Raw genomic sequence first — 57,671 nt, forward strand, 5'->3', positions numbered from 1 at the left:
GACATCGCCCAGTCGCGCGCCGGGGCGCACCTGGCGGATGCCTTTCCACATCGCTTCCTGCGTCACGCGGACCAGCCGTCTCGCGCCCGGCGACACCTCGCCGACCATATAGGTCTTGCTCGAATCCGCGATGAAGCCGTTCTTTTCCAGCGTGATGTCCAGATTGACGATATTGCCGTCCGTGATCACGTCCTCCGCGCTCGGCACGCCGTGGCAGACAACCTGGTTGATCGAACTGTTGAGCACATAGGCAAAGCCATACTGCCCCTTGCTCGCGGGCCGCGCGGACAGGTCGTGGGTGATGTAACGCTCGACCAGATCGTTGATCGCCAGCGTCGACATGCCGGACAGGCTCACCCCGTCGAGCATCTCGAACACCTGCGCCAGCAAGCGCCCGGAGACGCGCATCAGCGCCAGTTCCTCTGCCGTCTTCACCATGTCAGGCGACCAGCGGTTGCGGCAGGGGGAAATCGGCGGCGGCCATCTGCGCCTTTACGATCTCGTGGAAGGTCAGCGTCGGATTGGCCTCGGCCAGCATGCCCATCTTCATCCAGAATTCCGCCTGCGCGTTGATCGAGCGGCACATGACCGTGCTGGCGCGGCGGATTTCTTTGTGAAGCTGGTCGTCGATTTTTACGATACCCATATATGAAGCGTATATGGTCCGTATATTGATCGCGCAAGCCGGTTCAGGCGGCCGGGCGGGTCAGGACAAAAATTGCGCAGCCCGCCATGAGGGTGGCGACCAGCAACGCCAACGGCCAGTGCGGCCGTGCCCCCAGCAGGAACAGGCCATAACCCAGCGTCATGCCCGCGCACGCCATCGCCTTTCCCCGCCGCCCGATCGCGCCGTCCTGCCGCCACGCGCGTAGGGTCGGGCCGAAGCGGGGATGGTCGAGCAACCACGCCTCCAGCCGGGGCGAGGACCGCGCGAAACAGCCTGCCGCCAGGATCAGGAAGATCGTCGTCGGCATCAGCGGCAGGATCGCCCCGATCACGCCGAGCGCGACGAACAGGCATCCCAGGATGAGCCAGCCGAGCCGTATCATATGTGATGCGTAGCGGGGTGTGGGGGTGGGGGGAAGAGCCTCACCACCGGTGACTTCGCTTGGGGCCTTTCCCTCCCCCAGCCCAGTTTCAGGTAAACGATGCCCCGCATCGTTTAGGTCATGCCGGGGGCATGACCGACCTGAAACTCGCCTGCGGGAGGGGCGTTAGAAGAGCATTTGCTCGCCACGCGTACCTTACGAACTCCCCTCCCGCAGGCGGGAGGGGTTGGGGGAGGGCAGGCCACACGGGCTGAAACCTCGGAAATTACGACCCAGCCGCCCCCAGCTGCGACAGCATGAACGCCTGCCACTCCGCATTCTGCCGTATCCGCTCGAACCGCCCCGACTTGCCGCCATGCCCGGCCTCCATGTTCACCCGGAACAGCAGCGGATTGGTATCGGTCTTCTTCGCGCGCAGCCGGGCGACCCATTTGGCGGGCTCGTAATATTGCACCTGGCTGTCCCACAGGCCGGTGCCGACATAGAGCGCCGGATAGGCTTTGCCTGCGACATTGTCGTAGGGCGAGTAGCTGAGCATATAGTCGTAATAGGGCTTGTTCGCCGGATTGCCCCATTCGTCATATTCGAAGGTCGTCAGCGGGATCGAGGCGTCGAGCATCGTCGTGACCACGTCGACGAACGGCACCTGCGCGATGATCAGCTTGTAATCCTGCGGCGCCATGTTCGCGACGCCGCCCATCAGCAGCCCGCCCGCGCTGCCGCCCATTGCCGCCACCCGGCCGGGCGCGGCATATTTCTGCGCGACCAGATAGCGGGTCACGTCGATGAAGTCGGTGAAGCTGTTCTTCTTGTTCAGTAGATGGCCGTCATCATACCAGCCGCGCCCCATTTCCTGCCCGCCGCGGATATGCGCGATGGCATAGACCACGCCCCGGTCGAGCAATCCGATCCGCCCCGCATCGACCGAGGGATCGGTCGAGATGCCGTAACTGCCATAGGCATATTGGAAGAGCGGCGCGGTACCGTCGCGCTTCACGCCCTTGCGGTAGACGATCGACACCGGGATGCGCGTCCCGTCGCGGGCGGGTGCCCAGACCCGTTCGGTGACATAGAGCGCCGGGTCGTAGCCGGGGACCGGCGTGACCTTCAGCGTCCGGCGCTCGCCGGTGCGGGCATTGATCTCATAGGTCGTGGTCGGCGTGACCAGCGAGCCATAGGTATAGCGGACCCAGGGCGTGTCCGGCTCTTCGTTGATCGACAGGCCCATGCGATAGGCGGGCTCGTCCGCCCTGACGGGCACGGACTTGCCCGCATCGGTCAGCAGGCGGATCATGCGGTTGCCGCCCTCGCGCTGGTCGATCGCGACGAAGCCGTTGAACGGCTTGAACGCCTCGATGAACACGGCGTCGCTGCCGGGCACCAGGTCGCGCCAGGCGGCGGTCCCCCTGGCCATGTGGGCATCGGCCAGCGTCACCAGCTTGTAGTTCTTCGCGCCGCGATTGGTGCGGATGATCCAGCGATGACCCAGATGGTCGGCGCTATAACGGAACTCGCGCTCACGCGGCGCGATGACGGTGAAGGCGGTCGGCCGGGCGGCGGGGGCACAGCGTTGCTCGTCGCTGACCGTGCTCTGGACGCCGATACAGATATAGCGGTCGTCGGTCGTCCGGCCGACGCCGATGCTGAAGGTGTCGTCCTTCTCCTCGTACAGCATCCGGTCGGCGCTGACCGGCGTGCCGAGCACATGGGCCATCGCACGATAGCCGCGCAGCGTCGTGGGGTCCTTGGCGATGTAGAGGATGGTGCGATTGTCCGCCGCCCAGACGATGTTCGGCTCGATATTGGTGATCGTGTCTTCGTAAATGCGCCCGGTCGCGATATCCTTGACCTTCAGCACATATTGCCGCCGCCCGACCGTGTCCTCGGCCCAGGCGACCAGCCTGTTGTCGGGGCTGACCGCCCAGTCGGACAGCGAGAAGAAATTGTGGCCCTTCGCCATGGCGGGCTGGTCGAACAAGATGGTGGCGGGCGCGGTGGCGCTGCCCTGGCGGCGTTCGATCAGCGGATAGTCGGCGCCGGTCGCGAAGCGCGACGAATACCAATATCCGTTCTTGCGGTACGGAACGCTGCTGTCATCCTGTTTGATATGGGCGACCGTATCGGCGTAGAGTTTCGCCTCGAGCGGTTTCAGCGCGGCCAGTTGCGCATCGGCATAGGCATTCTCGGCGTTCAGATAGGCGAGCATCTCCGGGTTCTTCCGGGTGTCGTCGCGCAGCCAGTAATATTCATCCTCCCGCGCGCCATGGGGCGAAGGGACTTGATAGGGCTTCTTGGCCGCGACCGGCGGCGTCATCTGTTGCGCGATCGCCGGGCTTGCCAGCACTATCAAACCCGTTGCCGCCAGCCACCGCATCGCCGTCCCCCCTTGTTCCGAAGTCGGCAGGATGGCGACCCGGCTCGGCTCACGCAAGCGTCATCGGGCGGCCCGGCGCAGAAGCCCGTAACCTAGCAGCCCCGCCACCAGCGATCCCGCCAGCACCCCCAGCTTGGCCTCCGCCTGGAGCAGCGGATCGCCGGGAAAGGCGAGCAGCGTGATGAAGATGCTCATCGTAAAGCCGATGCCGCAAAGGAGCGCGGTCCCCAGCATCTGGGTCGTCGTGGCATGGGCGGGTGCGTCGGCGATCCCGATCCGTACCGCCAGCATCGTCATGCCGAACACGCCGACGACCTTGCCGAGCAACAGCCCCAGCCCGACGCCCAGCGTGACCGGCGCGGCAAAGGCGCTCACCGGCAATCCCAGCACCGGCACTCCGGCATTGGCCAGCCCGAAGATCGGCACGATCAGGAAACCCACGGGCTTGTGCAGCGCATGTTCCAGCCGATGGAGCGGGCTGTCGTGCGTATCGACCTCGCCATCCGGGCGGGCCGGGGTACGGGTCATCGGGATGGTGAAGGCCAGCAGGACGCCCGCGATGGTGGCGTGGATGCCCGACCGGATCATGAAGACCCACAGGACCAGCCCGACGAGCAGATAGGGCGACAGCCGCTTCACGCCCGCCCGGTTGAACGCCACCAGTAACGCCAGCATCGCGGCGGCCCCGCCCAGATCGACCAGCGACAGCGACGAGGAATAAAAGGCCGCGATCACCGCGACCGCGCCCAGATCGTCGATGATCGCCAGCGCCGCCAGAAAGACGCGCAGCGACGCGGGAACCCGGTCGCCGACCAGCCGAATGACGGCCAGCGCAAAGGCGATGTCGGTCGCCGCCGGGATCGCCCAGCCGGACGCGGTGTCGCCGCGATTGAAGGCGAGATAGATCAGCGCGGGCACCACCATGCCCCCCAGCGCGGCCAACCCCGGCAGGATACGGCGCGGCCAGGTGGACAGCTGCCCGTCCAGCACCTCGCGCTTGATCTCCAGCCCGACCAGCAGGAAGAACACCGCCATCAGGCCGTCATTGATCCAATGCTCGACCGACAGCGGTCCCCAATGCCGGTGGAGCAGTCCGGCATATCCGGCGGATAGCGGCGAATTGGCGAGGACCAGCGCAACGGCGGCGGCGGCCATCAGCACCAGTCCGGCCGAGGTCTGGGAGTCGAGGAAACGACGGATCGCGCTGATGCGCGTCGGGTGGGACATGGCCATGGCTCCGGCAGGACTGATCCTCGCTGGCGGCCCGACCAACGATCATCCTGCCCGTGACTTGTCCACGAACACCCTGGGGAGCGATGTCGCATGACGCAGGGAGTGGGGCAAGATTAATCCTCCCCGGTACGGGGAGGGGGACCAGCGAAGCTGGTGGAGGGGGCGTGCCGCTAGGGGCATCCCATGGGGAAGCCCCCCTCCGTCAGCGCTGCGCGCTGCCACCTCCCCGTTCCGGGGAGGATTGTTCGTCCTCCCCGCGCCGTGTGCAGGCGAAGCCAATCGCCGCCGCCAACAGCCCCGCCGCAGCGACCCCGGCGGCGATCTTCCAATGACCCTGATCCTCCTCGGCATCGACGAACAGCTCGATCAGGTGCCGCGTCACCGCCTCGGGATTCTCGCGCTGCGGGAAATGGCCGACGCCGGGCAGTTCGACCATCGTGAACGGCCCGCTGAACTTGCCCGGCACGTCGCGCGCCGTGGAGGGCGGGTTCACCCCGTCGACCTCTCCGTGCAGATAGAGCGTCGGCAGCGCCAGCGTCTTCGTCGCCTTTACCCGGTCGGCCAGCCATGTCCCGCGCGGGTCGGGCTGCGCCTCGTCCCAGCGGGCGCGATAGCTGTGGATCGTCACGGCCGGCCAGTCGGGATTGTCGAAGGACTTGGCGACGCGGTTGAACGTCGCCTCGTCGAACCAGCCGGGCGGCGACCAATTGAGCCAGTGGATATGGGCAAAGCCGCGCCGGTCGTCGCGCACCGCCTGTGCGCCGCGCCGGGTCGCCATGAACCAGTGATACCATTGCCGCTGCGCCTGGTCGAAGGACGGGGTCGGCATGCCCCCCAGGCGCGGCGGGGTGCTGAGCATCGCCAGCCTGCGCACCCGCTCGGGCCAGCCCACGGCCAGCGCCTCGGCGATGTTGCTGCCCCAGTCATGGCCGGCGACCATGAACCGGTCGATACCCAGCGCATCCATCAGCGCGATCGCATCCAGTGCCAGGATCGCGCTGTCACCGGTGCGGGGCGTGTGGTCATGGCGGAACCGCGTCGCCCCGAACCCGCGCAGGGTGGGCACGACGACACGCAGGCCCGCCTGCGCCAGACGCGGCGCGACCCGGTCCCAGGTGGTCGCATCGTCGGGCCAGCCATGAAGCAGCAGGACGACGGGCGCCCCTTCCGATCCGTACAGGTCGCAGGCGATGGAAAGATGGTCGGTGGTGATCGTCGGCATCGGCGGAAAGGACCCTTTGCTTGGACCGTTTCCAAACTCGGGTGATTTGGCACCGTTCCGTTCATGCCTTGGCGACCGAGGCGATCCGGGCGGCGGGCGGGGCAGGTGGCGTATGAGAATGGCAGAAGGGTTCATTCCTCCCCTGCAAGGGGAGGAACTCGAAATTATTGGCCAACATGGGCAAAACTTCGTCACGGGCCTTGATCGCAGGGGGCGCTATCGCGTTTTAGGACATTGGGGGTGCGCGATTGACGAACGGAATGACATGCGGTGGCGACGGCGTAACCTGGCTTCGATGAGTGCGGATGTGAATGACGGGCTGGCTCCCGGCGTCGAGGCGGTGACCAGCGGCGCCCCCCGTTCGGAAGAGCCGGTGCAGACCCGTGGCTACCGTGTCATCGCGCTCGTCGTCGCCTCCGCGCTGTTCATGCAGCAACTCGACGGCACCGTCCTGACCGTCGCGCTTCCCACCATGGCCCGCGATCTGGCGACCCCCGCCACCAGCCTCAGCCTGGCGCTGACCAGCTATCTGCTCGCGCTGGCGCTGTTCATTCCCGCCAGCGGGACGCTGGCCGACAAGTTCGGGTCGCGCACCATCTTCTGCTCGGCGATCGGGGTGTTCCTGCTCGGATCGATCCTGTGCGCGCAGTCGGGGTCGCTGCCCACATTGGTCGCCGCGCGTTTCCTGCAAGGCATTGGCGGCGCGATGATGGTGCCGGTCGGGCGGCTGGTCCTGCTGCGCACCGTCGCCAAGGCGGACATGGTGCAGGCGCTGTCCTGGCTGGTCATGCCCGCGCTGATCGGGCCGATCCTGGGGCCGCCGCTGGGCGGGTTCATCGTGACGTGGCTCGATTGGCGCTGGATCTTCTATCTCAACATTCCGATCGGCATCGTCGGCATGATCGGCGCGTGGATGCTGGTGCCCGAGGTGCGCGGCTATGCGCGGTTGCGGTTCGACGTGTCGGGCTTCTTCCTGTCGGGCATCTCGCTCGGTTGTCTGTTGTTCGGGTTCGAACTGGCCAGCCGCCCCGGCACCGGCCTGGTCGCGATTGGCCTGTTGGTGATCGGCGCGGTCCTCGGATGGCTTTATATCCGCCATGCGCGGCATACGACCGACCCGATCCTCGACCCCACGCTGATGCGGGTGCCGACCTTTCGCCTGTCGGTGATCGGCGGTTCGCTGACCCGGATCACGCAAGGGGCGCAGCCCTTCTTGCTGCCGCTGATGTTCCAGCTCGGCTTCGGCCTCAGTGCCGCCAAGACGGGCACGATCACCATGGCGGGTGCGGTCGGTGCGCTGGCGATGAAGGCGCTTGCGCCGCGCGTCCTGCGTCGCTGGGGCTTTCGCCGCAGCCTGATCGTGTCGGGTCTGGCGAGTAGTGCGGGCTATGCGACCTGTGCCTTCTTCCGCCCCGACTGGTCGATCCCGCTCATCACCTTCATCCTGGCGCTGTCGGGCTTCTTCACCTCGTTCCAGTTCACGGGCTTCAACGCCATCGCCTATGCCGATGTGGACAAGGACCGGATGAGTGCCGCGACCAGCTTCTACGCGACCTTCCAGCAGCTGACCCTGTCGCTGGGCATCTGCACCGCCGCGACCGTGCTGGAGCTGGGTTCGCTGGTCGAGGGGAAGGGCGGGCCGACGCTGAACAGCTTCTCGGCGGCGTTCATCGTGGTGGCGATCATCTCGGCCTCGGCGGTCATCTGGAACCGGCGCTTCGCCCCCGATGCGGGCGCGGCGATGAGCGGGCATCATGGACATGGGGATAGCGATGAATGACGGATTTTTAATGTCATTCCCGTTCAGCAACGATCCAGCATGGAAATCGTTACCGGCGTTCATCCCATATAGGAGAAGGCCGGTGGCAGCGCAGACGGTAATCGTGACGGGAGCCGAGTCCGGGATCGGCGCGGCCTGTGCCGAGGCGTTCGGCGCGACCGGGGCCAGGGTCGCGATCCTGTTCCACAGCGATCAGGGCGCTGCCGATATTTCCGCCGAGGCGGTGCGCAAGGCAGGCGGCGAGGCGATGACGGTGCAGGTCGGCGTCGATGACGAAGCCTCGGTCGACCGGGCCTTTGCCACCGTCGAGAAGCAATGGGGCGCGGCCGACGTGCTGGTCAATTCCGCCGGGGTCAACATGGCGGGCGTTGCTGTCCGCGACATGACGCTGGCGCATTGGCAGCGGATGATCGACACCGACCTGACCGGTGCCTTCCTGACCTCGCGTCGCTTCCTGACCGGGCGGGGCGAGGCGAAGGGGGATGCGACGATCCTGCAGATCTCGTCGATCCACGCCTATGCGGTGCGCGCGGGCGGTGCGGATTATTGCGCGGCCAAGGGCGGGCTGACCACGCTGGTCGAGACGCTGGCCATCGAGGAGGCCGCGCGCGGTGTCCGGGTGAATGCGATCGAGCCGGGCATGATCCTGACCCCGATGAACGCCAAGGCGCAGGCCGATCCGGCCTATCGCGCCAGCCTGGAGAAGAACATCCCGATGGGCCGCGCGGGCAAGGCGTCGGAGGTCGCGGACCTCGCCGTCTTCCTCGCCTCCGACAAGGCACGCTACATCACCGGCGCGCGGATCGTCATCGACGGCGGTCTGTCGCTGATGCAGGCGCTCGGCGCATGACGGGGGCCGATCTGAACAGCTCGGTCGCCGATCCGCATCGCAAGGACCAGGTGGCCGATGCGCCGCTCGACCTCGACTTCAACGTCAAGCGGATCGAGGAGGTGACGCTCGACGGCCCGCCGGAGCTGATGGCCCGCGACCTGATGAGCCCCTATGTCTGGCGCGAGGCCGATGGCCGCTGGGGCATGATGGTCCGCGCCGTCGTGCCGCAGGGCGAGACGCTGACCGATACCGGCGTGATCTGGGCCGGATGGAGCGAGGACGGGCGGCATTTCACGATGCTCGATGCGCCGTCCATCGCGCCGGGGCCGGGCGAACATGATGCGGGCGGGGTCGAGGATCCGACGGTCGTGCGCACCGAGGATGGCTATATCGTCTATTATTCGGGCGTGCTGGCCGATCACGCGCATGGCGAGCTGTCCTATGCCGCCGGGCCGTCGATCGACCGGTTGGAGAAGAGCGGCGTCGCGCTCGCGTCCTCCAAGTCGGAGGGCAATACCAAGGAGGCGACGGTCGACCGGACGGCGGACGGGCGCTGGCGGCTGTTCTACGAATATGCCGCGGACGAGGCATCGCGCATCGGCTTGGCGATCGGCGAGGATGTGGCGGGGCCATGGACCGAGCAGCCGACGCCCTTCATGCCGCGCGAGAAGAGCTGGGACGACTGGCATCTGTCGACCGGCCCGCTGCTGACCGACGACAAGAACTGCCCGGTGATGTTCTACAACGGCGCGACCCGCGATGCGCGCTGGCGGATCGGCTGGGTCGCGTTCGACGAGCATTATACCCGCGTCGTCGCGCGCGGGATCGAACCGCTGATCCTGCCGCCCCCCGCCGATGATCGCGGCGCGACCGATATCGCCTTCGCCGCCTCGGTCGTGGTCGCCGAGGATGGCATCTGGCTCTATTATTCGCTGGAGGACCGGCGATTGTCGCGAGCGCTGATCCGGCGCAGCTGAGCCGTCCCGTAAATGTCCTTGCGCAAGAAAGTCCGTTGATGCTCGGAGAAACCGAAGCCCCCGCCGCCCCGAGCATCCACGCCGCGATCGCCCCGGCCCCGGCGCTGCGTCCCGACCGGCCCTATGCCCGTGACGAGCTGCTGCACGAGCTGTTCGACGCAACCTGCCGGACGCGCGGCTGGACGACCGCGCTGAAGCTGATCGGCGCGGATGAGGAATTCGGCCGCTCGACCGAATGGACCTATGACATGCTGGCGCAGCGCAGCCTGTCCCTGGCGCACCGGCTGCGGGCGCAGGGCGTGGGGAAGGGCGACCGCGTCGTCCTGTGCCTGCCGCGCGGGCTCGACCAGTATATGGCGATCCTGGGCGTGTTGCGCGCCGGTGCGGCCTATGTGCCCGTAGACTGGGGCTATCCGCAGGACCGCATCGCCTTCATCATCGAGGATAGCGGCGCCGCGTTGACCATCACCACCGGCGCACGGGCGGCGGAGATACCGGGCGCGACGCTGGCGCTGGATGCCGAGCTGGGTGACCTGGCCGCCGAGCCGCCGGTGCCGATGGGGCGCCAGGTGACGGGATCGGACCCACAGGATCTGGCCTATATCATCTATACCTCGGGCACGACCGGGCGGCCCAAGGGGGTGATGATCACCCATGCCAATGCCTGTCACCTGGTCCGCTCCGAAAGCGCGATCCTGGCGCTGGAGCCCGACGACATCGTGTTCGGCGGGTTCAGCCTGGCCTTCGACATGTCGGTCGAGACGATGTGGAGCGCGTTCTTCGTCGGCGCCAAGCTGCTCGTCGCGACCGAGCCGCTGGCCGCGAGCGGGCCCGACGTCGCCGTCGCGCTGGCGGCGGAAAAGACGACCATCTGGCATGTCGTTCCCTCGTTGATCGCGCTGGTCGAGCATCCGGTGCCGACGCTTCGCCTGATCAACATGGGCGGTGAGGCGTGCCCCGCCGACCTGCCGCGCCGTCTGGCGCGGCCCGGCCTGCGGTTGCTCAACACCTATGGCCCGACCGAGACCTCGGTGACGGCGACCTGGACCGAGGTGCAGCCGGGCAAGCGCATCACCATCGGCAAGCCGTTGCCCGGCTATACCGCCTGGATCGTCGATGAGGCGTTGCAGCCGGTCGAGGCGGGGCAGGAGGGCGAACTGGTCATCGGCGGCCCCGGCGTCGGCGTCGGTTACGTCAACCGCCCCGACCTGACGGCCGAGAAGTTCACCATGACCCCGTTCGACACCGTGTCGGGCGGGCCGGAGCGTATCTATCGTTCGGGCGACCTGGTTCGGCTCGACGCGGCAGGCGACATCGATTTCGTCGGGCGCATCGACACCCAGGTGAAAATTCGCGGCTTCCGCGTCGAACTCGCCGAGATCGAGGCGGTGATCGGCGAGGCACCGGGCGTCGCGCAGGCGGTCGTCCATCTGTTCACCGACGCCGATGGTTCGGAGTTTCTCGCCGCCTTCCTCGTGGCGCGCAGCGGTGAGACGATCGACATCGCCGACATCAAGGCACGCGTCACCGAACGCCTTCCCAATTATATGCGCCCCGCCGCCTATCAGGTGATGGCGGCGCTGCCGACCTTGCCCGCCTCGGGCAAAGTCGATCGCAAGGCGCTAATAAAGCCGGAAATCACAGTCGACACCGGCCGCACGCTCGAAGCGCCCGCCACGCCGATGGAGGAAAAGCTCCACGCCATCTGGACCGAAGCCTTCGCGCCGCAGCCGGTGTCCGTCACCGACGATCTGTTCGAGGATCTGGGCGGTCACTCTCTGAAGGCCGCGCGCCTCGTCTCGGCGGCGCGCAAGGTCGCGGGGCTGGAGGGGCTGTCGCTGGAAGACCTCTACGCCGCCCCAACCATCCGCGCGCTGGCGACCCGGATCGGCGGCGCTGCGGCGGTCGCGGTTCAGACCGAGGCAAGCTTCCACCGTGTGCCCGAATGGAAGCGCTGGCTGTGCGTCGCGGCACAGACGGTCGCGCTGCTGCCCGTCTATACCATTGCCGGGCTGCAATGGTTCTTCCCCTATGTGGCCTATACCCATCTGGCCGGACGGATGCCGCGCATCGACGCGCTGATCCTGAGCGCCTTGTTCTTCACCATCGTGCCGGTCGCCTCGATGCTGTTCTCGATTGCCGCCAAGTGGCTGATCGCGGGGCGGTTCAAGGCGGGGGACTATCCGCTATGGGGTGGCACCTATTTCCGCTGGTGGCTGGTGCGGCGGATCATCGCGGTGACGGCGACGCCCTATCTCGCAGGCACACCGATGATTCGGGGCTATTACCGGATGCTGGGCGCGAAGATCGGCAAGCGTGCCTATATCGGCAACGGCGTCATCGACACCGCCGACCTCTTCGCCTGCGGCGACGATGCCATCGTCAGCGATCAGGCGGTGATGGCGACCAGCTCGGTCGAGCGGGGATTGCTGCGGTTGGGCACGGTGACGCTGGGCGACCGCGCATTCGTCGGCGGCCAGTCGGTGGTCGGCCGCAATTCGGCGCTGGAGGATGATGCGATCCTCGACGACATGGCCGCGCTTCCCGCCGAGACGGTGATCCCGGCTGGGCAACGCTGGACCGGTTCGCCCGCCGCCTTCGACCGGATGGTCGAGCCGGGCGAGGTCGTCACGACGGGCAAGCGGGCCGGGCCGTCGCTGGCGATCTTCATCGGCGCGCTGCTGCTGCCGATCATCGCCATCCTGCCGATCGCGCCGGGCCTGATCGCGCTGATCGAGCTGGATTGGGCGACGACCGGTTACGGCTATATGCTCGTCTCGCCGCTGCTCGCCGCGACCTATATCGTCATGATGTGCGTGCTGACCGTGCTGGCCAAGCGGCTGATCCTGGGCCGGGTGAAGCCCGGCGTCTATCGCCTCGATAGCTGGTTCTATGTCCGTTACTGGATGGTCCGGCAGATCAACGACCTGGCGCTGCGGCTGCTCCACCCGATCTTCGCCACACTCTATGTCATCCCTTGGTACCGGGCGCTGGGCGTGAAGGTCGGGCGGCGGGCGGAGATTTCGACGGCCAGCGCCATCGTCCCCGATCTGGTCGAGATCGGACCGGAAAGCTTCATCGCGGACTCGGTGATCTTCGGCGCGGCCAAGATCGGCCATGGCACCATCGAACTGGCGCATACCAAGATCGGCCGTCGCAGCTTCATCGGCAATTCCGCGCTGCTGCCCACCGGCGCGCAGATCGGCGACGAGGTGCTGATCGGCGTCCTGTCCAAGCCGCCCGAGGACCCCAGCCTCGCGACCGAGGCGGGCAGCACCTGGTTCGGATCGCCCGCCATCAAGCTGCCGGTGCGGCAGGTGGCGACGATGTTCGACGAGGGCGCGCGCTTCAATCCGTCGCGAGGCCTGATCGCGACACGCCTGTCGATCGAGGCGATCCGCACCACCCTGTCGCTTACCGCCTTTCTGGTGTTCTTCAGCGCGCTCTTGTCGGTGGTCGGCGATCTCGACGATCTGGAGCGCGGCGGGCTGGTCATCATCTCGGCCTTCCCGTTCCTCTATGTCGGCTTCTGCCTGGCATGCGGTGCGTTCGTGCTGGCGCTGAAGTGGCTGGTGGTCGGGCGCTACCGGGCACGAACCGCGCCCTTGTGGAGCACCTTCGTCTGGCGCACCGAGCTGGTCACCGCGACCTATGAGAATCTCGCGGTCGCCAACCTGCTGGAGCCGTTGCGCGGCACGCCCTGGATCGGGCTCTACCTCCGGCTGATGGGCGCCAAGGTCGGCAAGCGCTGCTATATCGATACCACCGACCTGACCGAGCATGACCTGGTCACGATCGGCGACGATGTCGCGCTGAACGATTATGCCGGGCTCCAGACCCATCTGTTCGAGGACCGGGTGATGAAGGTCGGTGCGATCAAGGTCGGCGACCGTGCCACCATCGGCTCGCTGGCGATCGTGCTGTACGATGCCGAAGTGGGTGCGGATGCGCAGTTGGGCGACCTGTCGGTCGTCATGAAGGGTGAGACGCTGCCCGATGGCACCAATTGGGAGGGCAGCCCGGCTCGGATCGTCACCGAGGCATGATGCCGCTGCGCCATGACGGGCCGCTCGACCGGCTGGAGTGGGACGGCCAAGCCCCCGTCATCTGGCGCACGGCCGATCCGGGGCGGGGGAAGCGCGCGCCGCTGGTTGAAGCGTTGCTCGCCCGGCTGGCAGGCGGACCGGTCCGGCTGGCGCGGAGTGCGACCGGCCAACCGCAGGTCGCGGCCCCGCAAGGCTGGTATATCGGCCTTGCCGGACGAGGGGCGGCATGCCTGATCGCGGCGGCGCGGCAGCCCATCGCGGTGGACCGCGAGATCGTCGACGATGCCCCGCCGCTCTGGGACATGCTGACCCCGGCGGAGGCGCGTGCTGTGCGTGACGCGCCCGATCCGTCGCGCCAATGGCTGCGCCGTTGGACGATCAAGGAGGCCTATGCCAAGCTGATCGGCGACCCCCGGCATATTGCTGCCGAGACGATCGAGACGCGGCTGATCGACGACCGGCAGGCGACCGCGCAGCGGCAGGGAGAGCGAGACGCGCATTGCTGGACCCGCGACGACGGCAGGGCGATCGAGACGGTGGCGCTATGGGCATGAGGGACGTCGTCGTCCGCCCCTATGCGCAGACCGACCGCGACGACGTGCTGGCCATCTTCGACGCCAACCGCGCCGACTATTTCGGGGCGGGAGACCGCGACTGGCTGATCGAGACGCTGGACGAGCCCGATGGCCCCGCCTTTGTCGTTGCGATCGATGGACGCGCGGCGGCGTTCGGCGGTTATGAGGTCTGGGAGCATTACAACAAGGCGCTGCTCTATTGGGGCATGGCGGCGCCAGCCTGGCACGGCGGTGGTCTGGGGCGGCTGTTGCTGCTGGCGCGGTTGCACCATGTCGCGGTCCATGCGCGGCCGGTGACGCGCTATGTCACGGTCGACACCTCGCCCCGGGTGGCGCCCTTCTTCCTGCGCTGCGGCTTCGAGCAGACCGCCGTCTGGCCCGAAGGGTACCGCTCCGGCATGACCATGCACGAGTTGCGGTTCGATCTGGCGAAGGTGTCGGCGGACGAACTGGCGGCCCGCCGCGACGACGCGCTGGCGGCGGTCGTTCGCACCCTGTCTTCACCCCAACGGGAAGGTGGCAGGCCTTAGGGCCGACCGAGCGCATTGCGCCGAGCGATTCGCTCGCTGCGCCGTCTGCATCGATAAGGAGCAGGAGGGCCCGCAATGCTGCGGGGACCCGCCTTATTCATTCCCCTACGTTATCCGCCATTGTTGCGGAGTCGAAACAGGAAAACTTCACAAACCATTGTAATTCATCCGTTACCGGAGTTGACAGTCCTTTGGTGCCATGAAACCCGTGTCACCGATAAGACCATGTTATTAATCGGAATTAAGGGAAATAGTGTGGGGGTGGGCGTTTCTCGCGTATCGCTGTGGGCGATCGCGTCCTTTTGCGTGGTTCAGGCGGGCTCGGCATCCGCGCAGAGCCAATATGTGCCGCCTGCACCGACCGGCGGCTATGTGATGGCCAATGGCCAGCGAACGGCGGACTATAGTGCGGCGCTGGCGTCGTGGCGGCAGGACAAGCAATTCTCGGTCGATTACACCAAGGGCTATCTGGGCCTGGAATATGCTTATGTCCTCGGCCTGTCGGGCAAGGGACAGACGATCGGGATCAACGACGCGGGCGTGATGATGAGCCATCCGTCCTTTGCGGGATCGGGCAAGATTGCAGGGCTGCGCACGCCCGTCCCCGCGACCTATGGCAATGACGGCATGGTCAATCCGCGACGGCCCTGGGAAATCCACGGTACCCATGTCGCGGGCACGGCGGCGGGCGACCGGCTGGCGAACGGGGTGATGTTCGGCAACGCGTTCGGCGCGAACATCCTGTCGGCGACGACCAATTTCGCGGCGGGCGATTTCCTGTGGTGGCGCGACCAGATCCTCGACAACGTCATGGTCGCCACCGCGCAGGAGAATATCCCGGCGCTCGCCAATACCGGGCGGGTTCGGATCATCAACAACAGCTGGGGCTCGACCTCGACCCAGCCCTATACGCTGACCCCGTCCCAGGCGCGCGGTGCGTTTCAGCAGACGCTGAACGGCCTCTATGATCCGGTCCTGAAGAATGACGTGCTGGTCGTCTTCTCGGCGGGCAATGGCGGCGGCGTCCATGCCAGTGTCGATGCGGTCACGCCGCTCAATGACCTGCGGCTGCGTTCCAACTGGTTGTCGGTCACCAACTATCTGGCGAACGGCACGGCCGCGTCCAGCACCAGCCTGTGCGGCCAGACCGCGACCTGGTGCGTGTCGGGGCCGGGCAGTTCGGTCGTGTCCGCGGCGCAGACCTATCTGGTCGACGGCACCGCGATCCGCGCGAAATACACCCGCGCCATGTACCCGACCATCTATGCCGCAACGACGCTGGCCCAGTTGCAGACGGCGGCGGTCAATGCGTGGCTGGGCGTGCTGACCGACTATCTCGTCCGGCGCGACATCGCCCAGACACTCGGCCGCCCCTTTGACGAGGAGGCCGAGCGGACCAAGGCGGCACAACAGGCGGTCGGCATCTCGCTGGCTTACGGCGCGCGGTTCATGACGCCCGATCCCGATGGCTATACCAGCCGTCTGGCGCAGATCCTGACCATTCCCGGCAATGTCACTTTGCTGGGACGCGACTTCTCCACCTCGGTACTGACCCAGGCCAATACGCTGATCACCGCCGAGCTTCAGAAATACATCAGCTTCACCGGGCCGGGCTATGCCGCGCTGACCGGCACGTCGATGGCGGCGCCCAATGTCTCGGGCTTCGCCGCGCTGCTGATGGAGTATTTCCCCGAATATAAGACCGGGCTGATCTCCGACATCCTCGTGTCCAGTTCCAGGGACCTCGACACGCCGGGCGTCGACCTGCGCTCGGGCTGGGGCGCGCCGCAGATGGCGGTGGCGCTGCGCGGGCCGACCGCACTGCGCGACACGCGCGAAGTCACGGTCGCATCGGGCACGACCGATATCTGGAGCAACCCGATCACCGACGCGCGCGACCGTTATTCGGCCGAAGTGCTGGCAGGCTTCCCCAACGATATCGGCGGCCTGGTCAAGCGCGGCGACGGCGAGCTGATCCTGACCGCCGCCAACAGCTATAGCGGCCCGACCCGTGTCGAGCAGGGGCAGCTGACCGTGGACGGCAGCCTGACCCGCTCGGCGGTGACGGCGGTGTCGGGCGGCATCGTCGCAGGCAATGGCAGCGTCGCATCGCTGACCGCCGGGTCGGGCGGCATCGTCTCGCCGGGCAGCACCGGCGCGTTCGGGACGCTGACCGTGGCAGGGACCGCCAGCCTGGGATCGGGCAGCCAGTTCGTCGCCGATATCGGCCCCGCCGGCACCTCCGACCAACTGGCGGCGCGCAGCATCGTGCTGGGCGGCGGCAACCTGACCTTGCGCCCGGTCAACTATGTGCCGCGCTATGGCGACAGCTATACGCTCCTCACCGCGTCGAACGGCATTACCGGCAGCTTCGGCAGCACCACCGCCTTCAGTGCGATCCTCTATCCCGAACTCAGCTATGGCACGGGCCGGGTGACGGCGGCGGTGGGCGCGCGGCCCTATGCCAGTGTCGTCGCGGCGACGCCGGTGCAGACCGCCTATGCGCGTCTGCTCGACGCCAACCGCTCCGCTTATGCGAGCTTGCGCGGGACCTACGACCTGCTCGACCTGCAGGATGTCGGGACGATCCGCGGCAGCCTGGAGGCGATTGCGCCGCGCAGCGAGACGACCCGCCGGGCGATCGGCACCACCGCGACCGACAATATCGCACGCTTCTATCGCGATCGCCTGACCGCGATGACGCCGGACGGCTTTGCGGGCGGCACGGTCGCGATGATCGGCAAGCCGCTGGAGTTCGCCGCCAACGCCATCGCCGCACCCGGTCGTCCCCAGACGGTCAGCGACACGCCGACCAGCATGGTCCGCGAAAACATGCTGCCCGACAATGTCTCGGCCTATCTGGCGGGCGGCTATATCGACGGCTCTGGCGCGGCGATGCCCGGCACGGTCGGCGGTCGCGATCCGTTCGACGGCTTCTACATCGCGGGCGGTGTCGAAGCGCGGGTGTCGGACACGGGCGCACTGGGCTTCGGCCTGTCCTATTCGGATATCGATGGCGACCAGCGGCTCGGCCAGTCGGCCAGGGGCGAGCTGATCCAGGGCACGCTCTACGGACGGCTCGGCGGTACGCTCGGCCCGGCGCTGGATGCGCAGTTCGGCGCGGGCGTGTACCGGTCCTCGACCCGGCGGCAGGGCAGCTTCGTCGGCACGCCCTTCGACTTGCGCTCGCGCGACAATGCGCTGGCGCTGTCGAGCGAAGTGGGGGCGAGCTATATGAAGGGCAGCGGGGCGCTGCGTTTCGGCCCGCGCGTGGCGATCCGTACCGGCAGCATCGACTTCACCCCCACCGGCGAAACGGGCAGCGGTCCGGCGCTGACCTATGGTCGCGACCGATTCCTGAGCGTGCAGGGCCGTGCGGGGCTTCAGATCGACGCGACGCAAGGCGGCGTCCGCCCCTTCGCCTCGGCCTATTATGTCCATGATTTCGAGGGGCGGCCGGGCTATTTCAACGCCGGATTCGTCGGCGGCACGCGGGCGCAGGCCCGCTTCCTGACCGCACGGCAGGACCGCGACTGGGGCGAGATCAGTGCGGGGGTGGCCTATCGTTCGGGCCGGGCCACCGTCTCGCTGGCGGCGGACTCGACGGTCGGACGCGACGATGTGCGCAACCAGTCCTATCGTGCCGGGCTGAAGCTGTCCTTCTGATGCAACGGGCGGGGTCGTCATGGTGGTGATGGCGGCCTTGCTGGCGATGGTCGATCCGGTGCCGCTGGTCGTTTATTACCGGCCGGGTGCGACTCCGGCGCAGGTCGAAGCCGATCTCCGGCGGTGCCGCATCATCACCACCGGCCCGGCGGCGGGTGGTGAGCGCCCGGACGGGGCGGCGCTGCTCGACAATGGCACGCCGGGCCGGGTGCCTGGGGATACGATCGAGGCGTGCATGGCGGCCTATGGCTGGCAAGCGCGCCGCTTGTCGGAGCGGGAGCGACGCATGCTGTCCCACCTCGATTCCGCCGCCGGTCGGAAAGCCTTGGAACGGTTGACGGAGTAGCCGTTGGGTGCGCGAGAAGGGATCGATATCCCTTAGAACGTCTGATGGGGGTGATATCGGATGTGACGAAGGACGCTTAGGCGATCCTTTTGTTCTTGAAGTCGAAGACGGCCATTTTTCGCTATTGGTGGTTCCCCACGGGTGCGGGGGAACCCAGTGCCGTGTTCGCGGCGACCAGGGCGTTGAAGGGACCATCCCTGCGGGTGCGGGGGAACCTTACCGGGTTCTCTTTCGAGTAACCCGGAGTGGGGACCCGATGTGATGTCATCCTGCTCTAGTCCGTTCGATTCGTGGGGGAATGTCAGGTCGCTCGATCGGGTGTCCCGCTCTGACACCGGCGTTCGTCCACTTTTGCCGATGCCCGGGGTGTCGTGGAACCAAATCTCGTTTCTGCGCAATCAATTAGGTCCTATTACAATCCAGAAACAATTTAGAAACTTTTTGGTGGCCTATTTGGTATTAATTGGTATCTCTATAACTCAAGTGCAGGCGTTGCCGATCGTCGGGAGGATCGGCGCCCTCACTGCTTCGCCTGCCGGGTCGGCGCGAAGTTCGGTCCACACCAATGGGGGCGGGGACCGGCAAAGGGGGGATTACCATCATGCGCTTGCGCAATTGCATTCTGGCGACCACGATTCTGGCCGGGCTGACCGGCACCGCCCAGGCTCAGTCGACGACGACCACCACGACCGGCACCACCGGACCGTCGCAGGACATCAGCGCCGTCGGCCAGGAGAACGACATCGTCGTACGCGGCATCCGCAAGAGCCTTCAGGACGCGATCGATACCAAGCGGTCGACCAACGCGATCGTCGACGTGATCAGCGCGGAGGATGTCGGCAAATTCCCCGACACCAACGTCGCGGAGTCGCTGTCGCACCTGCCGGGCGTCACGGTCGACCACCAGTTCGGCGAGGGCGAGCAGGTGTCGATCGCGGGCGTCGAGCCTGCGCTGAACCGCGTGCTGATCGACGGCCATTCGATCGCCTCGGCCGACTGGGGCGGCAATCCCGGCGACCGGTCGAGCCGCACCTTCAACTATTCGCTGCTGTCGCCCGAGATCATCAGCCAGGCGGTCGTCTACAAGACGCCAGAGGCGCGGCTTCAGGAGGGCGCGATCGGCGGTACCGTCGATATCGTCACGCGCAAGCCGCTGGACCTGAAGCCCGGCACGCTGACCGCGACCGCCGGTTACGAATATAATGACCGCTCGAACCGGGGCAATTTCCGCGGCTCGGCACTGTATAGCTGGCATAACGAAAGCGACACCTTCGCGGTGTTGGGCTCGGTCAATTACGACAAGGAGAATCTCGCGCGTGCCGGTGTCGCCGTTTACGGCTATCTGACCGGCAGCCAGTTCACCACGACCAATACCGCTGGCCAGACCGTGCTGCAGAACCCCAATGCGACGATCACCGGCGGAACGATCAACGACCTGAAGACCGCCCGTCTGCCCGCCTTCCTGGCGCATGAATATTTCCAGCAGACGCGCCAGCGGCTGGGCTTCACCGGCACGATGCAGTTCAAGCCGACCGACAATTTCACGCTGACCGCCAACGCCATCGTGATCCGCGGCAATTACGACAATTTCAGCAACTCCGAATATAGCTACAACGTGCGCGGGTCGCAGTTGACCGCCGCGACGATCAGCAACGGCCTGATCACCTCGGCGACCTTTGCCGCGCAGCCCAGCACCAGCCGGACCTGGATGGGGGAGCTGGACACCAATTTCCGCCGCACCCGGATCAAGAATGACAGCTACAGCATGTTGTTCGACTGGGATGTCGATGGGTGGAAGATCACCGGCAATGGCGGCTTCACCCGCGCGACCGGCGGCAAGGACCCCGAATATCTGCTGAACTTCCGTACCCGCCAGGGCTTCACGGTCGGTGCGAACGGTCGCAACACCATGCTGAACTGGGACAATCCCGCCAGCGACGGCACCCAGTGGATCAGCACCTCGCCCGCCGAATCCCGCTTGCGTACCGAACCCGCCGTGCTGGCCGCGACCAATGGCCAGGGATTTTTCGGCGCGCAGATCGGCGGCATCACCCGCGCCGAGAATACGGTCGACCAGGAGAAGTTCGGCCAGATCGACTTCGCCCGCGACCTCGACAGCAACGTCCTGAAGACGGTGCGCTTCGGCGTCCGCGCCAATATCCATGACAATCGCCAGACCACCTTCGGCGGCGCGACCTTCACCAACAACTTCTTCACGCTCGCCGATCTGGGTTCCTATGTCCTGAACGCCAGCGTCTATGACGGCCTGTCTACCACCGGCAATGCGACGCCCTATGCAACGCTGACCCAGGAGAATGCGATCAAGGCGCTGAACGCGCCGGGCACGCTGAACATCACCCGGCCGCTCGACACCGGCTCGTTCTTCAAGGTGCAGGAGCGGATCGGCACGGCCTACGTCCAGGTCGATTACCAGGCGGGCAAGTTCCGCGGCAATATCGGCGGCCGCTTCGTACGCACCCGCGACATTTCGACCTATTATCTGTCCTCGTCGGGCCAGACGACGCTGGTCACCGCGCCGCGCACCGACGACCGTTTCCTGCCCGCGTTCAACATCGCCTATGACGCCGGTCCCAGTGTCGTGCTGCGCGGTGCGGCGGCCAAGGTCATCGCCCGGCCGCGCTATAGCGATCTGGCGGGTTCGTTGTCGCTCGACGATACGCAGAAGACCGGCGGCGGCGGCAACCCCGACCTGAAGCCCTATGCCGCGACCAATTTCGGCCTGTCGGCGGAGTGGTATTTCGCCCCCGCCAGCTATCTGTCGGGCGAGGTCTTCTACCGCGACATCTCGAATTACATCGGCAATGTCGTCGACAACGGGCCGGACGGTACCGGCGTGCCGCTGACCAACGCCGTGACCGGGCAGACCAACAGATATGCGATCAACCGGCCGGTCAATGGCGGGCAGGCGACCGTCACGGGCTTCTCGCTGACCGGACAGGCGAACCTGATTTGGGGCTTCGGCATCCAGTCCAACTATACCTTCGCCAGCGGTGAGACGGCGGTGGCGGGGCAGGGCCTGCCCTATCTGTCGCGCAACACCTACAACATCGTGCCGTATTTCGAGTCCGGTCCGTTCCAGGCGCGGCTGAGCTACAATTACCGCTCGAAATATTTCTACGGCTTCGGGCGTCTCCAGTCGTCGAACTTCACCGACTCCTATCGGCAGCTCGACTTCTCGGCCTCGTACAACATCAACGACCATTTCCGCGTGACGGCCAATGCGTCGAACCTGCTGGACGAGACCTATTACCAGTATAGCAGCACGCCGTCGGCCCCGACCGCGCTGTACAAGAACGGGCGCGTCTTCTCGGTAACGGGAACCGCCCGCTTCTGATCGATCCCCTGAAGGGCGGATCTTCCTCCGCCTTTCGCTGGCCCCGGCAGCGATGCCGGGGCCTTTTGTCTTTGCGGCCTCGTTCCGTCGCGCCATAAGACCAAAGTGAAACCACGGAGCCGAGCGTGACCCGCAACCCGTCCTTTCCTGTTCCCGCAGCCAGGATCGCGGCATGATCGCCGTCATGGCCGCACTGGCGGCATCCTGTGCGACGGCCGGGGCAGGGGGGGACGTTGCGGCGGATCTGCTGAACCGCCGGATCGCCGAGCGGGTCGCGCGGTGCGGCGACGTCCGGGTGCTGGTCGCGCCGCCGGGGGCGGTGGCGGCAGCGCTGCCCGTTGCGCTGCGGAGTCGGTGGCGGGCACCCGCCAAGCTGGGCCGCGAAGGCTTTGCGATCCGGCGGGTGGGGCCGGTGACGGTCGTCACCGCCGAAGACACGCGGGGACTGGTCTATGGCGCGGGCTGGGTGCTGCGCCATCTCGATGTTGCGGGCGGGACCGCGCGGCTGACCGTGAGGGGACCGGTCGACGAGCGGCCGACTTATGCCACGCGGCTGACCCAGATCGGTTATCGCCCCAAGAACAACAGCTACGATGCCTGGACCCTGCCGATGTTTCAGCGGCGGATCGAGGATTTCGCGCTCTGGGGGGCCAGCGGCGTGCAGATCATCGCGCCGGTGTCCGACGACGATGCGACCGGGCCGCTCTTCCCCGCCCCGCCGTGCGAGACACTGGCGGGGATTTCCCGTATCACTCACCGGCTGGGACTGGATGTCGCGCTCTATTATCCCGAACTTGGCGATTACGAAAAGCCCGACGCGGTGGCCGCCGAGGTCGCGGCTTTCCGGCGGGTGCTGGCCGACCTGCCCTATGTCGATGCGCTCTATGTGCCCGGCGGCGATCCCGGGCATACGCCGCCCGCGCGGTTGTTTCCGCTCGTGGCGCAACAGGCGGCATTGCTTCGCGCGCGCCGTCCCACGGCACCCGTCTATATCTCGTCGCAAGGGTTCGACGCGGCGGGGTTCGAGGCGTTCTACCGCGAACTGGACAAACGGCCCGACTGGCTGACCGGCGTCTTCGTCGGTCCGCAGACGCGCGATCCGCTGTCGGTCGAGCGGGCGCGGATACCGGCGCGCTATCCGCTGATCCTCTATCCCGACATCGCGCACACCATGCATGCGCAGTTTCCGGTGCCGCGCTGGTGGCCCGAACTCGCACTGACCGAGGGGCGCGAGCCGATCAATCCGCGCCCCGCCGCCTATGCGCATATTTTCGCCCGCTTCGCACCCCTGACCGCCGGGTTCATCACCTATTCCGAGGGGGTGAACGACGATTTCAACCAGTTCCTCTGGTTTCGTTTAGGTTGGGACCCGAAGACCGATGCCCGCGCCTTTGCGAAAGACTATGTGCGGGTGTTCATCGGCGATGACCGGGCGGCAGCACTTCCGGCGGCGCTGGAGGCGAATTGGGTCGGCGATCCTGCCACCAATTCCGCGATCGACGCCACGTTGCGCCTCGCCGATCAGGTCCGGCCCGCCGCGTTCGCCGACTGGCGGATCGACTCGCTGCGCTATCGTGCGGTGTATGATGTACTGGTCCGCCGCCGCACCATTGCCGCCCGTTCACGGAGAGCGGCGGCGCTGGCCGCACCCGATCCCGAACGCGCGCGCGCCATCCTGGCGACCGGCGATGGACCTGAGGTCGCGGCGTTGCTCGACCGGCTGAACGCGCTGGCCGAACGGCTGTGGCAGGCGGCGCGGCTGCAACTCAGCGTGAAGCGCTACGGCGCGTCGAATATCGAGCGGGGTGCCAATCTCGACCGCGCCGATGTCGACCTGACCGGCCGCGCCTGGATCGAGGCGCAGATGGCCAAGGGGTGGCCGATCCCCGACCGAAGCCGCCGGGCGGAGGGCGCGCTCTATGACGATCTGGGCCGCCCGGATGCCGAGCCGCATCTGGTGCGCGGGCCCGGTTTCCAGGCCGATCCGCAATTCTTCACCACCGCCATCGACGGCATCGCCGACCGGACCCCGGCGGACGGCTGGTGGCCGGGCGAACTCGACTATGCCGAGACGCTCTATGACAGCCCGCTGCGGTTGCATTATGACGGGCTCGACCCGCACCGGGGTTACAGCCTGATGATCACCTATGCGGGGGAGGACTATAGCCTGCCGATGCGGCTGGTCGCGAACGGGACGATGGTGTTGCAGGAGCATTTCGTCCGAACCGCCAACCCCAGCCAGGTCACGGTCGCCATCCCGCGCGAGGCGACGGCGGGCGGTACGCTGGACCTCGCCTGGACCCGGCCGCCCGGCATGGGCGGCAGCGGGCGTGGCAAGCAGGTTGCAGAGACCTGGCTGATCCCCGACCGACGTTAGCGCGTCACCTGCCGGACGAAGGCGGCGACATCGGCCAACACCGGGGCACGGCCGCGAAAGGGGCGGGCGACCGACAGGATCATCCCGACATGGCCGAGCTTGGGATAGGCGCGCAGCGTCACCGGCACGCCGCCCGCGCGCAGCCGTGCGGCCAGCGCCTCGCTGTTGCGCGGCAGGACCGTCTTGTCCTCGGAGCCGACGAGCAGCAGCGCCGGCGGATCGCCCGCACCGGCCCAGTGCACCGGCTGGGTTTCCTCCGGGCGTGGCCAGGCCCCGAAGGCCGCCCGGCTGACATCCACGTCGAAGGGCGCGAAGTCGTAGGGACCGGCCAGCCCGACCAGCCCGCGTACCGCCTGTCGGTCACGGCCCAGCCAGCGATCGTCGACCGCCAGCATCGCGGCGATATAGGCACCCGCCGAATGCCCCATCAGCACCAGCTTCGCGGGATCGCCGCCGAACCCGGCGATATGCCCTTTCGTCCAGCGCACCGCCGCCGCGCCGTCCTCGACAAAGGCGGGATAGCGGATGGCGGGGACCAGCCGGTAATCGGGTATCACCACGACAAAGCCCTGCGCCGCCAGCGCCCGCCCGACAAAGGCATAGCCGCTGCGCGTCCCGCTGTTCCAACTGCCGCCATAGAAGAAGACGACCACCGGCCGCTCACCCGCTCCGGCGGTGCGCGGGGCATAGATGTCGAGCCGCTGGCGTGCATCGGAGCCATAGGACAGCGCCTCCGCCACCCGCCTGCCGCCGCCATCCTTGGGCACCAGACGGTCGAAGGTCGCCAGTGGCGAACAGGCGGCGACGAACAGCGACAAGGAGGCGGGCAGCGACCGGGCGATCCGATGGAACAGCGTCATGGCTCTTCCATGCCCAAAGCCTGTGCCCGCCGCCAGAGCGCGCGCGGTCCGATATCGGAAAACCGGTGTCCCGGCCCGCGATCGGGCCGGTCCTGCGATTGTCCAGAAAAAAGTCATCGTACTTCAAGGGCCTGAAATACGGAGATTGACGAAAGCGTAAAAAGGCGGTCAGGGCGCAAGTGGGGAAAGCGGCGGGAGCGGGGGCGCTCTAAGGGATTGGCCGTCTTGTTTCCGTCACATTAATGCGGATTGGGGACGGGTCGGCATGAAGGCCGCGAAGCGGGTTTGGGACGTCGGGGCATGGGGCCTTTTATGGCTGCTGCTGCTGGCCGCGATGACGCCGGGCGCGGCCTCCGCCAAGGCGGTCGATCTGTATCCGACCGTCTGCAGCGCCGCGCTGCCGGACAGCGCCAGCGACGCCGGGATCGTCGAGGCATCCTATCGCTGCGGCGCGGAGGCCTCGACGCGGGGGGCGGACTGGTTGTGGTTGCGGCTGGATACGTCCCGATTGGGCAGCTTGCCCCCCGACTGGGATCTGTTGATCGACCAGACCCGGTTCGACCGCCTCGGCCTGCTGGTCGTCACGAACGACGGCAAGGCGACGCGTCGGGTGCTGTCCTATGATGAATTGCGGGGCCATTGGACGCCCGGCGGCCTCCTGAAGTTCGTGGTCGGGCCGCCGGGGCGCGACGTGCGCAAGCTCTATGTCGGCTTCCGGCAGATCGACGACCTGTCGCTGATGCGCAAGGTCGTCGCCCGGCCGGGCAGCACGATGAACGGTGCGGATATCGGCTGGCTGGTGCTGACCGGTCTGTTCGCCGGGACCCTGTTGTCGGCCTTTCTCTACAATCTGGTGATCCATGCCGGGCGGCGGCCCGCCTTTCAACGCTGGTATCTGCTCTGGGTGGCGGTTGCGCTGGTCTATGGCCTGATCTGGACCAATACGGCCGCGCTGTTCGTGCCGTGGCTGGTCGGGCCGATCGCCGTGCGGATCTGGTTCGTGCTCGTCGGGCTGATGGTCGCGGCGTGCAACATGTTCTTCTTCTCGGTCATCGAGGACGGGGTGCTGTCCCCCGGCGTGATCCGGGCGGGACGTTTGCTGGCGATCGGGGGGGCGGTGTTCGGCGCGCTGGCCGCCGCCGATACCTGGTTTCCCCCGGTGCTGACCGACCGGCTGCTCAACTACGACATTGCCGCGACATCGGCGCTGATCGCCTGGTCCTGCGTCGTGGCAGCGCGGCGGGGCAGCCGGGTCGTCTGGTTCTACATGATCGGATGGAGCCCGGTCATCACGCTGTTCGTCCTGCGGCTGGCGCGCAATCTGGGCTTTGTGCGGCAGAATGACGCGGTGGACATGGCGACCTTCCTGGCGCTGGCGTTCGAGGCGTTGGTCCTGTCGCTGGCGATCGCCGACCGCTTCCGCCGCATCCGCCGCGAACTCGACGAAGCGCGGCAGCGGCGCGAAATCGACATGGCCGAGACCAAGACACTGCGGCTGGCCGCGCATACCGACTTCCTGACCGGCCTGGGCAACCGCGCCGCCTTTCAGCAGCAGGCCAATGCCCTGATGAAGGCGTCCATTCCGTTCAGCCTGTTCCTGATCGACGTCGATTATCTGAAGGACGTCAACGACCGGCTGGGCCATGCCAGCGGCGACATGCTGCTCTGCCATGTCGGCACCGCGCTGGGCGGGGTCGTCCGTTCGATGGCGGATGTGCGGGTGTCGCGGATCGGCGGCGACGAGTTCGCGATCCTGTGCCCCGGCTCGCTGCATGACGAGGCTGCCCTGGCCGAACGCATCGCCGGCATCCAGGGCGAGCAATGGCATGGCCGCGATCGCAGCCGGACCATGTCGCTCAGCATCGGGTCGGCACGCTATCCGGACGATGCCCAGGCGCTCGACCTGCTGTATCACAATGCCGATCTGGCGCTCTACACCGCCAAGCGACTGGGCCGCGCGCGCTATGTCCGCTATGATCCGCTGCAAAGCAGCCTGCGCGAGCTTCAGGTCGCCTTTGCCGGGGAGGCCGAGCAGGCGCTGGATCAGGGCGAATTCGTCCTATACCTGCAACCCATCGTCTCGCTGGAGACCGAAACGGTGTGCGGGCATGAGGCGTTGCTCCGCTGGGACCATCCGGTTCACGGGCTGATGACCCCGGACCGCTTCGCCGATGTGCTGGTCGCCGAGCGGATCGGCTTGCGCATCCAGGACCATGTCCTCGAACTGGCATTGATCGCGCTGCGCGATCGCGGCGAGGCGCTGGGCGTGGTGTGCGTCAACTTCACCTCGGCGCAGCTTGGCGGACCGCGTTCGGCGCGCACCGTGCTCGAACGGCTGGCGCATTATGGCGTCGCGCCGTCGCGGCTGTGCGTCGAGGTGACCGAGGGCGTGATGCTCGACCGCGGCGCCGACAGCATCCTGTCCAGCCTGCGCACGCTGCACGACGCGGGTGTGTGCATCGCGCTGGACGATTTCGGCACCGGCTATGCCTCGCTGGTCCATCTGCGCGACCTGCCGGTGGACCGGATCAAGATCGACCAGTCCTTCGTCGCCGGGTTCGACGAAACCGATGGCGGCACCTTCCCGATCGTCAGCGCGATCGTGGGCCTGGGGATCGGCCTGGGCAAGGTCGTGATCGCCGAAGGGATCGAGACCGAATGGCAGGCGGAGCGTCTGCGCCAGCTCGGCTGTCGGCTGGGGCAGGGCTATCTCTACGGCCACCCCGTCGCGCTCGCACCGATCACCGATGGGGCGCCGGTCGTTCCCGCCAGCAATGCCCCGTTGGCGGATCGGGTTTAGATCCTCGCTTAGCCGCCCGTTCAGGGCTCCAGCCCCAGCGCCGCGCGGTCGGCGGTGGCGGCGGCCAGTTCGGCGCGGGCGGCCGCGATCCGGGCCTGCGCGTCGATCAGGCGGACACGTGCGTCGTTTGCGGTTTCCTCGCGCTGGTTGACCAGGAAGAAGTCGCTCGACCCCAGTTCGAACCGCCGCCGCTCGGCCGCTGCGAGCCGTTCGGCCAATTGGCGCTCCTGCTCGGCGATGGTCGCGAGCTTTTCGGCGGCATCGACGCCGATGGTGATCCCCTCGACCTCGACTGCGATCTGGTCGCGCAGGAAGCGGCTGCGCGCCGACAGCGCATCCATCTCTGCCTGTGCCTCGACCATGCGGCCCTTCGCCGCGCGGTTCTGGAGCGGCATCGAGAAGCGAAAGCCGACCGCCGCCTCCAATGGCGTGCGATTGGGGCCGCCCAGGCCGATGGGACCGACATCCTTGCCCATCTCGCCGCGCAGGTCGAAGCGGGGGCGCAGGTCGTTCTGCGCCAGCGCCAGACGCGCCGAACCCTGGTCGATCCGCGCCAGCAGCACCTGGAGATCGGGGCGGCGCTGTTCGAAATTCCGCCGCGCCGCCACCGCGACGCCGGACAGCGCCTCGGCCCCGCCGGGCAGGCGCTCGGGCCCGACTTGCACCGGATCGCCTTCGGCATCGCGGTAATAGAGCGACAGGGCATTGGCCGCCGCCTGGAAATCCCCCTCGGCCCGCACGACCAGCGCCCGGCGGCGGACGACGTTCTGGTCGTTCTCCGCCAGCAGGATATCCGGACGCGCGCCCAGTTCGACCTGCCGGGCGAGGCCACCCCGCCGGTTGAGCGAGAGGTCCAGCAACTCGCGATAGGCCCGCAGGCGTAGGCCCGCCGCGACCCAGTTCTGATAGGCATCGACCGCGCGCCGCTGCACGCCGATCGCCACGGCCTCGCGCTCGAACCTGGCGATGTCGATATCGCCCGACGCCAGGGTACGGCGGGTGCGGCGCTCGTCGACCAGCCGGTCGCGCAACAGCGAATAGAGCGCCCCGACCTTCACCTCGCCCAGACGGTTGGTGTAATTCTGGTCCTCATAGACCGGGAAACTGCCGCGACTGACCCGGTAGCCGCCATAGACGTAACCGCCATTGTTGCTCAGCGGCCGGTTCGCGCTCGCCGAGGCGACGGTGCCGTCGTAATAGCCGAGCGTGCGGGAGCGGCCCTCGGCCTCGAACACCGTGTCGAACGCGCCGTCGGCGGTGATCGCCTTGCCCTCCGCCGAGCGGATCTTGGCCAGCGCCTCGATGATCTGCGGCGCGGCGCGGGCGGAGGAGCGCAGCACCTCGTCCAGCGTCAGCGGCCCCGTGCGGGACACAGGCGCGGGCGCGGGGACCGCCTCGATCCGCTGGGCCATGACGGGTGTCGACAGGACAGGGAGGGCGAGCGCGAAGATCAGCAGCAGCGAGCGCATCATTTCGGCTTGCCCGCCTTGGCCGCGATCTTCTTGTCGTCGTCCTTCGCGCCCTTGTCGTCCTGCTTGTCATTCGCCGTCTGGCCGAATTCGAGCGGGAAGTCGTTCAGCTGACGCCACAGCTCGTAACCGACCGTGACCGTCTCTCCCTGAACCCAGCCCTGCACCTTGCCGCCCAGCCGGACGAAGCGGCGCTCGGGCCAGGCGGGCTTGCCGGGCGCGGGCTCGACCAGGATGCGGAACAGCCCTTGCGCATTGGCATTGGGGTCGATCGTGCGGACGCGACCGTCGAAAAAGCCGTAGGCGACCGAGGGCCAGCCGCTGAACTGGATCGCGGGCCAGCCCTCGAACTCCAGACGCACCGGGCGGCCAGGGCGGAGCAGCGGCACGTCGCGACCGTCGATCAGCAGCTCGACCGCGCGCTGCACCTCTTCCGGCGCGACCACCGCCAGCGCGGTGCCCGCCGAGACATAGGCACCGCCCGCCGCCGCGTTCAGGTTCTGGATACGGCCGTCGCGCGGGGCGCGGACCAGCTGTGCCGACTGGCGGTTCAGCTGCACGTCGATGCGGTTCAGCTTGGCCCGAGACTCCGCCAGCTTGGCGCCGGAGTCGGCCACCTTGATCTGTGCCTGTTCGTAGTCGCGGCGGGAGGCGAGCCCCTCGGCATAGAGCTGGCGCGTGCGGCTGACGTCGATCTGGGCGACCGCCTGCGACTGGCGGACCGAGGCGATCTCGGCCTCCACCTGTGCGCGTTCGGCGGCCAGGCGGGACAGCAGATTGGGGTCGAGGTCGATGATCCGCGCGATCGGGTCGCCGCGCTTCACATGCTGGCCGTCATGGACATACCAGCGCTCGACGCGGCCGGGCACCAGCGCGGTCACGTCCTGCGCGCGGTCGGTGGGGTCGAGCGAGACGACCTGGCCGCGCCCTTGCGCGGTCTGCAACCATGGCACGAAGAACAGAATGAAGATGACGGCCGCAATGCCGACCGTCAGGATCCAGGCAATGGCGACCGTGACCCGTGGTGGGCGCAGCGACGAGAGGGTGCGGAAATGCGCGAGCTGATCAGGCGACATCGGCGTCCTCCCGGCGATAGGCGTTCTGGAGGTCGGCGAGCTGCTCGAAGCGGCGCTGCTCGGTCAGGCCGAGATAGAGATAGCCGTCGAGTTCCATGTCCTCGGGGCGGCCGGTGCACAGCAGCACGGTCGTGCCATGCGCTCGCAACAGGTGTAGCGCGGCGCGCAGCCGTTCGGGCGGCAACAGGTCGTAGAGTTGCCCGAGCAGCAGCAGCTTGGGGCCGACCAGCAGCGCGTTGGCGAGCTTCAGGGCCATCGTTTCGCCGACGCTCAGCGGATAGCCGGTCGAACCCAGCGGCGTATCCAGCCCCTGCGGCAGGCTGGCCAGACGGCGTTCCAGCCCGACCAGCGCCAGCGCCTCCATCGCCTTTTCGGCGAGTTCGCCCGAGGCGAGGCGGAGATATTCGCGGATCGTGACCTCGACGATGGTCGAGCGGTCGAGCACCGTCACCTCCGAGCGGAGGCGGTACATGTCGAACGAGCCCAGATCGGCATTGCCGATCCGCACCAGGCCGCGATCGGGCAGGGCGTGGCGCTTCAGCAGCATGGCCAGCAGGCGTTCGGCCCCCGGCTCGGCCACGGTGACGAGCTGCTCTCCGGCCGCCAGCGTCAGATTATAGCGCGCGTCGTTGAACGCCACATCGGTCAGCTTGACCGATCCGTCACGCGGACCGTTGTCGCCGCGCACGGTCGGCTCCTGCGGAATGGCGAACAGCAGCGACAGCTCCTCGGAACTGGCGACCAGATCGTAGAAGGTGTCGAGATACCAGCCGAATTGCGAGATGCCGTAGAAGACGCCCGACAGGATCAGCTCGGCCGCGACCAGCTGGCCCAGCGACAGCTGTCCGCGCAGGATCAGCATGCCGCCCAGCAGCAGCAATCCGGCGCTGGCAAAGGCGTAGATCAGCAGGAAGGCGATGGTCTGCGCGAACTGATAGCGGAAATAGCGGCGATGCGTGTCGACATAGTTGGCGGTCATCGCCTCCGACCGGTTCATCGCGAAGTCGAGATGGCGCAGCGACTTGTAGAAGCCGTTGGACCCGCCGACGCTCTCCAGCCAGCGCGCGGCATTGTGCTTGGCATGGCTGAGCGCCACCGCCCCGCTGATCGCGCCGCGCCGCCAGAGCATCCACACCAGCAGGAGTGCGGCGACCAGCACCACGTTGAAGGCGAGGAAGACCGGGTGGTAGAAGCTGGTGATGGTCAGGCCGATCGCCGCCTGAAGCATGATGGTGAAGGCACCGATGACCAGGCTGGGCACCGATTTCTGCACGATCACCAGATCGAAATAGCGGTTGAACAGGTCGCCGCGATTGCCATCGGCGAAGAAGGGGTCCTGGGCATGGACCGCACGTATCGTGACTTCGGCGACCACGCGCGAGAACAGGCGACGCTCGAACGCGGCCATGATCCACACCCTGATCGCGCTGAGCCCGGCAACCATCAGCAACAGCATCAGCAGCACGCCCGACAGCGCCCAGAGCGGGGCGGGCATGGCGGTATTGGCGACGCTGTTGATCAGCAACTGGACCGAGATGGGTGTCGCCAGCGACAACAGACTGATCGCGATGGTATAGACGATGCCAAGGCGGATATAGGCCGAATCAGGGCCTATGATCTGCGACAGCCAGCCCACCGCATCCCGAAAACCCAATCGTTGTCCCGCCAAAACGCGCCCCTTTTTCCGTATCTTGACCGAGCCGGAGCGGGCAGCAGACGGCCACCTTCACTCCGCAGCACCTTCATGTCCCCTCCATGAACGTTACGCTTCGGCCTGATCCTAGTGAAGTTGGTGTAACGACATAACATGGTCGTGGCCAATCGGAATTGCCGTGCCTGGGGTATAGAAAGAAGCTATAGAGCCCTATGCTTACCCTGCGTCAGCTCGAATATCTGGTCACGATCGCCGACACGGGCTCCTTCGCGCTGGCGGCGCGGGTCGCCAATGTCTCGCAGCCGACGCTGAGCCAGCAGGTACGCACGCTGGAGGAGCGGCTGGGCGCCAGGCTGCTGGAGCGGAGTGCGACGGGTGCGATCCTGACGCCGGTCGGGCGCAGCATCGTGGCGACCGCGCGGCGCATGCTGAGCGACGCCAGCGATATCGTGGCGCTGGCGGCGGGATCGACCGACAGCCTGACCGGCACGCTGAAGCTGGGGACCACGCCGACGCTGGGGCCGTATCTCCTGTCGCCGATCATCGCCGAACTGCACCGCATGGCCCCGCGCCTGCGCCTGCATGTGCGCGAAGGCATTCCCGACGAACAGGTTCGCGAACTGTCCCGCGGCGATATCGACGTGCTGCTCGGCCCGTTGCCGATGACCGGCGAAGACCTGACCGTCGAGCCCCTGTTTCGCGAGCCACTGCATCTGGTCGCCGCGCTCGACCATCCGATCGACGCCGCCATCCCAGCGGATCGCGAGGTGCTGAGCGGCAGTCCGCTGCTGACGCTGGACCCACGTCATCATCTGGCGCGGCAGGCGGCGGAGGTCGCGGAGCATTATCGCATGACCATCGCGCCGGACTATTACGGCACCAGCCTGGAAAGCCTGCACCAGATGGTTGCGAGCGGGCTGGGCCTGACGCTGTTGCCCAGCCTGTATCTGCGATCGGAAGTGGGTGGGGCGACAGGATTGAAGATCCTGCCCGTCCAGGGATGGCGCGCGCATCGGTCGATCGCCATCGCCTGGCGCCGCCAGTCGCCGATGAGTGCGGCGTTCAAGCTGATCGCCGATCATGTGCAGGGATGTGCACGGACCCTGCTGGCGGGGTGAGGGGGGCGAGCGCTCGGCTGCTTGGCCGAGCTGCGGGCGCTCTCCCCGAGTGGATCCCGGCCTCCGCCGGGATCGCGTGCAGGATGGTGAGGGGTCTCGCGTTACGGGATATGCCTCGCCGGTCAGGCGGCGCGGCCGAAATCGGCGTCTTCGCCGTCCGGGCCGCCGGACGACATGTCCAGCGCGAAGCCGCGAATGCGGGCCTGCTGGTCGGCGACCACGTTCGTCCGGGCGGCGGGCTTGGCCTTTTTGGCGGGCGTCGTCGCTCGTGCCGGGGCGGGCGTGCGGCCTGCGCGGCCCGTGCCGTTGTCGATGCGGAAGAAGGCGATATTCTCCTCCAGCTCCTCGGCCTGGCTGGCAAGTTCCTCCGAGGTGGCGGAAATCTGCTCGGAGGCGGCCGCGTTCTGCTGCGTGACCTGATCGAGCTGCTGGATCGCGGCGTTGATCTGGGTGGCGCCGATATCCTGTTCACGGCACGCGGCGCTGATTTCGGCGACCAGCTCGGCGGTACGGCGAATGTCGGGCACCAGCGAGCCAAGCATTTCCCCGGCCTGCTGCGCCGCCGCGACGGTGTCGGAGGACATGCCGCTGATCTCGCCCGCCGCAACCTGGCTCCGTTCGGCCAGCTTGCGGACCTCGGCCGCCACGACCGCAAAGCCGCGACCATGCTCGCCCGCACGCGCCGCCTCGACCGCGGCGTTCAGCGCGAGCAGGTCGGTCTGGCGCGCAATTTCCTGTACGATGCTGATCTTCTCGGCGATGGTGCGCATCGCGCCGACGGCCTTCTGCACGGCCGCGCCGCTGATCTCGGCGTCCTGCGAGGACTGGCGGGCGATCTTCTCGGTCTGGCTGGCATTGTCGGCATTCTGTTTGATGTTCGCCGCCATCTGTTCCATCGACGCGGAGGCTTCCTCGGCCGCCGCCGCCTGCTCGGTCGCGCCCTGCGACATCTGTTCCGACGAGGAGGACAGCTGCTGGCTGCCCGCCGCGACGTTCTTGGCGGCCAGCGTGGCGTCGCCGACGACACCGCGCAGTCGCTCTATCATCATGACCAGCGCTTGGCCCAGCGAGTCCCGGTCCGACAGCGGCCGGTGGTTGACGGTCAGGTCGCCGCCCGCAATCGTCTCGGCCAGTTCCGCCGACTTGCGCAGGTTGGTGGTCATGCGGATCAGGGCGTGGCCAAGAAGGTCCTTGTCCGACAGCGCCTGGTGATCGATGCTCAGGTCGCCCTCGGCGATGGTGTCGGCCAGCCGCGCGCTCTGGCGCAGATTGGCGGTCATGTGGTTCACCGTGTCGACCAGATCCTTGATCTCGTCATTGGTGGCGACCGATACTTCCTGTTCGATATCGCCGGTCGCCACCGCCGCGATCGCGACCGAAATCTTCTTGAGCCCCTGCGACACGATCCGCGCAATCCAGATCGCACCGGCCAGCGCGATCACCAGCGCCAGGCCCGAGATGACGGCCAGCGTGTTGCGCGAACTGTCATAGATCGCGTCGGCATTCTGCTTCGCCGCGTCCATGTCGGCCTTGGCGATCTTGACCAGCTGCTGCGTTCCCTGGCTGATTTTCACGGCCAGTTCACGCGATTTGGTCATCGACAATGCGCCGGCTTCCTGATTGTGATTGGCCAGTCCGAGATGGCGGACCATATCGTTGACGGGCAGCCAGGCCGTGTAACTCTCGCTGATCCCGGTCCAGATCGGGCGACCCGCAGGCGTCGCATTCGCAAGGCCGGTTTCGACCAGCGCCTTTATGTCGGACCGGGCGTGCATCAACTCGCCATCGAACACCCGCATCTGTTCGTCGTCATTCGTCAGCGCGAGATTCTTCTCCATACGAACCGCGTAGCTGATCCGCTCGTTCAGCGTTTCGGCGCGGTCCAGCCGGGCCACCGGGCCAGCAACCATCTGGGTCGTGACATCGTTCATTTCGCTCAATTTCGAGGCGGCAAGGACCGCCATGCCCAGCAGCAATGTGAGCACTATCGCGAATGTCGCACCCAGTTTGAATTTGATCGTGGCCCGCATGATTTCCCCGTTTTCCGACATTGATCTCAGTCAAGATCGGTACGGGTCACATGGAAATTTCTAACAGTTTATAAATCGGCGCGACACCGATCCGTCACAAATCGACGCCTCTGAAGGGGGCCGGGGGCGCCCGACGGATTCCCTCCGGCCCACGTCATTATGGTATGGTATTGGTATTTCTTTGGTCTAAGTGGCTTCAACATGCCAAAAATTACGCGGCGGCGCGGGATCACGGAATAATAGCGCTATCATAGGTTATTGTGATGTGTTGTGACGGCGGTATCAGTTGCTGATCGACGGCAAGCCGAAAATATTTTTTGCCGAGGTCGCCTGCCAGCCGTTCGAAGCGGGCAGGCGACGTTTGCGGGGCGTGCCGCGGGTGCGACTCATATTCCTGACACCGCAGGCCAGCCTTTTCCCTTACGGAATCAGGCGGTCGGCACGGAGCCGCTCGAACAGCGCGAAGAACGCGTCGTCGGTCGGCTGATAGCCGGTGAAACCCAGCCGTCGGCTCTTGGACATGTCGGTCACGACCTCGATCGGGCGGCCCAGATCGGCATCGGTGTGCCAGGGCGAGGCAAGGCGGTTCAGATCGGGCTCGGCCAGCCCCTCGCGCGTGGCGATCTCGCGCCACAATGCGGCATCGTTCGCCATCTGCTGCTCCAGCGGCCGCACGATGCCGTCGAACGGTGCGACCTCGACACCGAACCAGTCGGCGATGCGGCTCCACATCCATTGCCAGCGGAAGACATCGCCATTGACGACGTTGAACGCCTCGTCATGCGCCGCCTCGGTCTCCGTCGCCCAGAGAAGATGGCGGGCAAGTTGCCCGGCATCGGTCATGTCAGTCAGCCCCGACCATTGCGCGGCCGAGCCGGGAAAGGTGAAGGGCCGCCCCGTCTCGCGGCACAAGGTCGCATAGACCGCCAGCGTCGTGCCCATGTTCATTGCATTGCCGACCGCCAGCCCGATCACGGTATGCGGACGGTGCACGCTCCAGGTGAAGCCGTCGCGCCTGGCCGCCGCGAACACCTCGTCCTCCTGCGCATAGTAGAAATTCTCGACGTCCAGCCGACCCTGTTCCTCGCGGAACGGCGTCTGCGGCAGCGTGCCCTTGCCATAGGCCTCGAACGGCCCGAGATAATGTTTGAGACCGGTGACCAGAGCGACATGGCGCGGACCGGTGCCTCCGCGCAGTCCGTCGAGCAGGTTGCGCACCATCGCGGCGTTGACGCGGATATTCTCCGCCTCGCTGTCCTGCCGGGCCCAGGTGGTGATGAAGACCGCATCGGGATTCACGTCGCGCAGTGCCGCCGCCGTCGCGTCCGGGTCCTGAAGGTCGGCGGCGACCGGATGCACGCCCGCTTGTTCGGTCGGTCGGCGGGCCAGGCCATGCACCGTCCAGCCCCGTTCCACCAGCAGCGCCGTCGTCGCGCTGCCGACGATCCCGCTCGCGCCCACCACCAATGCCGTCTTCGCCATAAAAGCCTCCTTTGTCAGGGGTTTCAGCTAGGCATGGGTGGACAGCACTTCCAGACGGCACCATCTGGGGCCCCAGGCACCAGAAGGTAACCATATGCAGCCGGGATCACGCGATGAGGAATGGCGGGAGGATTGTGCCCCGCGCCGCGTGCTGGAATTGTTCGCGACGAAATGGACCAGCATGGTGCTGCATACGCTGCACGCCCGCCATGGCGGCGTCGCACGGACGGGCGTCCTCCAGCGCAGCCTGCCGGGCATCTCGAAAAAGATGCTGACCCAGACGCTGCGCGACATGGAGGGCAGCGGGCTGCTGACCCGCCATGTCCAGAGCAGCATGCCGCCGATGGTCGAGTATCGCCTGAGCGATCTGGGTCAGCGCTTCGTCGAGCCGGTCGAGCTGCTGTATGGCTGGGGCCGCGACAATGCCGATGCGCTGGACCGGCTGGTGCCGCGCCCGCGTTCGCGCCGGGCCTGACCGCCGACTTGCCTCGAACCCGGATCGGGGGCAGCGTGCAGGGCGATGGAGAAAGCAGAGAAATCCGACGACTATGCACGCGGGCGGCGTGACGGCCTGCGGCTGGCGCTGTCGATCCTGGAGGCGGAGGAGGCCAAGTGGGAGGCGCTGCTCGGCGAGAGCCCGTCCTGGCGAACCAATGCGACCCGATCGATCCGGCACAAGGCGTATCAGGTCGCGCGCAAGCGCGTGCAGACGGCCCTCAACCGGCTGCTCCCCAAGGGCGAGACGGCGCTTCCGGTCGAACTCGCGACGATGATCGACCGGGTCGGGCTATAGGGGCAGGGCGCGCTTCAGCCCGACAGCATCTCGCCGACGCGGCGTTCCAGTTCCAACACGTTGAACGGCTTGGTCAGCACCTCCATGCCCTCATCCAGATGGCCGGCGCCGACCGCCGCATTGGCGGCATAGCCGGTGACGAACAGGATCTTGAGTGCTGGGCGAACCGCCCGGCCCGCATCGGCGACCTGGCGGCCGTTCAGCCCGCCCGGCAAGCCGACATCGGTGACCAGCAGGTCGATCCGTTCGTCCGATTGGAGCAGCGATACGCCCATCGGACCGTTGCTGGCGGTCAGCACGCGGTATCCGGCATCGCGCAGCACCTCGCCGACCAGATCGCGGATCGCGCTTTCATCCTCGACCAGAAGGACCGTCTCCCCCGCATGCGCGCGGTGCCGGTTCGCGGAGGTTTCGTGCGGATCGGCCAGTTCGGGTTCGCCGGGCAGGCGGGGCAGGTATAGCCGCATCGTGGTGCCAGTGCCGACTTCCGAATAGATGCGGACCTGGCCGCCCGACTGGCGGACGAAACCATAGATCATCGACAGGCCCAGCCCGGTGCCCGCGCCGATCGGCTTGGTGGTGAAGAAGGGGTCGAAGACGCGCTCCATCACCTCGGGCGTCATGCCGGTGCCGGTATCGGTGACGCACAGCGAGACATAGTCGCCTGCGGGCAGGTCCTGCGCCGCCGCCGCGCGGGCGTCGAGCGTCTTGTTGGCGGTCTCGATGGTCAGCTTGCCGCCCTCGGGCATGGCGTCGCGTGCGTTGATGCACAGGTTCAGCAGCGCGCTTTCCAGCTGCGGCGCGTCGACCAGGATCGGCCACAGGCCGGGGGCGGAGACGAACTTCACCTCGATGGCCGGGCCGATGGTGCGGACGATGATGTCCTCCATCCCCGCGATCAGGCGGTCGACATCGGTGGGCTTGGGCGCCAGCGTCTGTCGCCGCGAAAAGGCGAGCAGCCGCTGGGTCAGCGCGGCGGCCCGGTGCGCCCCGTTCTGCGCCATGGAGATGTAGCGGTCGAGCTGGTCATGCTGCCCCTTGGCGATCCGCATGGCGAGCAGTTCGAGGCCGCCCGTCACCGCCGTCAGCAGATTGTTGAAATCATGCGCCAGACCGCCGGTCAACTGGCCCACCGCCTCCATCTTCTGCGCCTGGCGAAGCTGTTCCTCGGCCTGTACCAGCGCGAGCGCCTGTTCCTTCTGCGCGGTCACGTCGCGGCCGGTGGCATAGGTCATGTCGCCGGCAGGCGCTGCGTTCCAGGAAATCCAGCGGATCGAGCCGTCCTTGTGACGATAGCGGTTCTGCACCACCGGCTTGCCGCCGTTCGCCGCCAGTTCATAGGCATATACCGTGTCGTCATGATCCTCGGACACGACGAATTCGTTGACGTGACGGCCGACCAGTTCGGCCTGATCATAGCCCAGAAGGCTGGTCCAGGCCGGATTGACCCGCCGGACCACGCCGTGAAAGTCGATGACCAGCATCAGGTCGGGCGAGGTGTCCCACATGCGGTCGCGCTCGGCGGTGCGTTCGGCGACCTCGTCCTCCAGCGTCTCGTTCATCCGCTGCAGCGCTTCCTCGGCCCGCTTGCGCTCGGTGATGTCGATCGACGAGCCGACCAGTCCGACGACATGGCCCGCCGCATCGCGGAACGGCGCCTTGGTCGACAGCCATGTCGCGTGCGTCCCGTCCGGAAAGTCGACCTGTTCCTCCAGCACTTCGGTCCGGCCTTCGGTCATGACCCGCCGGTCATTGGCCATGACGATTTCCGCCTGCGCCCGGTCGTCCAGGAATTCCAGGTCGGTCCGCCCGATGATCGCCTCGATCGGCTTGCCGACCAGTTCGACCGTCCCGCGATTGGCGGCGAGCATCCGGCCGCTGCTGTCCTTGGCATAGACGACGCCGGGCACCGCCTCCATGACCGCCGCGAGCATGGCATTGGCGTGACGCAGGGCATCCTCGGCCGCGCGCCGGTCGGCAATGTCGATGACCGAGCCGATATAGCCCAGAAACTCGCCATCCGGGCCGAAACGCGGCGAGGCGGCATCGATCGCCCAGCCATAGGACCCGTCCGCCCGGCGCAGGCGATAGTCGATGCGGAACGAGGTATGCGTCGTATTGGCCTGGCCGAAGATACGCTCCGCCTCGGCCCGGTCGTCGGGGTGGGTGGCGTCGAGCCAGCCATAGCCCAGCGCTTCGTCACATGTCTGACCGGTATATTCGTACCAGCGGCGGTTGAGATAGGTGCAGACACCGTTCGCATCGGTGATCCACATCATCACCGGCGCATGGTCCGCCATGTTGCGGAACCGGTCCTCGCTGTCGACCAGCTCGACACGTGTCCGGGCCAGTTCGGCGTCCCGCGCCCGGTCCTCGGTCTCGTTCCGGCCGATCTTCAGATAGCCGATGATCCGGTCGCCGCCGTCCCTGATCGGATGGGTTGTGCCGTTGAGCAGCACGAGACTGCCGTCCGGCTTGCGATGCCAGCGAAGGTCCGGCGCGCAACCCTCCGCGGCGGCGCGGGCCATGTGCCGGGCCGGAATGCCATCGGCTCGGTCCTGGGGCACGAAAATCTCGTCGATGGGGCGGCCGAGCACGTCCCCGTCGCGCCAGTCGAAGATCGCCTGCGCGCCCGCCGACCAGCTGGTGATCCGCCGCTCGGTATCGGTCGCAATGATCGCATAATCCCGCGCGCTGTCGAGGATCAGACGCATCCGTTCCTCACTGGCTCGCAGGGCCTCATTCTGTCGGTCGAGTTCCTCGACGGAGCGGCGCAGATCGAGTTGCGCCATCACCTGCCGCGCCAGCACGCGCAGCGTTTCCTGCTGCACATCGGTGAATTCGCGCGGGCGATAGTCGAGGACGCAGAGCGTGCCGATCGCCAGACCGTCCCCGGTCTTCAGCAAGGCACCCGCATAGGCCCGGATGTGCGGAGACCCCATGACCAGCGGATTGCAGGCGAACCGGGCATCGTCACGCAGATCGGGGACGACCAGGAAATCCTCCTCCAGCAGGGCGTGTGCGCAGAAGGAGCTGTGCAGCGGCGTCTCGCGCACCCCCAGGCCGACCTCCGCCTTGAAGAACTGGCGTCCATCGCCGACCAGGTTCACGACCGCGATCGGAGTATCGCACAGCCTGGCGGTCAACGCCGCCAGTTCGTCAAAGGTCGGCTCGCGCGGCGTGTCCATCACGCCGTAGCGATCCAGCGCCGCAAGCCTGCGTCTTTCGGGCGCGTCGCTGTCGTCACGGTCCATCGATGATCCCGCCATGGCGTTGAGGTGGAAGGGACGCCGAAATTACCGACTTGCGACGCCTGTGCAACTGTAGGCGGCGGTACAACCCTTCGATATGCTTCAGGTCAAGCGTTATCCCTTGTCGGCGGATTGCGCCCGGCGCGCCGCATATGGCGGGGCTGCGGTTACCTTTGGGGAGTCTATGGGTTACACGGCACCATGGAACAACAAGCACTTGTCTTCGCGCTGATCGGCGTTCTGGGAATCGGCGCGCAGTGGATCGCGTGGCGGACGGGGTGGCCCGCCATTGCGTTGATGCTGGCCGCCGGTGTCATCGCCGGACCGATCACCGGGCTCATCATTCCCGAACATACCTTCGGCGATCTGCTGGAACCGATGATCTCGGTGGCGGTCGCGCTGATCCTGTTCGAGGGGGGCTTGAGCCTCAATTTTCGGGAACTGCGCAAGACCGAAGGGGCGGTCACGCGGTTGATGATGATCGGCATCCCGCTGGGCTGGGTGCTGGGGTCGCTGGCCTGTTATTATGTCGCGGGGCTGGTCTGGCCGGTGGCGATCCTGTTCGCCGGCATATTGGTGGTGACGGGGCCGACCGTCGTCATCCCCCTGCTGCGCCAGAGCAATATCGCGGCGCGCCCCCGCGCCATCCTGAAGTGGGAGGCGATCGTCAACGATCCGTTCGGCGCGCTGTGCGCCGTCATCACATATGAATATCTGCGCCGCGTCGACGAGGGGGGCACGCTGGCGTCGGTCGTCATCGCGCTGCTGGGCGCGGCGGTGGTGTCGGGGCTGATCGGCTATGGCATGGCGCGAGCCATCGCCTGGGCCTTTCCGCGCGGCCATGTGCCCGAATATCTCAAGGCCCCGGTGCTGCTGGTCGCGGTGATCGGCACCTTCGTCCTGTCCAACCTGATCCAGCAGGAAACCGGGCTGCTCGCAGTGACCGTCATGGGCATCGCGATCGCCAATATGCGGCTCGACTCATTGCGCGACATTCATCCGTTCAAGGAGAATGTGACCGTCCTGCTCATCTCCGGCGTGTTCGTACTGCTGTCCGCCTCGCTGGATTTCGAGGTGCTGCGCCTGTTCGAATGGCGCTTCGCCGCCTTCCTCTTCGCGCTGCTGTTCCTGGTCCGCCCGGCGACCGTGCTGATCGCGCTGGCCTTCAGCAAGCTGCCCTGGAACGAGCGGTTGCTGATCGCCTGGATCGCGCCGCGCGGCGTCGTCGCGGTGGCGGTGTCGGGTCTGTTCGCGCTGCGCCTCGACCAGCTGGGCTATGGCAACGGCAATATCCTCGTCACCCTGTCCTTTGCGGTGGTGGTCGCGACGATCGTCGCGCACGGTTTCAGCATCCGCCACGTCGCGCGCTGGCTGAAGGTGACGGGGGCGACGCAGAAGGGGCTGCTGATCGTCGGCAGTACGCCGTGGAGCATCTCGCTTGCCCGCCAGATCCAGTCGCTTGGCCTGCCCGTCATGATCGTCGACACCAGCTGGCAGCGTCTGTCGGCTGCGCGTCAGGCGGGGATCGAGACCTATCATGGCGAGATCCTGGCCGAGACGACCGAGGAACGGCTCGACCTCACCCAATTCCAGGTGCTGGTCGCGACGACCGAGAACGAGGCGTATAACGCCCTGGTCTGTAGCGAGTTCGCGCACGATATCGGCCGGGACTCGGTCTATCAGCTGGGCGGCAGCGGCGACCATGAGGATCATCGCCGCCTGCCCGAAGCCCTTCGCGGCCGCGCGATGTTTACCGCCGGGCACGGCGTCGAGGACATCCTGCGGCGCGAGGCGGCGGGCTGGACCTTCCGCAAGACGCGGATCAGCGAGCAGTTCAAGTTCGACCATGCCCGGTCGATCCTGCCGGACGAGGCCGACATGCTGCTCGTGCTGCGCAAGGACGGTCTGATCCGCTTCTTCACCCATGCCGCCCGGCCGGCGCCGCAAAATGGCGATATCGTCATATCCTATGGCCCCTCGCGTCACGGCGATCCGGACGCTAATCAGGTCTTCGAAACGGGAGAGGTTGTCGCATGACGATACCGACGGGGAACATCCGGGCCGCTCGCGCCGTCGCGACGGCCCTGATCGCGCTGGGCATCGCCGCCTGTCAGCCGAGCCGCGAACCGGCCGCGAACGAAGCCGCCGAAGCCCCGGCCAATGTCGAAGCCGAAAGCAACATGGCCATGCCGGGCAACGCGGTCGCGGCGGAGGAACCGGAAGAGGCCAAGAAGTCGATCATCCGCCCGGATGTCGAACCTTCGCCCACTCCGACCCCGCCCGCCGAGCCGGTCGAACTGACCGTTCCGTTCCCGGCCAAGGGCGCCCAGCCCGATCCGGCGGGGATCGCGCTGCTCGACACGCTGGCCGCCGATCCCGTGCTCGCGCTGGGCGGGCCGATCACCATCTGGGGGCATAGCGACTCCTCCGGCTCGGACGCCTCCAATCTGATCGCCTCGCGCAAGCGGGCCGAGGCGGCACGAGACTATCTGGTCAAGAAGGGCGTCGCGGCGGAGCGGATCACCGTCATCGCGCTGGGCGAGGCACGGCCGATCGCCCCCAACCGCAAGCTCGACGGCTCGGACGATCCGGAGGGGCGCGACAAGAACCGCCGGGTCGAGATCAAGGTGGACCTGCCCAAGGCCGCACCCGCGACCGAGGGCAGCGGTCCGTCCTGATCATCCGATCCTTTTGGTGTTCCGATCGATCAGCGCGGTCGCCTCGGCCGTTCCGGCCCCGCTGGTCATCTTGCCCGACCGAATGTCGTCGGCGATGGTCAGCAGACGACCGCTGATGACCGTCCCGGTTTCCGCCTGCTCCTGAATCGCGATGCCGCCCTTCGTATCGGCCACCCGGCTCCAGGCCGCCCGCACGGCGGCCCAATAATCCTTCGTCTTCGCCCAGTAATCGTCGGCCGCCTTCCCATCAAAGCCGTCGAAGCGTTCATAGGTGTTCAGCACCGATTCCTGGACGATGGGGACGAGCTTGCCGTCCTTCAGGCCCATCTTCATATTGTCCTGCCAATGCACCCAACCGGTCGGCGTCGGCTGGTGCCGGTTGATCGCGTAATAGCGGTCATAGACCGGGTGGCGGACGGCATCGCGGCGGGCCAGTGGGCGCCACGTCCAGTTGGATCGCCAGCGGCGGACGCCGCCTTGCGTCTCGAACTGGCCCCATCCGGCATAACGCGGGCTGTCATCGACCTGATAGACCGTCTGCGACCAGCGCCCGGCACGCATCCGTTCGGGCACGGCTTCCCACACCCATTGGCCCTGACCGGCATAGACCAGCACGCGCGAGGGCTGGTAATCCCAGTCCTGCCGCCAATGCTTGATGACATGGGTCTCGCCGTCATGCTCGACGATCAGCAGATGCTGGAGCGCGATATGGTCGGGCCTGTCCTCGATCACGCGAACCACCTCGTTCCCGCCCGAAATCTTGCGGTCGAGGGGCGTGTAGCCCGGCACCCAGGGTGTCGTTTCCTGCATGTCGAAGCGGACCTTATAGGTTCCGGCCATCGCCAGGATGTCGGCGCGGTCGGCGGCCTTGGCGGCCTGTGCCTCGACGACGGTCTGCCGGAGCGGACCATCGGCCAGGGCGGGGGCGGGCAGCAGCGCGAGCGCCGCGACGATCAGCATCGAACGGTTCTTCATCGGATAGACCCTTTTCAGAAACGGAGGGTGAGCGAGGCGCTGGCGTTGCGGCCCGGCTGGGTGAAGGCAATGGGCGGCACATCGGCGGCACCCATGGGCAGGGGGCGCGGCACGCCGAGGCCGCGGACGTCGGACCACCAGGCATAGGTGGCATTGGTCAGGTTGAAGATACCCGCACGCAGCGTCAGCGCGTCCGTCACCCGGGCGAACAGCGTCGCGTCCAGGATCGTGAAGGCGGCGGGCCGGAAACATTCCGTACTGCACAGGCTGGTGGTGTCCCGAGCCGCCTTGCGCGCGCTGTGCGTCATGATGACCTGGCCGCCGAAGCGCCCGTGATCCGGCTCGCGCCACCCGATGCCCATCACCAGCTTGAGCGGATCGACGGTGGCGAGCGGCCTGCGGGCGTCGTTGGCGGCGATCTGTTCGCCCTCGGCATAGGACAGGGCGAGTTGCCCGGTCAGGCCGTTGCGCGCCCGCCCCTCGAAGCGGGCCTCCGCCCCCTTCACCTTGGCGCGGTCGAGATTGACGAACTGGTACAAGGCGGGGTCGGCGGGCGTGAAGGTGCCGCCCACGACCTCCTGGCTGATGAAGTCGCGATAATCGGCCCGGAAGACGCTGGCCGACAGATCGACGGCCTCGCCGTTCAGGCGCAGCCCCGCCTCGATCGCCTCGCTGGTTTCCGGGCGCAGGTTCGGGTTGGGGATCGAGGTATAGCCAAAGGCCAGGTTCGAGAAGAACTGGTTGACCTGCCCCGGCTCGGGCGCCCGGAAGCCGCGCGCATAGTTGGCGAACAGGCGCAAGGCGGGGGCGAGGGTCAGGACCGCGCCGATGCGCGGGCTCAGCCGGTCCGCCGATTGGGCGGCGCCGACAAATCGGGGCAGCAGCGGATCGCGATCGGGCGACAGGCGATACCAGTCGTAGCGCAGGGCGGGATGCAGGGTCAGCGGCCCGATGCCGATCTCATCCCCGACAAAGGCCCCGGCCAGGGTGAAGTCGGTCGTCGGAAAGGCGCGCGTCGGAAAGGTCTCGCCCGCAGGCGGAACCGTGCCGTCGCGCAGCCCTCGCTGGCGCAGCACGCTGATATCGGCGCCCGTCACCAGCCGGTGGGTGATCGCGCCGGTCGCAAAGCCCAGCCTTATCTCGCCCGATCCGCCATAGACCCGGTTTTCCAGCGTGTTGAGCCGGGTGCGGTCGGCCAGCGTCACCCGGTCCTCGGCGCTGAACTGGCGGTTGTCCGCGTCCTGGACATAGGCCGCCGCGCGCGCGAACTGGACGAGCCCGGCCCCGTCATAGGTCCAGTCGAGCCCGGCGCGCCACCGCTTTCCCGTGTCGCGCGCCTGCAACCCCGCGACATTGCGGTTGATCCCGGTCAGCACGTCGGTTTCGATGCGGTTGTCGAGATACTCGCCGGTGGCGCGCAGGCGATGCCCGGGCGCGACGTTCCAGACCAGCTTGCCGAGCAGCGCATCGGCGCGCCCATCCTGCGGATTGGGTGCGGTCCGGGTGACGCCGGTGCCCTCGACATCGCCCTTGTTCTTCAGCTCGGAAAAGTCGCGCCTCGTATAGGCCAGCATCGCCGATACCGCGCCCGAGCGGCCCGCGACGACCCCCGACTGGGTGAACTCCTCGTCCGCCGAATTATATTGTGTGCGCAGCGAGCCGCCGAACGCCTTGCCGCCCAATATGTCGACGGCATCGCTGGTGGTGAAACTCACCGCCCCCGCCAGACCGTCGCTGCCGTACAGGGCGGAGGCGGGCCCCCGCAGAAACTCGACCGACTTGATCAGGCCCAGATCGACATAGTCGCCGCGCCCGACATCCTGCGCGCCGAAGCTGAAGCCATAGGGGACACGGACGCCGTCGACCTGGATCAGGACGCGGTTGCCGCCGATGCCGCGAACGACGAAGCCCTCATTCCCCGCGCGGCCCGTCGTGCCGAGCGCCGCGCCGAAGCGGGCGGGAGCACGCCGGACGCTGATCCCCGGCTCGAAGCGGACCAGATCCTTGATATCGGTCGCCAGTTCGTCCGCAATCTCATCGGCGTTCTTTACCGAGACGGTCACCGGCGCATCCTGGGCCTGGATCGGTGCGCGGGTTGCGGTGACGACGACATCACGCTGCTCCGTCGCGTCTTCCTCGCGCACAGGCTGTCCGAGCGCTGCCATCGCGGCCAGCGTCAAAAGCATGAATCACCCCTTTAGATATTAACAATCATTCTCATTAAGCAGCGCAGCAAAGTGCGTGCAACCAAAATATGAGAATGAGTCGCATTACCTATTGTGGTGAATGGCGGGGTTGTGCGTTTCAGTGCTCGGTTGAGGCAGACGTCGCATCACTGCGGCCGCGTCTCGCGTGCGGCCATCCCATGGATAAACCGAATGGGTCCATGGACCGTTATCGCAGCTCGCCCGCGCATGGGAGCGCAGCTGACCGCAACTACAGTCATTCAGAACGTGATTTTTGAGAACGGCGTCGAAATGCCGCGGCGATTTGGCGAAGCCCCGTCATTGAGGAGATCGGCAAGTTCGCCGCGCCTTGTCGCGCCCCCTCCGGACCGTGTCCGGATCGAAGGGGGCGACGCAATCACGCCAAGGTGAACATGCCCGCAAGCCCCTCGGCCTCGGCCGATGGCGCGACCCAGAGGCGGAAGGCGCCGGGTTCGGTGGTCGGCTTCAGATCGCGACCGGTGAAGGACAGGTCGGCGCGGGTGAGGGTGAAAGTCACCTCCTGTGTCGCGCCGGGTGCCAGGGTGACGCGGGTAAAGGCCTTCATCACGCGCACCGGCTGGGTCACGCTGGCCACGACGTCGTGGATATAGAGCTGGACCACTTCGGTCGCCGTCATGCGACCGCTATTGGTGACGGTTGCCCGGATCGTCAGCGGGGTGTCGCCCATCGTCGGGCTGCTCAGGCGCAGGTTCGAATAGACCATCTCGCCATAGGTCAGGCCGTGCCCGAACGGGAACAAGGCAGTGTTCGGATGGTCGCGGAAATGCGTCTTGTAGGGCTGGAGAGCCCCCGGCGGATTGGGGCGGCCCGTGCTGCGATGCGCATAATAATAGGGAACCTGTCCGCTGGCGCGGGGGAAGGATACCGGCAGCCGCGCCGAGGGCGACACCGCGCCGAACAGCACATCGGCGATGGCGGGGCCATCCTGCGAGCCCAGGAACCACGTCACCAGCAGGGCGGGAGCCTTGGCCACCGCGCCGGTCAGCGCCAGCGCGCGCCCCGTGCGCAGCAGCACGACATAGGGTTTGCCGGTCGCGGCGATCGCTTCGGCCAGTGCCTGTTGCTCGGCGGGCACGGTGATCTCGGTGCGCGACTGCGCCTCGCCCGACATATTCTGCGTCTCGCCGATCGCGACAACCACGATGTCGGCGTCGCGCGCCGTGGCGACGGCACGCGCCACATCGCTGCCATCGTCCAGGGTCGCACCCGGAAGCATCTCGCGCACCGCCGTGACCAGATCGACGGCCTCGCGGTCGGTGCCATAGACGTTCCATGGCCCGATCAGGTCATGCCCGCCGCCCGCAAAGGGGCCGATCAGCGCGATCCTCTTGCCCGAGCGGGGCAGGGGGAGCAGATCGCCCTGGTTGCGGAGCATCACGATGCTGCGCGCGCCCGCCTCGCGGGCGAGGGCCAGCGTCTCGGCCGTGCGAATCCGTGCCTTTTCGCGCGCCGGGTCGATGCGGCGGAACGGATCGTCGAACAGGCCGAGCGCGACCTTGAGCGCGAGCACGCGGCGCACCGCCTCGTCCAGCCGGGCCAGCGGCACCTCGCCCTTCTCGACCAGATCGGGGAGATATTTGAGATACAGGCCGCTCTGCATCGACATGTCGACCCCGGCCAGGAAGGCCAGCCGCGCCGCATCGCGTCCATCCTTGGCGAAACCGTGCGCGATCAGTTCCTCGTCGCCGGTATAGTCGGAGACGACCAGTCCGCCGAACCCCCATTCCTTGCGCAGGACGGTATCGAGCAGCCACGGGTTGCCGGTGGCGGGTATGCCCGACAGATCGTTGAACGAGGCCATGACGGTCGGCGCTCCGGCCGCGAACGCCGCCTGGAAGGGCGGGAAATAAATGTCGCGCAGCGTCCGTTCCGACACGTCGACGCTGTTATAATCGAGCCCCGCCTCGCCCGCGCCATAAGCCACGAAATGCTTGGCGCAGGCCGCGACGGCATCCGGTGCGGCGAGGCCGCTGCCCTGAAACCCCTGGACGCGCGCCGCCGCCATCAACCGGCCGAGCAGCACATCCTCACCCGAACCCTCGACGCCGCGCCCCCAGCGTGCATCGCGGGCGATGTCGACCATCGGCGCGAAGGTCCAGTCGATGCCCGAGGCCGCCGCCTCGACCGCCGCCGCGCGGGCGGTTCGGCGCGCCAGATCGGGGTCGAAACTGGCCGCCTCGGCCAGCGGCACCGGAAAGACGGTGCGCAGGCCGTGGATGACGTCGGCAGCGAATAGCAGCGGGATCTTCAGCCGCGACCGCCGCACCGCCTCGGTCTGCATCCGACGCGCCATTTCCGCGCCATTGCCGTTGAACACGCCGGTCAGCTCACCCCGGCGCACCATGCGCAATTGCGTGTCGAAGCTCGACGCCGCGCCCGCCGGGTTGAGCGAGGTCGCCGCGCCCCCCGCCCAGGCTGCGGCGAGCAGGTTGAGCTGCCCGGCCTTTTCGGCCAGCGTCATGCGCGGGATCAGCGCCTCGACCGTCGCGGGAAGCGGTCGTTCGGCGACGAGGGAGAGCAGGGCACGTGCTGGACTGGCCGACCATGCCAGCGCCGCGCCCGCCCCGGCCAGCCATGCGCGCCGTGAAATCCGCCGATCCTGCCCGTCCATCCTGCTCCCTTTCCACGTCATTTCGATGCCGTCCACGCCGTTGCCTGGATCCTATTCCAAGCCGCCGTCCGGATTTCGTTACGCCGACCAATCGACCGATTGATTGTCATGTCGGCTTCATGTAAGCGGTTTCTGTAAGCGGTTACAAGCCCGCGATACAGAGAGGATGCTTCAGCCGGCCATGTCGCCTGCCCGACCCACATCTGCCCCTGCCGCCGCTCCGGCGGCGCACGGTGACTCTACCGCCGCTCCGGCGGCGCAAAGGGCGCATGCGACGATCCATGACGTCGCGCGAGTGGCGGGCGTCTCGGTCGCGTCGGTGTCGCGGGTGTTCAACGGGCGCGACCATGTCCGCGCGGAGATGCGTACACGTGTCGAGGAAGCGGCGGCGCAACTGGGCTATGTCCCCCATGCCGGCGCACGCAGCCTGAGCATGGCACGGACCGGCGCGATCGGGGTGGTGTTGCCCGACCTGCACGGCGAATTCTTCTCCGAACTGCTGCGCGGCATGGACCGCGAGGCGAGCACGCGCCGACTGGGACTGCTGCTGACCGTGCTTCACGACGGGCGCGGGCTCGACACGCTGACGGCGCTGCGCGGACAGGTCGACGGGCTGGTGGTGATGGCGCCGGAACTCGACCCCGATGTCCTCGCCCGGCATATGCCGCGTGGGCTGACGGCCGTATTCCTGGCCTGTGCGCCGCAGGTCGGCAGCCTGAACCTGCGCATCGACAATCGCGCCGGAGCCGCCGCCGCCGTCACGCATCTGGCGGCGGGCGGGGCGAAGCGGATCGTCCATATCTCCGGCCCCGCGGGCAATCTCGACGCGCAGGAGCGGCGCGCGGGCGCGGAGGCCGCCGCCGCCGAGGCGGGCGTGGCCCTGAGCGTGATCGAGGGCGACTTTCTGGAGGCCAGCGGCACCAAGGTCGGCGAACGCGTCGCGGCGGGAACGCTGGCGGCGGACGCGATCTTCGCCGCGAACGACATGATGGCGATCGGCGCGCTGATGGCGCTGAAGCGCCACGGCATCGCGGTGCCGGAACAGGTCGCCGTTGCCGGGTTCGACGACATTCCATTGGCACGGCTGGTGAGCCCGGCACTGACCAGCGTCGCGATCGATATCGCGGCGATGGGCGCGCGGGCCGTGGCGCAGCTTGCCGCGCGGATCGCGGGCGCGCGCGAAGAATCTTCGGGAGACGCATCCACCGGGGCGGACGAGGTCATCGTCCCGCATCTGATGGTGCGTGAGACAACAAGAGAAACGGACAGGGGATAGGTTTATGACACGGAACGCTTTCAGGCTGGCGCTCGCCGGGGCGACGATGCTGGCGGGGCTCGGCACCGCGACGATCTGGAGCGCGCCCGCCATGGCGCAGGCCGGGCAGGCGGCGTTGCGCGGCGTGATCCGCACCGCGCCCGACAATCCGCTGCAGGACGTGACGCTGGTCGAGGTCGACACCGGCTTCCGCCGCACGGTCGTGCCCGGCGCGGACGGCAGCTATAATTTCCCGTCGCTGCGGGCTGGCGCCTATCGGCTGGAGATCCGCCTTCAGAACGGCACCCGCAATTCGGACCAGTTCACCTTGCGTGTCGGGCAGAATGCCGGGCTTGACCTCGACCTGACCACCGCCCCGGCACCGGCCCAGCCCGCACCGGGCGACAATACCGCCGGTGAAACCGCGCCGCCGCCCGCCGAAGCCCAGCAGGGCGACATCATCGTCACCGGCAGCCGCATCCGCTCGCTGTCCGGCGGGCAGGTCGGCATCAACATCACGCCGCGCCTGATCGAGCAGTTGCCGCAGAACAGCCGCAACTTCCTGGCCTTCGCCGATCTCGCACCCGGCGTACGTTTCATCGAAAGCTCGGACGGCAGTTCGCGCATCCAGGGCGGGGCGCAAGGGAGCAACTCGGTCAACGTCTTCATCGACGGCGTCAGCCAGAAGGACTATGTGCTGCGCGGCGGCCTGACCGGCCAGGACAGCTCGCCCGGCAACCCGTTCCCGCAGCTCGCGATTGGCGAGTATCAGGTGCTGTCGTCCAACTACAAGGCGGAGCTGGACCAGGTCAGCTCGGTCGCGATCATCGCGGGCACCAAGTCGGGCACCAACGAATTCCACGGCGAGGGCTTTTTCGACTTCACCAACCAGAATCTGCGCGACCGTCGCCCGACCGAAATCTATCCCGCCAAGATCGCCAAGATCCCCTCGGAGGACAAGCAGTTCGGCGTCGCGTTGGGCGGCCCGATCGTCAAGGACGTCGCGCATTTCTTCGTCAGCTATGAGGGCAAGCGGCGGCAGGTACCGATCGACATCCTGCCGACCAACGGCGTCGCGGTGTCGAGCCTGCCCGCCCAGTATCGCGACATTTTCGGGTCGTTCAACTCGAGCTTCCGCCAGGACCTGTATTTCGGCAAGATCGACCTCGAGCCGACCGACAAGGACCTGGTCGAGCTGACCGGCAAATATCGCAACGAGACCGGCGTGCAGATCGGCAACGGCAATGCCGCCTTCTCCACGCGCACGCTGAGCAAGGTCAACGAGAAGCGCGGCATGCTGCGCTGGCAGCATAGCGAAGACTCGTGGATCAACGACGTGCGCGTCTCCTATGAGGATGTCGCCTGGTCGCCGCAGCCTGCCGAGAACGGCATCGGCCAGCAGTTCCGCACCACGACGCGCAACGGCAGCAGCGTGTCGACCTTCGACCTGTTCCGCACCGGCGCCGGGCTGGGCTTCCAGGACAAGGGGCAGCGGGGCTGGACCGTCCAGGACGATTTCACCTGGACCGGCGTCGAGAACCATACGTTCAAGGTCGGCGCGAAGGCGAAGTGGGTGACGCTCAACTCGCTGGAGCAGAACCTGATCAACCCGCTCTATCTCTATGACACCACCTTGCCCTCGGCGAGCGGGTTCAACGACCAGATCCCCTACAGCCTGCAATTCGGCGCGAATGGCAGCCTGGGCGATCCGCGCATCCGTTCCAAGAACTTCCAGCTGGGCCTGTATGCGCAGGACGACTGGGATGTGACCGACCGGCTGACGCTGAACCTCGGCCTGCGCTGGGATTATGAGCGGACCCCGGCGTTCCTGAACTATGTGACCTCGGCCGAGAACATCAACGCGGTGTCGCCCGCCAACTATCCGAACCTGGTCAACGCGGATTACAAGATCGGCGACTATATCTCGACCGGCAGCAACCGGAAGGCGTTCAAGGGCGCATGGCAGCCGCGTGTCGGCTTCACCTATCGCTTGGACGAGCAGGGCCGGTTCGCGGTGTTCGGCGGCTATGGCCGGTCGTACGACCGCAACCAGTTCGACTTCCTGCAGCAGGAACTGGCCAATGGCCGCTTCCAGCGCCGCGAGTTCCTGTTCCAGGGTGCCGACACGATCAATCCGTGCACGCCCGGACCGAACTGCATCCCCTGGAACCCGATCTACCTGACCGACGCCGGTCGCCAGCAGCTGATCGGCAATGGCAGCCCGGGCGGGCGCGAATTCCGCTTCATCAACAACGACCTGAAGGTCCCCTATTCCGACCAGTTCAGCTTGGGGCTACGCGGACGGTTCAATCCGGTCGAGCTGGAGGTCGGTTATACCCGGATCGTCAGCAAGGACGGCTTCGTCTATCTGCTCGGCACGCGCCGTCCCGACGGGTCGTTCTTCGCGCCGTCGCCGACCACGGGCGCGCCGCAGGGACCGAACACCAGCTTCGCGCCCAGCGGTTACGGTGCGATCATCCTGGGCGACAACGGGCTCGAGACGCGCGCGGACTCGGCCTATGCCAAGCTGACCAAGGCCTATTCGGCGGCCTCGCCGTGGAGCATCGACGCCACCTATACCTTCACCGCGGCGGTGGATAACCGGCCGAACAACGACCAGTCGTCCTACTTCCTGCTCGATTTCCCCAAGGCGTCGGATTACCCGATGCTGCGCTCGGGCGTGGTGCCGCGTCACCGCTTCGTGGTGGCAGGCAGCGTCGACACGCCGCTGGGCGTGACGATGTCGGCGAAGTTCCAGATCGAGAGCCCGACCTTCCAGCGTGCGCTGCTCGACACGGCGACCCCGTATCAGCGGACGCTGGTCGGCTCGGAAGTGTTTGGACTGGGCGATCGCTGGGGCCGTCGCCAGCTCGATCTGGCGTTCACCAAATATGTGCCGCTGAAGTTCATCAGCGATGCGACGCGCATCCGCTTCCGCGTCGACATCATCAACGCGATGAACGACCGCAATTACGTCGACTATAACAACGACCCGAGCGACACGACGCGCACGCCCGGCTCGCCGAGCCTCTATCGCGAGGTGTCGACCTACAGCATCGGCGGCAATCCGCCTCGCACGGTGAAGCTGTCGGCAGGCTTCAACTTCTGATGCGTCCTCCACCGTCACCCCGGCCAGCACCGGGGTGACGGTACAATTCGAGAATCATCGCATGACGTTCGATCGACGCGATATCCTGCGCGCCACGGCGCTGGGCGGGGCGGGGTGGCTGGCGGGGTGCACCGCCGGGCCGCTCGCGCCGAAGCGGGCGCCGCTGCTGGCCTTCCCCGGCGCGCTGCCCAGGGTCGGCACCACCCCGGCGAGCGCCAGCGATCCGCTGATGGACGATATCCAGCGCCGGACCGTCAGCTATTTCTGGAACACCACCGATCAGGCGACCGGGCTGGCCCCCGATCGCTGGCCGACCCCCAGTTTCGCCTCGATCGCGGCGGTCGGCTTCGCGCTGACCACCTATCCGATCGCGGCGACGCGCGGCTGGATCACCCGAGCCGCCGCCGCGCAGCGCACGCTGGCCACGCTGCGCTTCTTCGCGAACGCCCCGCAAGGGCCGGACAAGGAGGGGATGACCGGCTATAAGGGGTTCTTCTACCATTTCCTCGGCGTCACCAAGGGGCATCGCTTCGCCAGGACCGAGCTGTCGACGATCGACACCGCGCTGCTGCTGGGCGGCGTCCTCTTCGCCCAGACCTGGTTCGACGACGAGGCCGACCCCGCCGAGCGGGAAATCCGCGCGCTCGCCGACCAGCTTTACCGCGCGGTCGAATGGGACTGGATCACGCCGCGCCAGCCCTTCGTCTCGATGGGCTGGCATCCCGAGAGCGGGTTCATCGGCTCCGACTGGAACATCTATAACGAAAGCCTGATCCTGTACGTCCTGGCGCTGGGCTCGCCGACCCATGCGCTGCCGCCCACGACCTGGGACGCATGGACGGCCAAGTTCGACCCGTCCTGGGACGAGAAATACGACAATCCGTTCACCGCCTTCCCGCCGCTGTTCGGGCATCAGTACAGCCAGGTCTGGATCGACTTTCGCGGGCTGATGGATACCTATTCCAAGCGGCGCGGCTTCGATTATTTCGAGAATAGCCGCCGCGCGACCTATGCGCAGCGCCGCTATGCGATCAACAATCCGGCGGGCTGGCGCGGCTATGACGAGAATGTCTGGGGGCTGACCGCGTGCGACGGACCGGGGGATTTCGTGCGCGAGATCAACGGGCGCAAGCGTGAGTTCTTCTCCTATTCGGCGCGCGGCCCCGGTGACCGCGACGACGGCACGATCGCACCCACCGCCGCACTGGGTTCGGTGGCCTTCGCGCCCGAGATCGTGCTGCCTGCGGCGCGGGCCATGTACTCGACCTATGGCACCGCCATCTATGACCGCTACGGCTTTCGCGACAGCTTCAACCCGACGCTGACCCTGACCGACGTCAAGCTGCAGCATGGCAAGGTGGTGCCCTATATCGGCTGGGTCGCCGACGATTTCCTCGGCATCGACCAGGGGCCGATCGCCTGCATGATCGAGAACTGGCGCAGCGGCCTGATCTGGAAGACGATGCAGAAGAACCCCTATATCCGCGCCGGGCTGGAACGTGCCGGGTTCAAGGGCGGCTGGCTTTCCCAGGCATAGCCGTTGTCTTTTTTGGCGACCTCAGGCTCCCGCGGTGGCATCGGCGTGTCCGGTGGGTCGGTCGGGTTGCTTTATCTCTGGCCTGGGTTGGGTTAGTCCGTTCCCCCATAGGGTGGCAGCAAGCGCATGACGGCTTTCTGATCAACAGCCGGGGGCGGATGACATATGGACGTTGGCAAGGACGAAGGCGGACCGCCCGAGCATGGCCCGATGATGACGGAGCGGGTGCGCGCCCATGACTGGGCCGCCTCGTCGGTCGGCGCCATGGCGGACTGGCCGCAAAGTCTTCGCACCGCCGTCGACATCATGCTTCACGCCGGTCAGGCGATGTGTCTGATCTGGGGGGCGGATCGGATTCAGATCTATAATGATGAATATGCACGGATTTTGGGCGACCGCCATCCTGCCGCCCTGGGGCGGCCCGCCAGCGAGACATGGCCCGAGCGATGGGACGTCCTCCACCCGTTGATCGACCGCGCCTTGTCCGGCGAGCGTGCCGCCGTCCGTGACCAGCTAGTCGCCATGACCCGGGACGGCGCCGACGAGCAAAGCTGGTGGGATTTCGCCTATTCGCCGGTTCACGATGAAAGCGGGCGAATCGCGGGGCTGTTGAATATCTGTTCGGACGCCACCGATCGGGTTCGTGCCTTGCGCGATCGCGACATGGCGTTCGAGAATTTGCGGGAACGCGAATCCTTCACCGGCAGCGTCCTTGCCAGTTCGACCGACTGCATCAAGGTCCTCGATCTGGAGGGCAGGCTGGCCTTCATGAGCGATGGCGGACAGCGGGTGATGGAGGTCAGCGACTTCAACGCCATCGTCGGCTGTCCGTGGCCGGATTTCTGGACGGGCGCCGGCAATCGGAACGCCAAGGCTGCCCTGGAGGCAGCGCGTGCGGGCCAGTCCTCCAGCTTCATCGGCCGCGCCAGCACCATGAAGGGCAATTGGAAATGGTGGCACGTTGCGGTCAGCCCCATTTTCGACGCCGATGGGCGTTGGGATCGTATCCTGTCGGTCTCGCGCGACATCACCGAATTGCGCGAGAGCGAGGAAGAGCGCGACCGCTTCGTCCGGCTGGTGGAGAACAGCACCGATTTCGTGGCGATGGCCCATCTCGACGGCCGCGTATTCTTCATGAACGACGCCGCCCGCGGCATCGTCGGGCTGGAGGACGTGGATTATACATCGCTCTCCATCGCCGATTTCTTCCTGCCTGACGCCCTCGAAATCGTGATGCACGAAGCGCTCCCGGCCGTCGCCGAGCGGGGAAGCTGGTCGGGCGACGTGCTCTTCCGGCATTTCGGAACCGGGGAGCTGATCCGATGCTCTATTCGGTTTTCCCGATCACCGATGCGAGCGGCGAAATGGTCGGATACGGGACGGTCACCCGCGACATTCGCGAGCGCAAGCAGGCCGAGGAGGATATGCGATACCTCAACGGCGAACTGGCCCATCGCCTGAAGAACGTGCTCACCGTCATCCAGTCGATCGCGCAGCAGACGCTGCGCAATTCACCCGATACCGAAACCGCCGGAAAGGCCCTGTCGGCGCGCCTCGTCGCGCTGGGCGGCGCGACGGACATCCTGACCGGCAAGTCGTGGCGATCCGCCGACCTGCGCGAATTGGCGGAGCGCACGCTCGCCCCGCATGGCGGCATCGGCGAGCGGATCATCATCGACGGTCCGCCGATCGTCCTGCAACCGGAAGCCAGCATGGCCTTTGCGCTGGCGCTGCATGAGCTGGCGACGAACGCCGCCAAATATGGGGCCCTGTCGAACGATTCGGGTATCGCGGCGCTGCACTGGTCGGTGGAAGGGGTGGACGACGACGCGCGGCTGTCCGTGCAATGGTCGGAGCGCGGCGGCCCGCCTGTCAGCCCGCCCCAGCGTAAAGGCTTTGGTTCCGTTCTGATCGAACGATCGCTCCGGTCCTATTTCAGGGAGTTGTCCGCGACGGATTACCGTCCCGAGGGATTGATGCTGAAGCTGAGGGGGCGTCTGGCGGACGCCGCCCTCTGAATCGGGTTGCAACCTGGGCCGGTCGCGCGAATGTCGATCCGCCCCCCAGCGCGCGGGCCAGGGCGACGGTGGCGGTCAGGCGTTGGGTCTCCAGGGACAGGGCGCTCTGCTGGTCGCGAAGCAGGTTCTCCTGGGCGGTGGCGACGTCCAGATAGGTCGCGGCGCCCTTGATATAACGATCCAGCGCGATCGCACTGGTGCTGGCGGCGGATCGTACCGCCTGATCCTGCGCGGCCTGGGCCTCGTCGAGGTGACGCAGCGTGGCGAGGGCGTCCTCGACGTCCTGGAATGCCCCCAGGGCACGCGCCCGATAGTCGGCGGCGGCGGCGTTCCAGTCCGCTCGCGCGGCGGAGACATCGGCGCGA

At 66.9% G+C, this 57,671-nt stretch carries 38 protein-coding genes (2 of these 38 running past the window's edge); 21 read left to right on the forward strand and 17 right to left on the reverse strand.

Annotation, left to right across the window (positions count from 1 at the left end; translation table 11 throughout):
• The 6 genes from map to ACQR50_RS04690 form a co-directional block, all read right to left on the reverse strand.
• A protein-coding gene (gene map / locus ACQR50_RS04665; RefSeq protein ID WP_428969982.1) for a type I methionyl aminopeptidase crosses the window boundary here: on the reverse strand, positions 1–438 show its 5' portion. 327 nt of this gene lie to the left of the window's left edge; 438 of the gene's 765 nt are visible here — the first part of the coding sequence; it begins with the start codon at positions 436–438; the stop codon falls past the left edge of the window.
• A 1-nt stretch (position 439) separates the two neighbouring features.
• Positions 440–646 carry a ParD-like family protein gene (locus ACQR50_RS04670; protein WP_428969983.1) on the reverse strand — a complete coding sequence of 69 codons (207 nt, stop codon included), beginning with the start codon at positions 644–646 and terminating at the stop codon, positions 440–442.
• 43 nt (positions 647–689) lie between these two features.
• Positions 690–1,049, reverse strand: a complete 360-nt coding sequence (locus ACQR50_RS04675; RefSeq protein WP_428969984.1) for a YbaN family protein — start codon at positions 1,047–1,049, stop codon at positions 690–692.
• A 265-nt stretch (positions 1,050–1,314) separates the two neighbouring features.
• Positions 1,315–3,423: a S9 family peptidase gene (locus ACQR50_RS04680; protein WP_428969985.1), complete on the reverse strand. Its 2,109-nt coding sequence runs from the start codon at positions 3,421–3,423 to the stop codon at positions 1,315–1,317.
• A 60-nt stretch (positions 3,424–3,483) separates the two neighbouring features.
• Positions 3,484–4,650 (reverse strand): Na+/H+ antiporter NhaA, encoded by a 1,167-nt coding sequence (nhaA, locus tag ACQR50_RS04685; protein ID WP_428969986.1) that lies wholly within the window; start codon positions 4,648–4,650, stop codon positions 3,484–3,486.
• 208 nt (positions 4,651–4,858) lie between these two features.
• Positions 4,859–5,878, reverse strand: a complete 1,020-nt coding sequence (locus tag ACQR50_RS04690; RefSeq protein ID WP_428969987.1) for an alpha/beta fold hydrolase — start codon at positions 5,876–5,878, stop codon at positions 4,859–4,861.
• Between the two features lie 295 nt (positions 5,879–6,173).
• Here ACQR50_RS04690 and ACQR50_RS04695 point away from each other — a divergent pair, with 295 nt between their 5' ends.
• The 10 genes from ACQR50_RS04695 (at position 6,174) to ACQR50_RS04740 (ending at position 24,362) form a co-directional block, all read left to right on the forward strand.
• On the forward strand, positions 6,174–7,658 hold the full coding sequence (locus ACQR50_RS04695; protein ID WP_428969988.1) for an MFS transporter: 1,485 nt from the start codon (positions 6,174–6,176) through the stop codon (positions 7,656–7,658).
• An 82-nt stretch (positions 7,659–7,740) separates the two neighbouring features.
• Positions 7,741–8,508 (forward strand): SDR family oxidoreductase, encoded by a 768-nt coding sequence (locus ACQR50_RS04700; protein WP_428969989.1) that lies wholly within the window; start codon positions 7,741–7,743, stop codon positions 8,506–8,508.
• On the forward strand, positions 8,505–9,467 hold the full coding sequence (locus ACQR50_RS04705) for a glycosidase (RefSeq protein WP_428969990.1): 963 nt from the start codon (positions 8,505–8,507) through the stop codon (positions 9,465–9,467). Before ACQR50_RS04700 ends, ACQR50_RS04705 begins: the two co-directional genes overlap by 4 nt.
• Positions 9,468–9,505: 38 nt before the next feature.
• Positions 9,506–13,513: a Pls/PosA family non-ribosomal peptide synthetase gene (locus ACQR50_RS04710; protein WP_428969991.1), complete on the forward strand. Its 4,008-nt coding sequence runs from the start codon at positions 9,506–9,508 to the stop codon at positions 13,511–13,513.
• Complete coding sequence (locus ACQR50_RS04715; protein WP_428969992.1) at positions 13,510–14,067, forward strand: 4'-phosphopantetheinyl transferase superfamily protein; 558 nt, start codon at positions 13,510–13,512, stop codon at positions 14,065–14,067. The genes ACQR50_RS04710 and ACQR50_RS04715 overlap by 4 nt, the downstream gene beginning before the upstream one ends.
• The gene (locus ACQR50_RS04720) at positions 14,064–14,618 is read left to right on the forward strand and encodes a GNAT family N-acetyltransferase (protein WP_428969993.1); all 555 of its coding nucleotides are present in this window, start codon (positions 14,064–14,066) and stop codon (positions 14,616–14,618) included. The genes ACQR50_RS04715 and ACQR50_RS04720 overlap by 4 nt, the downstream gene beginning before the upstream one ends.
• 261 nt (positions 14,619–14,879) lie before the next feature.
• A complete protein-coding gene (locus ACQR50_RS04725; protein ID WP_428969994.1) occupies positions 14,880–18,284 on the forward strand; it encodes a S8 family serine peptidase in 3,405 nt (1,134 codons plus the stop codon).
• A 19-nt stretch (positions 18,285–18,303) separates the two neighbouring features.
• A complete protein-coding gene (locus tag ACQR50_RS04730; protein WP_428969995.1) occupies positions 18,304–18,630 on the forward strand; it encodes a hypothetical protein in 327 nt (108 codons plus the stop codon).
• 601 nt (positions 18,631–19,231) lie between these two features.
• Positions 19,232–21,985, forward strand: coding sequence for a TonB-dependent receptor (locus tag ACQR50_RS04735; RefSeq protein WP_428969996.1), 2,754 nt, complete (start codon positions 19,232–19,234; stop codon positions 21,983–21,985).
• 172 nt (positions 21,986–22,157) lie between these two features.
• The gene (locus ACQR50_RS04740; RefSeq protein WP_428969997.1) at positions 22,158–24,362 is read left to right on the forward strand and encodes a hypothetical protein; all 2,205 of its coding nucleotides are present in this window, start codon (positions 22,158–22,160) and stop codon (positions 24,360–24,362) included.
• On the opposite strand, the gene ACQR50_RS04745 is transcribed toward ACQR50_RS04740, so the two are convergent.
• Positions 24,359–25,222: an alpha/beta hydrolase gene (locus ACQR50_RS04745; RefSeq protein ID WP_428969998.1), complete on the reverse strand. Its 864-nt coding sequence runs from the start codon at positions 25,220–25,222 to the stop codon at positions 24,359–24,361. The two genes, ACQR50_RS04740 and ACQR50_RS04745, sit on opposite strands and share 4 nt — an antisense overlap.
• Before the next feature lie 265 nt (positions 25,223–25,487).
• Between ACQR50_RS04745 and ACQR50_RS04750 the strand changes: the two genes are divergently transcribed.
• On the forward strand, positions 25,488–28,022 hold the full coding sequence (locus tag ACQR50_RS04750) for a putative bifunctional diguanylate cyclase/phosphodiesterase (RefSeq protein WP_428969999.1): 2,535 nt from the start codon (positions 25,488–25,490) through the stop codon (positions 28,020–28,022).
• Positions 28,023–28,042: 20 nt separating this feature from the next.
• Here the strand turns inward: ACQR50_RS04750 and ACQR50_RS04755 are convergent, their stop codons facing one another.
• Genes ACQR50_RS04755 through ACQR50_RS04765 form a run of 3 tightly spaced genes read right to left on the reverse strand, consistent with a single transcriptional unit; the run spans position 28,043 to position 32,236 of the window.
• Positions 28,043–29,494 (reverse strand): TolC family protein, encoded by a 1,452-nt coding sequence (locus ACQR50_RS04755; RefSeq protein WP_428970000.1) that lies wholly within the window; start codon positions 29,492–29,494, stop codon positions 28,043–28,045.
• Positions 29,491–30,567 carry an efflux RND transporter periplasmic adaptor subunit gene (locus tag ACQR50_RS04760; protein ID WP_428970001.1) on the reverse strand — a complete coding sequence of 359 codons (1,077 nt, stop codon included), beginning with the start codon at positions 30,565–30,567 and terminating at the stop codon, positions 29,491–29,493. The genes ACQR50_RS04755 and ACQR50_RS04760 overlap by 4 nt, the downstream gene beginning before the upstream one ends.
• A complete protein-coding gene (locus tag ACQR50_RS04765; protein WP_428970002.1) occupies positions 30,557–32,236 on the reverse strand; it encodes an ABC transporter transmembrane domain-containing protein in 1,680 nt (559 codons plus the stop codon). Before ACQR50_RS04765 ends, ACQR50_RS04760 begins: the two co-directional genes overlap by 11 nt.
• A 197-nt stretch (positions 32,237–32,433) precedes the next feature.
• Between ACQR50_RS04765 and ACQR50_RS04770 the strand changes: the two genes are divergently transcribed.
• Positions 32,434–33,339, forward strand: coding sequence for a hydrogen peroxide-inducible genes activator (locus ACQR50_RS04770; RefSeq protein ID WP_428970003.1), 906 nt, complete (start codon positions 32,434–32,436; stop codon positions 33,337–33,339).
• A 122-nt stretch (positions 33,340–33,461) separates the two neighbouring features.
• Here ACQR50_RS04770 and ACQR50_RS04775 read toward each other — a convergent pair whose 3' ends face one another.
• Entirely contained in the window at positions 33,462–35,369 is a 1,908-nt protein-coding gene (locus tag ACQR50_RS04775; RefSeq protein WP_428970004.1) for a HAMP domain-containing methyl-accepting chemotaxis protein, read from the reverse strand.
• Positions 35,370–35,789: 420 nt separating this feature from the next.
• Positions 35,790–36,851, reverse strand: coding sequence for an SDR family oxidoreductase (locus tag ACQR50_RS04780; protein ID WP_428970005.1), 1,062 nt, complete (start codon positions 36,849–36,851; stop codon positions 35,790–35,792).
• A gap of 94 nt (positions 36,852–36,945) precedes the next feature.
• Between ACQR50_RS04780 and ACQR50_RS04785 the strand changes: the two genes are divergently transcribed.
• On the forward strand, positions 36,946–37,326 hold the full coding sequence (locus ACQR50_RS04785) for a winged helix-turn-helix transcriptional regulator (protein WP_428970006.1): 381 nt from the start codon (positions 36,946–36,948) through the stop codon (positions 37,324–37,326).
• Between the two features lie 45 nt (positions 37,327–37,371).
• Entirely contained in the window at positions 37,372–37,644 is a 273-nt protein-coding gene (locus ACQR50_RS04790; RefSeq protein ID WP_184105356.1) for a hypothetical protein, read from the forward strand.
• Between the two features lie 14 nt (positions 37,645–37,658).
• Here ACQR50_RS04790 and ACQR50_RS04795 read toward each other — a convergent pair whose 3' ends face one another.
• Positions 37,659–40,913: a PAS domain S-box protein gene (locus ACQR50_RS04795; protein ID WP_428970007.1), complete on the reverse strand. Its 3,255-nt coding sequence runs from the start codon at positions 40,911–40,913 to the stop codon at positions 37,659–37,661.
• Between the two features lie 183 nt (positions 40,914–41,096).
• Here ACQR50_RS04795 and ACQR50_RS04800 point away from each other — a divergent pair, with 183 nt between their 5' ends.
• Both ACQR50_RS04800 and ACQR50_RS04805 read left to right on the forward strand, forming a co-directional pair.
• A complete protein-coding gene (locus ACQR50_RS04800; protein ID WP_428970008.1) occupies positions 41,097–42,932 on the forward strand; it encodes a cation:proton antiporter in 1,836 nt (611 codons plus the stop codon).
• Positions 42,929–43,573: an OmpA family protein gene (locus ACQR50_RS04805; protein WP_428970009.1), complete on the forward strand. Its 645-nt coding sequence runs from the start codon at positions 42,929–42,931 to the stop codon at positions 43,571–43,573. Before ACQR50_RS04800 ends, ACQR50_RS04805 begins: the two co-directional genes overlap by 4 nt.
• Here ACQR50_RS04805 and ACQR50_RS04810 read toward each other — a convergent pair whose 3' ends face one another.
• The 3 genes from ACQR50_RS04810 to ACQR50_RS04820 form a co-directional block, all read right to left on the reverse strand.
• Positions 43,574–44,548, reverse strand: a complete 975-nt coding sequence (locus ACQR50_RS04810; protein ID WP_428970010.1) for a DUF6607 family protein — start codon at positions 44,546–44,548, stop codon at positions 43,574–43,576.
• Positions 44,549–44,562: 14 nt separating this feature from the next.
• Positions 44,563–46,734 carry a TonB-dependent hemoglobin/transferrin/lactoferrin family receptor gene (locus tag ACQR50_RS04815; RefSeq protein ID WP_428970011.1) on the reverse strand — a complete coding sequence of 724 codons (2,172 nt, stop codon included), beginning with the start codon at positions 46,732–46,734 and terminating at the stop codon, positions 44,563–44,565.
• Between the two features lie 397 nt (positions 46,735–47,131).
• Positions 47,132–49,387 carry a glycoside hydrolase family 3 N-terminal domain-containing protein gene (locus tag ACQR50_RS04820; RefSeq protein WP_428970012.1) on the reverse strand — a complete coding sequence of 752 codons (2,256 nt, stop codon included), beginning with the start codon at positions 49,385–49,387 and terminating at the stop codon, positions 47,132–47,134.
• Positions 49,388–49,553: 166 nt separating this feature from the next.
• On the opposite strand from ACQR50_RS04820, the gene ACQR50_RS04825 reads away from it, so the two are divergent.
• The 5 genes from ACQR50_RS04825 to ACQR50_RS04845 all read left to right on the forward strand — a co-directional run bounded on the left by ACQR50_RS04825 (position 49,554) and on the right by ACQR50_RS04845 (position 57,306).
• Positions 49,554–50,663: a LacI family DNA-binding transcriptional regulator gene (locus tag ACQR50_RS04825; protein WP_428970013.1), complete on the forward strand. Its 1,110-nt coding sequence runs from the start codon at positions 49,554–49,556 to the stop codon at positions 50,661–50,663.
• A gap of 4 nt (positions 50,664–50,667) precedes the next feature.
• Positions 50,668–53,751, forward strand: a complete 3,084-nt coding sequence (locus ACQR50_RS04830; RefSeq protein WP_428970014.1) for a TonB-dependent receptor — start codon at positions 50,668–50,670, stop codon at positions 53,749–53,751.
• A gap of 61 nt (positions 53,752–53,812) precedes the next feature.
• A complete protein-coding gene (locus ACQR50_RS04835; protein ID WP_428970015.1) occupies positions 53,813–55,288 on the forward strand; it encodes a glucoamylase family protein in 1,476 nt (491 codons plus the stop codon).
• 165 nt (positions 55,289–55,453) lie between these two features.
• Positions 55,454–56,749 carry a PAS domain-containing protein gene (locus ACQR50_RS04840; RefSeq protein ID WP_428970016.1) on the forward strand — a complete coding sequence of 432 codons (1,296 nt, stop codon included), beginning with the start codon at positions 55,454–55,456 and terminating at the stop codon, positions 56,747–56,749.
• Positions 56,713–57,306, forward strand: coding sequence for an HWE histidine kinase domain-containing protein (locus ACQR50_RS04845; RefSeq protein ID WP_428970017.1), 594 nt, complete (start codon positions 56,713–56,715; stop codon positions 57,304–57,306). The genes ACQR50_RS04840 and ACQR50_RS04845 overlap by 37 nt, the downstream gene beginning before the upstream one ends.
• Here ACQR50_RS04845 and ACQR50_RS04850 read toward each other — a convergent pair.
• Positions 57,224–57,671, reverse strand: partial view of an efflux transporter outer membrane subunit gene (locus ACQR50_RS04850; RefSeq protein WP_428970018.1) — the end only. It continues 1,085 nt past the right edge of the window; the window shows 448 of its 1,533 coding nt (coding positions 1,086–1,533); the start codon falls outside the window, past its right edge; the stop codon is at positions 57,224–57,226. The genes ACQR50_RS04845 and ACQR50_RS04850 overlap by 83 nt on opposite strands.

Source organism: Sphingomonas sp. Xoc002, assembly GCF_050408055.1.
In the GTDB taxonomy this organism is placed as follows: domain Bacteria; phylum Pseudomonadota; class Alphaproteobacteria; order Sphingomonadales; family Sphingomonadaceae; genus Sphingomonas; species Sphingomonas yabuuchiae.

What these genes read in the sequence shown, in the direction of transcription:
- ACQR50_RS04705 (WP_428969990.1), top strand. Translation starts at nt 8,505, where the DNA reads ATGACGGGGGCCGATCTGAACAGCTCGGTCGCCGATCCGCATCGCAAG.
- ACQR50_RS04695 (WP_428969988.1), top strand. Translation starts at nt 6,174, where the DNA reads ATGAGTGCGGATGTGAATGACGGGCTGGCTCCCGGCGTCGAGGCGGTG.
- ACQR50_RS04815 (WP_428970011.1), bottom strand. Translation starts at nt 46,734, where the DNA reads ATGCTTTTGACGCTGGCCGCGATGGCAGCGCTCGGACAGCCTGTGCGC.
- ACQR50_RS04750 (WP_428969999.1), top strand. Translation starts at nt 25,488, where the DNA reads ATGAAGGCCGCGAAGCGGGTTTGGGACGTCGGGGCATGGGGCCTTTTA.
- ACQR50_RS04690 (WP_428969987.1), bottom strand. Translation starts at nt 5,878, where the DNA reads ATGCCGACGATCACCACCGACCATCTTTCCATCGCCTGCGACCTGTAC.
- ACQR50_RS04760 (WP_428970001.1), bottom strand. Translation starts at nt 30,567, where the DNA reads ATGTCGCCTGATCAGCTCGCGCATTTCCGCACCCTCTCGTCGCTGCGC.
- ACQR50_RS04840 (WP_428970016.1), top strand. Translation starts at nt 55,454, where the DNA reads ATGGACGTTGGCAAGGACGAAGGCGGACCGCCCGAGCATGGCCCGATG.
- ACQR50_RS04800 (WP_428970008.1), top strand. Translation starts at nt 41,097, where the DNA reads ATGGAACAACAAGCACTTGTCTTCGCGCTGATCGGCGTTCTGGGAATC.
- ACQR50_RS04675 (WP_428969984.1), bottom strand. Translation starts at nt 1,049, where the DNA reads ATGATACGGCTCGGCTGGCTCATCCTGGGATGCCTGTTCGTCGCGCTC.
- ACQR50_RS04745 (WP_428969998.1), bottom strand. Translation starts at nt 25,222, where the DNA reads ATGACGCTGTTCCATCGGATCGCCCGGTCGCTGCCCGCCTCCTTGTCG.
- ACQR50_RS04730 (WP_428969995.1), top strand. Translation starts at nt 18,304, where the DNA reads ATGGTGGTGATGGCGGCCTTGCTGGCGATGGTCGATCCGGTGCCGCTG.
- ACQR50_RS04830 (WP_428970014.1), top strand. Translation starts at nt 50,668, where the DNA reads ATGACACGGAACGCTTTCAGGCTGGCGCTCGCCGGGGCGACGATGCTG.
- ACQR50_RS04775 (WP_428970004.1), bottom strand. Translation starts at nt 35,369, where the DNA reads ATGCGGGCCACGATCAAATTCAAACTGGGTGCGACATTCGCGATAGTG.
- ACQR50_RS04785 (WP_428970006.1), top strand. Translation starts at nt 36,946, where the DNA reads ATGCAGCCGGGATCACGCGATGAGGAATGGCGGGAGGATTGTGCCCCG.
- ACQR50_RS04820 (WP_428970012.1), bottom strand. Translation starts at nt 49,387, where the DNA reads ATGGACGGGCAGGATCGGCGGATTTCACGGCGCGCATGGCTGGCCGGG.
- ACQR50_RS04755 (WP_428970000.1), bottom strand. Translation starts at nt 29,494, where the DNA reads ATGATGCGCTCGCTGCTGCTGATCTTCGCGCTCGCCCTCCCTGTCCTG.
- ACQR50_RS04735 (WP_428969996.1), top strand. Translation starts at nt 19,232, where the DNA reads ATGCGCTTGCGCAATTGCATTCTGGCGACCACGATTCTGGCCGGGCTG.
- ACQR50_RS04845 (WP_428970017.1), top strand. Translation starts at nt 56,713, where the DNA reads ATGCGATACCTCAACGGCGAACTGGCCCATCGCCTGAAGAACGTGCTC.
- ACQR50_RS04805 (WP_428970009.1), top strand. Translation starts at nt 42,929, where the DNA reads ATGACGATACCGACGGGGAACATCCGGGCCGCTCGCGCCGTCGCGACG.
- ACQR50_RS04740 (WP_428969997.1), top strand. Translation starts at nt 22,158, where the DNA reads ATGATCGCCGTCATGGCCGCACTGGCGGCATCCTGTGCGACGGCCGGG.
- ACQR50_RS04790 (WP_184105356.1), top strand. Translation starts at nt 37,372, where the DNA reads ATGGAGAAAGCAGAGAAATCCGACGACTATGCACGCGGGCGGCGTGAC.
- ACQR50_RS04680 (WP_428969985.1), bottom strand. Translation starts at nt 3,423, where the DNA reads ATGCGGTGGCTGGCGGCAACGGGTTTGATAGTGCTGGCAAGCCCGGCG.
- ACQR50_RS04770 (WP_428970003.1), top strand. Translation starts at nt 32,434, where the DNA reads ATGCTTACCCTGCGTCAGCTCGAATATCTGGTCACGATCGCCGACACG.
- ACQR50_RS04810 (WP_428970010.1), bottom strand. Translation starts at nt 44,548, where the DNA reads ATGAAGAACCGTTCGATGCTGATCGTCGCGGCGCTCGCGCTGCTGCCC.
- nhaA (WP_428969986.1), bottom strand. Translation starts at nt 4,650, where the DNA reads ATGTCCCACCCGACGCGCATCAGCGCGATCCGTCGTTTCCTCGACTCC.
- ACQR50_RS04720 (WP_428969993.1), top strand. Translation starts at nt 14,064, where the DNA reads ATGAGGGACGTCGTCGTCCGCCCCTATGCGCAGACCGACCGCGACGAC.
- ACQR50_RS04825 (WP_428970013.1), top strand. Translation starts at nt 49,554, where the DNA reads ATGCTTCAGCCGGCCATGTCGCCTGCCCGACCCACATCTGCCCCTGCC.
- ACQR50_RS04710 (WP_428969991.1), top strand. Translation starts at nt 9,506, where the DNA reads ATGCTCGGAGAAACCGAAGCCCCCGCCGCCCCGAGCATCCACGCCGCG.
- ACQR50_RS04670 (WP_428969983.1), bottom strand. Translation starts at nt 646, where the DNA reads ATGGGTATCGTAAAAATCGACGACCAGCTTCACAAAGAAATCCGCCGC.
- ACQR50_RS04835 (WP_428970015.1), top strand. Translation starts at nt 53,813, where the DNA reads ATGACGTTCGATCGACGCGATATCCTGCGCGCCACGGCGCTGGGCGGG.
- ACQR50_RS04780 (WP_428970005.1), bottom strand. Translation starts at nt 36,851, where the DNA reads ATGGCGAAGACGGCATTGGTGGTGGGCGCGAGCGGGATCGTCGGCAGC.
- ACQR50_RS04715 (WP_428969992.1), top strand. Translation starts at nt 13,510, where the DNA reads ATGATGCCGCTGCGCCATGACGGGCCGCTCGACCGGCTGGAGTGGGAC.
- ACQR50_RS04795 (WP_428970007.1), bottom strand. Translation starts at nt 40,913, where the DNA reads ATGGCGGGATCATCGATGGACCGTGACGACAGCGACGCGCCCGAAAGA.